Source organism: Roseibium salinum (genome assembly GCF_026240905.1).
Lineage (GTDB): Bacteria > Pseudomonadota > Alphaproteobacteria > Rhizobiales > Stappiaceae > Roseibium > Roseibium salinum.
The window spans coordinates 857,384-913,150 of the sequence record NZ_JAPEVI010000003.1 but is presented as its reverse complement, the minus strand read 5'-3'; the positions used below and the strand labels follow the sequence as shown (position 1 = coordinate 913,150).

The 55,767-nt window shown below is 60.7% G+C and carries 55 protein-coding genes and 5 pseudogenes (2 of these 60 only partly in view); 30 read left to right on the top strand and 30 right to left on the bottom strand.

Translation table 11 applies throughout. The annotated features are described in order from the left end of the window. The 6 genes and pseudogenes from ON753_RS08830 to aat all read left to right on the top strand — a co-directional run. Positions 1–258: pseudogene (locus ON753_RS08830) on the top strand (M48 family metalloprotease); its annotated part reaches 57 nt to the left of the window's first position; the annotation flags it as partial. A 98-nt stretch (positions 259–356) separates the two neighbouring features. Beyond that, the gene (locus ON753_RS08825; RefSeq protein ID WP_323054800.1) at positions 357–1,265 is read left to right on the top strand and encodes a M48 family metalloprotease; all 909 of its coding nucleotides are present in this window, start codon (positions 357–359) and stop codon (positions 1,263–1,265) included. A gap of 62 nt (positions 1,266–1,327) precedes the next feature. Then, positions 1,328–2,116, top strand: coding sequence for a DsbA family protein (locus ON753_RS08820; protein ID WP_265962173.1), 789 nt, complete (start codon positions 1,328–1,330; stop codon positions 2,114–2,116). A gap of 308 nt (positions 2,117–2,424) precedes the next feature. Further along, positions 2,425–2,901: an acetyl-CoA carboxylase biotin carboxyl carrier protein gene (gene accB / locus ON753_RS08815; protein ID WP_264417504.1), complete on the top strand. Its 477-nt coding sequence runs from the start codon at positions 2,425–2,427 to the stop codon at positions 2,899–2,901. Positions 2,902–2,916: 15 nt separating this feature from the next. Next, on the top strand, positions 2,917–4,263 hold the full coding sequence (gene accC / locus ON753_RS08810) for an acetyl-CoA carboxylase biotin carboxylase subunit (RefSeq protein ID WP_265962172.1): 1,347 nt from the start codon (positions 2,917–2,919) through the stop codon (positions 4,261–4,263). A gap of 51 nt (positions 4,264–4,314) precedes the next feature. After that, on the top strand, positions 4,315–4,995 hold the full coding sequence (aat, locus tag ON753_RS08805; protein WP_265962171.1) for a leucyl/phenylalanyl-tRNA--protein transferase: 681 nt from the start codon (positions 4,315–4,317) through the stop codon (positions 4,993–4,995). A gap of 71 nt (positions 4,996–5,066) precedes the next feature. Here aat and ON753_RS08800 read toward each other — a convergent pair whose 3' ends face one another. Together ON753_RS08800 and ON753_RS08795 are read right to left on the bottom strand one after the other, a co-directional pair. Beyond that, positions 5,067–5,453 (bottom strand): NADH:ubiquinone oxidoreductase subunit NDUFA12, encoded by a 387-nt coding sequence (locus ON753_RS08800; RefSeq protein ID WP_264417509.1) that lies wholly within the window; start codon positions 5,451–5,453, stop codon positions 5,067–5,069. A 204-nt stretch (positions 5,454–5,657) separates the two neighbouring features. Next, positions 5,658–6,368 (bottom strand): response regulator, encoded by a 711-nt coding sequence (locus ON753_RS08795; RefSeq protein ID WP_265962170.1) that lies wholly within the window; start codon positions 6,366–6,368, stop codon positions 5,658–5,660. Positions 6,369–7,006: 638 nt separating this feature from the next. Between ON753_RS08795 and ON753_RS08790 the strand changes: the two genes are divergently transcribed. Both ON753_RS08790 and ON753_RS08785 read left to right on the top strand, forming a co-directional pair. Continuing rightward, positions 7,007–10,690 (top strand): vitamin B12-dependent ribonucleotide reductase, encoded by a 3,684-nt coding sequence (locus tag ON753_RS08790; RefSeq protein WP_265962169.1) that lies wholly within the window; start codon positions 7,007–7,009, stop codon positions 10,688–10,690. A 494-nt stretch (positions 10,691–11,184) separates the two neighbouring features. Beyond that, positions 11,185–11,416, top strand: a pseudogene (locus ON753_RS08785) (DDE-type integrase/transposase/recombinase); the annotation flags it as partial. Here ON753_RS08785 and ON753_RS08780 read toward each other — a convergent pair. After that, on the bottom strand, positions 11,391–12,464 hold the full coding sequence (locus ON753_RS08780) for an ABC transporter ATP-binding protein (protein WP_265962168.1): 1,074 nt from the start codon (positions 12,462–12,464) through the stop codon (positions 11,391–11,393). The pseudogene ON753_RS08785 and the gene ON753_RS08780 sit on opposite strands and share 26 nt — an antisense overlap. A gap of 356 nt (positions 12,465–12,820) precedes the next feature. On the opposite strand from ON753_RS08780, the pseudogene ON753_RS08775 reads away from it, so the two are divergent. The 7 genes and pseudogenes from ON753_RS08775 (at position 12,821) to ON753_RS26800 (ending at position 19,410) form a co-directional block, all read left to right on the top strand. Further along, positions 12,821–14,460, top strand: a pseudogene (locus tag ON753_RS08775) (extracellular solute-binding protein). A 65-nt stretch (positions 14,461–14,525) separates the two neighbouring features. Continuing rightward, positions 14,526–15,644 (top strand): carbohydrate ABC transporter permease, encoded by a 1,119-nt coding sequence (locus tag ON753_RS08770; protein ID WP_265962167.1) that lies wholly within the window; start codon positions 14,526–14,528, stop codon positions 15,642–15,644. Beyond that, positions 15,644–16,555 (top strand): carbohydrate ABC transporter permease, encoded by a 912-nt coding sequence (locus ON753_RS08765; RefSeq protein WP_265962166.1) that lies wholly within the window; start codon positions 15,644–15,646, stop codon positions 16,553–16,555. Before ON753_RS08770 ends, ON753_RS08765 begins: the two co-directional genes overlap by 1 nt. Before the next feature lie 16 nt (positions 16,556–16,571). Beyond that, a complete protein-coding gene (locus tag ON753_RS08760) occupies positions 16,572–17,561 on the top strand; it encodes a LacI family DNA-binding transcriptional regulator (RefSeq protein ID WP_265962165.1) in 990 nt (329 codons plus the stop codon). 72 nt (positions 17,562–17,633) lie between these two features. After that, on the top strand, positions 17,634–18,095 hold the full coding sequence (locus ON753_RS08755; RefSeq protein ID WP_265962164.1) for an RbsD/FucU family protein: 462 nt from the start codon (positions 17,634–17,636) through the stop codon (positions 18,093–18,095). After that, positions 18,092–19,021 carry a ribokinase gene (rbsK, locus tag ON753_RS08750; RefSeq protein WP_265962163.1) on the top strand — a complete coding sequence of 310 codons (930 nt, stop codon included), beginning with the start codon at positions 18,092–18,094 and terminating at the stop codon, positions 19,019–19,021. The genes ON753_RS08755 and rbsK overlap by 4 nt, the downstream gene beginning before the upstream one ends. A gap of 137 nt (positions 19,022–19,158) precedes the next feature. After that, the gene (locus tag ON753_RS26800; RefSeq protein WP_377047351.1) at positions 19,159–19,410 is read left to right on the top strand and encodes a transposase; all 252 of its coding nucleotides are present in this window, start codon (positions 19,159–19,161) and stop codon (positions 19,408–19,410) included. Here ON753_RS26800 and ON753_RS08740 read toward each other — a convergent pair whose 3' ends face one another. Genes ON753_RS08740 through ON753_RS08725 form a run of 4 tightly spaced genes read right to left on the bottom strand, consistent with a single transcriptional unit; the run spans position 19,411 to position 21,158 of the window. Next, on the bottom strand, positions 19,411–19,656 hold the full coding sequence (locus ON753_RS08740; RefSeq protein ID WP_265962162.1) for a DUF6958 family protein: 246 nt from the start codon (positions 19,654–19,656) through the stop codon (positions 19,411–19,413). A gap of 19 nt (positions 19,657–19,675) precedes the next feature. Next, positions 19,676–20,449, bottom strand: coding sequence for a class I SAM-dependent methyltransferase (locus ON753_RS08735; protein WP_265962161.1), 774 nt, complete (start codon positions 20,447–20,449; stop codon positions 19,676–19,678). Beyond that, positions 20,446–21,000 (bottom strand): dihydrofolate reductase family protein, encoded by a 555-nt coding sequence (locus tag ON753_RS08730; RefSeq protein WP_265962160.1) that lies wholly within the window; start codon positions 20,998–21,000, stop codon positions 20,446–20,448. Before ON753_RS08730 ends, ON753_RS08735 begins: the two co-directional genes overlap by 4 nt. A gap of 14 nt (positions 21,001–21,014) precedes the next feature. Further along, positions 21,015–21,158 (bottom strand): hypothetical protein, encoded by a 144-nt coding sequence (locus tag ON753_RS08725; RefSeq protein ID WP_265962159.1) that lies wholly within the window; start codon positions 21,156–21,158, stop codon positions 21,015–21,017. Positions 21,159–21,205: 47 nt separating this feature from the next. Here ON753_RS08725 and ON753_RS08720 point away from each other — a divergent pair, with 47 nt between their 5' ends. Next, entirely contained in the window at positions 21,206–21,766 is a 561-nt protein-coding gene (locus ON753_RS08720; protein ID WP_265962158.1) for an Lrp/AsnC family transcriptional regulator, read from the top strand. 57 nt (positions 21,767–21,823) lie between these two features. On the opposite strand, the gene ON753_RS08715 is transcribed toward ON753_RS08720, so the two are convergent. Beyond that, entirely contained in the window at positions 21,824–22,960 is a 1,137-nt protein-coding gene (locus ON753_RS08715; protein ID WP_265962157.1) for an iron-containing alcohol dehydrogenase, read from the bottom strand. Positions 22,961–23,343: 383 nt separating this feature from the next. Between ON753_RS08715 and ON753_RS08710 the strand changes: the two genes are divergently transcribed. Then, positions 23,344–23,835, top strand: a complete 492-nt coding sequence (locus ON753_RS08710) for a cupredoxin domain-containing protein (RefSeq protein WP_265962156.1) — start codon at positions 23,344–23,346, stop codon at positions 23,833–23,835. 223 nt (positions 23,836–24,058) lie between these two features. Here the strand turns inward: ON753_RS08710 and ON753_RS08705 are convergent. Beyond that, positions 24,059–24,607 (bottom strand): annotated as a pseudogene (locus ON753_RS08705) (amino acid ABC transporter ATP-binding protein); the annotation flags it as partial. 152 nt (positions 24,608–24,759) lie between these two features. Here ON753_RS08705 and ON753_RS08700 point away from each other — a divergent pair. Next, the gene (locus ON753_RS08700) at positions 24,760–26,499 is read left to right on the top strand and encodes an adenylate/guanylate cyclase domain-containing protein (protein ID WP_265962155.1); all 1,740 of its coding nucleotides are present in this window, start codon (positions 24,760–24,762) and stop codon (positions 26,497–26,499) included. Between the two features lie 42 nt (positions 26,500–26,541). On the opposite strand, the gene ON753_RS08695 is transcribed toward ON753_RS08700, so the two are convergent. After that, positions 26,542–27,003: a DUF6714 family protein gene (locus ON753_RS08695; protein ID WP_265962154.1), complete on the bottom strand. Its 462-nt coding sequence runs from the start codon at positions 27,001–27,003 to the stop codon at positions 26,542–26,544. Between the two features lie 215 nt (positions 27,004–27,218). On the opposite strand from ON753_RS08695, the gene ON753_RS08690 reads away from it, so the two are divergent. From ON753_RS08690 to ON753_RS08680, 3 genes are all read left to right on the top strand, one after another. Then, positions 27,219–27,689, top strand: a complete 471-nt coding sequence (locus ON753_RS08690) for a hypothetical protein (RefSeq protein WP_265962153.1) — start codon at positions 27,219–27,221, stop codon at positions 27,687–27,689. Between the two features lie 51 nt (positions 27,690–27,740). Beyond that, positions 27,741–28,163 (top strand): hypothetical protein, encoded by a 423-nt coding sequence (locus tag ON753_RS08685; RefSeq protein ID WP_265962152.1) that lies wholly within the window; start codon positions 27,741–27,743, stop codon positions 28,161–28,163. Between the two features lie 194 nt (positions 28,164–28,357). After that, entirely contained in the window at positions 28,358–29,839 is a 1,482-nt protein-coding gene (locus ON753_RS08680; RefSeq protein ID WP_265962151.1) for a protein adenylyltransferase SelO, read from the top strand. A gap of 15 nt (positions 29,840–29,854) precedes the next feature. Here the strand turns inward: ON753_RS08680 and ON753_RS08675 are convergent, their stop codons facing one another. Continuing rightward, positions 29,855–30,442 carry a TetR/AcrR family transcriptional regulator gene (locus ON753_RS08675; RefSeq protein ID WP_265962150.1) on the bottom strand — a complete coding sequence of 196 codons (588 nt, stop codon included), beginning with the start codon at positions 30,440–30,442 and terminating at the stop codon, positions 29,855–29,857. A 74-nt stretch (positions 30,443–30,516) separates the two neighbouring features. Between ON753_RS08675 and ON753_RS26795 the strand changes: the two are divergent. The 4 genes and pseudogenes from ON753_RS26795 to ON753_RS08655 all read left to right on the top strand — a co-directional run. Beyond that, positions 30,517–31,158, top strand: a pseudogene (locus ON753_RS26795) (PspA/IM30 family protein); the annotation flags it as partial. A 154-nt stretch (positions 31,159–31,312) separates the two neighbouring features. Beyond that, entirely contained in the window at positions 31,313–31,546 is a 234-nt protein-coding gene (locus tag ON753_RS08665; protein ID WP_265962148.1) for a YiaA/YiaB family inner membrane protein, read from the top strand. A 153-nt stretch (positions 31,547–31,699) separates the two neighbouring features. Next, positions 31,700–35,119, top strand: coding sequence for an acyl-[ACP]--phospholipid O-acyltransferase (locus ON753_RS08660; RefSeq protein WP_265962147.1), 3,420 nt, complete (start codon positions 31,700–31,702; stop codon positions 35,117–35,119). Positions 35,120–35,259: 140 nt separating this feature from the next. Continuing rightward, entirely contained in the window at positions 35,260–35,688 is a 429-nt protein-coding gene (locus tag ON753_RS08655; RefSeq protein ID WP_265962146.1) for an HIT family protein, read from the top strand. Between the two features lie 17 nt (positions 35,689–35,705). Here ON753_RS08655 and ON753_RS08650 read toward each other — a convergent pair whose 3' ends face one another. From ON753_RS08650 to ON753_RS08620, 7 genes are all read right to left on the bottom strand, one after another. Then, on the bottom strand, positions 35,706–36,356 hold the full coding sequence (locus ON753_RS08650) for a glutathione S-transferase family protein (RefSeq protein ID WP_265962145.1): 651 nt from the start codon (positions 36,354–36,356) through the stop codon (positions 35,706–35,708). Positions 36,357–36,377: 21 nt separating this feature from the next. Then, positions 36,378–36,728 (bottom strand): AzlD domain-containing protein, encoded by a 351-nt coding sequence (locus ON753_RS08645; RefSeq protein ID WP_265962144.1) that lies wholly within the window; start codon positions 36,726–36,728, stop codon positions 36,378–36,380. After that, positions 36,725–37,486 carry an AzlC family ABC transporter permease gene (locus ON753_RS08640; protein ID WP_265962143.1) on the bottom strand — a complete coding sequence of 254 codons (762 nt, stop codon included), beginning with the start codon at positions 37,484–37,486 and terminating at the stop codon, positions 36,725–36,727. The genes ON753_RS08645 and ON753_RS08640 overlap by 4 nt, the downstream gene beginning before the upstream one ends. Positions 37,487–37,578: 92 nt before the next feature. Further along, entirely contained in the window at positions 37,579–38,283 is a 705-nt protein-coding gene (locus ON753_RS08635; protein WP_265962142.1) for an SDR family oxidoreductase, read from the bottom strand. Positions 38,284–38,460: 177 nt separating this feature from the next. Beyond that, positions 38,461–40,905 (bottom strand): ATP-dependent Clp protease ATP-binding subunit ClpA, encoded by a 2,445-nt coding sequence (gene clpA / locus ON753_RS08630; protein ID WP_265962141.1) that lies wholly within the window; start codon positions 40,903–40,905, stop codon positions 38,461–38,463. A gap of 12 nt (positions 40,906–40,917) precedes the next feature. After that, a complete protein-coding gene (gene clpS, locus ON753_RS08625) occupies positions 40,918–41,250 on the bottom strand; it encodes an ATP-dependent Clp protease adapter ClpS (protein ID WP_265967102.1) in 333 nt (110 codons plus the stop codon). A gap of 400 nt (positions 41,251–41,650) precedes the next feature. Next, the gene (locus ON753_RS08620) at positions 41,651–41,983 is read right to left on the bottom strand and encodes a phasin family protein (RefSeq protein ID WP_323054707.1); all 333 of its coding nucleotides are present in this window, start codon (positions 41,981–41,983) and stop codon (positions 41,651–41,653) included. A gap of 704 nt (positions 41,984–42,687) precedes the next feature. Here ON753_RS08620 and ON753_RS08615 point away from each other — a divergent pair. Beyond that, positions 42,688–44,220, top strand: coding sequence for a D-alanyl-D-alanine carboxypeptidase (locus tag ON753_RS08615; RefSeq protein WP_377047346.1), 1,533 nt, complete (start codon positions 42,688–42,690; stop codon positions 44,218–44,220). 16 nt (positions 44,221–44,236) lie between these two features. Here the strand turns inward: ON753_RS08615 and ON753_RS08610 are convergent, their stop codons facing one another. From ON753_RS08610 to ON753_RS08600, 3 genes are all read right to left on the bottom strand, one after another. Then, positions 44,237–44,944 carry a DnaJ domain-containing protein gene (locus tag ON753_RS08610; RefSeq protein WP_265962140.1) on the bottom strand — a complete coding sequence of 236 codons (708 nt, stop codon included), beginning with the start codon at positions 44,942–44,944 and terminating at the stop codon, positions 44,237–44,239. Between the two features lie 147 nt (positions 44,945–45,091). Beyond that, entirely contained in the window at positions 45,092–45,832 is a 741-nt protein-coding gene (locus ON753_RS08605; RefSeq protein WP_265962139.1) for a vWA domain-containing protein, read from the bottom strand. 101 nt (positions 45,833–45,933) lie between these two features. Then, positions 45,934–46,368: a DUF1489 family protein gene (locus tag ON753_RS08600; RefSeq protein ID WP_265962138.1), complete on the bottom strand. Its 435-nt coding sequence runs from the start codon at positions 46,366–46,368 to the stop codon at positions 45,934–45,936. Between the two features lie 122 nt (positions 46,369–46,490). On the opposite strand from ON753_RS08600, the gene ON753_RS08595 reads away from it, so the two are divergent. Beyond that, the gene (locus tag ON753_RS08595; protein WP_265962137.1) at positions 46,491–47,375 is read left to right on the top strand and encodes an NAD-dependent epimerase/dehydratase family protein; all 885 of its coding nucleotides are present in this window, start codon (positions 46,491–46,493) and stop codon (positions 47,373–47,375) included. A 77-nt stretch (positions 47,376–47,452) separates the two neighbouring features. Here ON753_RS08595 and ON753_RS08590 read toward each other — a convergent pair whose 3' ends face one another. Next, positions 47,453–47,806, bottom strand: a complete 354-nt coding sequence (locus ON753_RS08590) for a hypothetical protein (RefSeq protein WP_265962136.1) — start codon at positions 47,804–47,806, stop codon at positions 47,453–47,455. Positions 47,807–47,874: 68 nt separating this feature from the next. Between ON753_RS08590 and ON753_RS08585 the strand changes: the two genes are divergently transcribed. Beyond that, a complete protein-coding gene (locus ON753_RS08585) occupies positions 47,875–48,030 on the top strand; it encodes a hypothetical protein (RefSeq protein ID WP_265962135.1) in 156 nt (51 codons plus the stop codon). Positions 48,031–48,505: 475 nt separating this feature from the next. After that, positions 48,506–49,228, top strand: coding sequence for a DUF599 domain-containing protein (locus tag ON753_RS08580; RefSeq protein WP_265962134.1), 723 nt, complete (start codon positions 48,506–48,508; stop codon positions 49,226–49,228). Here ON753_RS08580 and ON753_RS08575 read toward each other — a convergent pair. Together ON753_RS08575 and ON753_RS08570 are read right to left on the bottom strand one after the other, a co-directional pair. Beyond that, positions 49,147–50,394 (bottom strand): adenylate/guanylate cyclase domain-containing protein, encoded by a 1,248-nt coding sequence (locus tag ON753_RS08575; protein WP_265962133.1) that lies wholly within the window; start codon positions 50,392–50,394, stop codon positions 49,147–49,149. The two genes, ON753_RS08580 and ON753_RS08575, sit on opposite strands and share 82 nt — an antisense overlap. A gap of 100 nt (positions 50,395–50,494) precedes the next feature. Beyond that, complete coding sequence (locus ON753_RS08570; RefSeq protein WP_265962132.1) at positions 50,495–51,391, bottom strand: YdcF family protein; 897 nt, start codon at positions 51,389–51,391, stop codon at positions 50,495–50,497. A 252-nt stretch (positions 51,392–51,643) separates the two neighbouring features. On the opposite strand from ON753_RS08570, the gene ON753_RS08565 reads away from it, so the two are divergent. Then, positions 51,644–52,048, top strand: coding sequence for a globin domain-containing protein (locus ON753_RS08565; RefSeq protein WP_265962131.1), 405 nt, complete (start codon positions 51,644–51,646; stop codon positions 52,046–52,048). A 100-nt stretch (positions 52,049–52,148) separates the two neighbouring features. Here ON753_RS08565 and ON753_RS08560 read toward each other — a convergent pair whose 3' ends face one another. From ON753_RS08560 to ON753_RS26695, 6 genes are all read right to left on the bottom strand, one after another. Beyond that, positions 52,149–52,766, bottom strand: a complete 618-nt coding sequence (locus ON753_RS08560; protein WP_265962130.1) for an ATP-dependent Clp protease proteolytic subunit — start codon at positions 52,764–52,766, stop codon at positions 52,149–52,151. Between the two features lie 208 nt (positions 52,767–52,974). Continuing rightward, positions 52,975–53,811: an adenylate/guanylate cyclase domain-containing protein gene (locus tag ON753_RS08555; protein WP_265962129.1), complete on the bottom strand. Its 837-nt coding sequence runs from the start codon at positions 53,809–53,811 to the stop codon at positions 52,975–52,977. A gap of 109 nt (positions 53,812–53,920) precedes the next feature. After that, positions 53,921–54,325, bottom strand: coding sequence for an ACT domain-containing protein (locus ON753_RS08550; RefSeq protein ID WP_265962128.1), 405 nt, complete (start codon positions 54,323–54,325; stop codon positions 53,921–53,923). A 67-nt stretch (positions 54,326–54,392) separates the two neighbouring features. Continuing rightward, positions 54,393–54,935: a GNAT family N-acetyltransferase gene (locus ON753_RS08545; RefSeq protein ID WP_265962127.1), complete on the bottom strand. Its 543-nt coding sequence runs from the start codon at positions 54,933–54,935 to the stop codon at positions 54,393–54,395. A gap of 156 nt (positions 54,936–55,091) precedes the next feature. After that, positions 55,092–55,445: a DUF1428 domain-containing protein gene (locus tag ON753_RS08540; RefSeq protein ID WP_265962126.1), complete on the bottom strand. Its 354-nt coding sequence runs from the start codon at positions 55,443–55,445 to the stop codon at positions 55,092–55,094. 23 nt (positions 55,446–55,468) lie between these two features. Then, a protein-coding gene (locus ON753_RS26695) for a VOC family protein (RefSeq protein ID WP_323054705.1) crosses the window boundary here: on the bottom strand, positions 55,469–55,767 show its 3' end. Its footprint extends 670 nt past the window's final position; 299 of the gene's 969 nt are visible here — the last part of the coding sequence; its start codon lies off the right edge, out of view; it ends in the stop codon at positions 55,469–55,471.

The window sequence follows — 55,767 nt, the reverse complement described above, 5'->3', positions numbered from 1 at the left end:
GAGGCAGAATCGCTGCTGAAGGATTATGCCACGCCGATCTTCAAGGCGGCCGGGATCGCGCATTCCGAGCCGGAGATCATTCTGGTCAATGACAAGAGTTTCAACGCCTTCGTTCCCGATTCCCGGCGCATGTTCATCAATATCGGCGTCTTGCTGGAAGCCGAGACACCGGGAGAAGTCATCGGCGTGATCGCCCATGAAACAGGACATATCGCCGGCCGGCATCTGGTCAGGCTCCGTTCGGCTGCTGCCAACGCCCAGATTGTTGCCGTCATCGGGATGATTCTGGGAGCTGGCGCCGCGGCGGCTGGTGCGGCCACCGGCTCCGGCCAGGCCGCTTCCGGGGCGCAGCCGCCATCCTGGGGTCCGGATCTGTCGGCCAGAGATCGCTTCTTGCCTACCAGCGCGGTGAAGAAGCCGCGGCGGACAGGGCCGCCCTCAAGTACCTGGAAGCGACCGGTCAAAGCCCCCGCGGCATGCTCAAGACGTTCGAGCGCATGGCCGAGCAGCAGTTCTTCACCCGCCAGTATGCAGACCCGTACGCCCAGAGCCATCCGATGGCACAGGAGCGCTTCAACGGCCTTCTGAATGAAGCGCAACAGTCGAAATACTACGATCAACCGGATGACTACGTCCTGCAATACCGGCACGACCAGGTCCGCGCCAAGCTGCTCGCCTTCACCAGCCACCCGTCCGCCACATTGCGCGCCTTCCCGCGCAGCGACAAAAGCCCGGCCGCGGAATATGCCAGGGCCATCGCGGCCATGAATAGCCGGGGAAAATCCGCGGTGAAGGAAATTGACGCCCTGATCCGCACCCAGCCGAACAATCCCTACTACTACGAACTCAAGGGACAGGCGCTGCTGGAGGGCGGCGACCCGAAAGCCGCCATTGCCCCTTTCCGCAAGGCGCTGTCCTTCAAGCCGAACGAACCGCAATTCCTCGTCTGGCTGGGCTATGCGCTGGTTGGCGCCAACGAACCGTCCTACCTGCCGGAGGCCGAGCGGGTCCTGAAAGAGGCCATCCAGCGCGACCCGAACTCGGGCGTCGCCTATAGCCAACTGGCAATCGCCCACGGGCGTCAGGGCGAGCGGCCCGAGGCCGATCTGGCAACGGCAAAAGGCCTTATGGTCCGCGGAGATTTCGAGGCCGCCAGGCGCTACGCCGCCCGCGCTCAACAAAGTTTGAAGCGTGGAACGCCGGCATGGCTTCAAGCCGATGACATTGTAGCGTACAAACCACCTGATCTGCCCAATAGCCGTTAGGCTGTCGTGACACATATGGTCGCCCGGTCGAATGTCGATCACCGGTGGCCAAAGGAGCCCGAATGAACCACATTTCCCCGATTTTCCGGCCATTGTGCCCGCCGGCACTGCTACGCCTGCTCTCCGCTTGCGCGCTGGCCCTGTCCCTGTTCTCCGTTCCTGCCAGTGCACAGGATGTCGACCGCAGCGAGATCGAGAAGATTGTGCGCGAATACCTTCTCGAAAATCCCGAAGTCATCGCCGACGCCTTGAGCGAACTCGAGCGGCGCGAGAAGGCGGCCGAAGAGGCCGCCCGTCTGGAGGTCCTCTCCGACAGCTCCGGCATCCTCTTCGATTCGTCCCGCCAGGCCGTTCTGGGCAATCCGGAGGGCTCCGTCACCCTCGTTGAGTTCTTCGACTACAATTGCGGCTATTGCAAACGTGCCCATGCCGACATGGTCAGGCTCATCGAAGAGGACCCGGACCTCAGAGTCGTTCTGAAGGAGTTCCCGGTCCTGGGCCAGGGCTCCGTCGAGGCAGCCCAGGTCGCGGTTGCGGTCAACTCCATCGCCCCGGAAAAATACGGCGAATTCCATGAAGCGCTGCTGCTGAGCCGCGGACAGGCGAACCGGGACAGTGCCCTCAAGGCAGCGACCGGTATCGGCATCGACCAGGACGAACTTCTGGCTGCCATGACCACGGACGAAGCCGGCCAGACGATCGAAGAAGTCTATTCGCTTGCGAACCGGCTCGGACTGACGGGAACGCCATCCTACGTGGTCGGCGATGAAGTCGTCATGGGCGCGATCGGCTACGATCAGCTTCGAGAAAAACTCGACGTGGTGAAGAACTGCGGCGAGGCGTCGTGTTAGTGCCGGGTCCAATAAGGCTGTTGGAAACGGCAATTCCTCGATATCAATGAATAATCGGGGGTTTTCCTGTTCCGATTGAATCCCTATAAGGAGCGTGGCCTGTGTTTATCTTGAACATGGGTCACAGACACCTTTGTCCGCTTATTTTTCGGCGGAGCAAATAGCGCAGTGCGGGCCGGCTTCGGGCGGGGACAGTTTCCGCTGATCAAGCCGCGTCGGCCGGTCAGGCCCCATCTCGTCGATGGAAGGTCTGCCAGGTTGACCGAGGGGTTGCGCTTGTTGCGGACCGAGTACGAGAGCCAGATAATATGCGTAATGATAACAAGAAATTCGACACGGCCCTGATCCGGGATCTCGCAGTCCTGCTGGATGAGACAAATCTCTCCGAGATCGAATTGGAGCATGGCGATACGCGCATCCGCGTCGCCCGTCAGTTGTCGATCAATGCACCTGTCAACATGGCAGCTCCCCAACAGGCCGCGCCCGGTCCTGCAGAAGCACCGGCAGCCCCTCACGCCTCGGCCGCTCCGGCCGCCGACGCAGCCTCCCATCCGGGCACCGTGACCTCCCCGATGGTCGGCACGGCCTATCTCTCCCCGGAACCGGGAACCCCACCGTTCATCCAGGTTGGCGACAAGGTCAGCGAAGGCCAGACGATCCTCATCATCGAAGCCATGAAGACCATGAACCACATTCCCTCCACCAAGGCCGGTGTCGTCAAGCAGATCCTCGTGGACGACGCCCAGCCGGTGGAATTCGGCGAACCGCTCATCATCGTCGAATAAGGAGCCGTCACGGCCATGTTCTCAAAGATCCTCATCGCCAACCGTGGCGAAATCGCCCTGCGCATTCTGCGCGCCTGCAAAGAGCTCGGCATTTCGACGGTGGCGGTCCACTCCACCGCGGATGCGGATGCCATGCATGTGCGTCTGGCGGATGAAAGCGTCTGCATCGGGCCCCCTGCCGCCCGCGACAGCTATCTCAACATTCCACAGCTTCTGGCCGCCTGCGAAATCACCGGCGCCGATGCTGTCCACCCGGGCTACGGCTTCCTGTCGGAAAACGCCAAGTTCGCGGAGATCCTGGAAGCACATAACATCGAGTTCATCGGCCCGACCGCGGAGCATATCCGCATCATGGGCGACAAGATCCAGGCCAAGCTGACGGCCAAGGACCTTGGTATTCCGGTTGTGCCCGGCTCGGACGGAGCCGTCACGCCGCAGGACGACGCGCATGCGATCGCCCGCGAGATCGGCTATCCCGTTCTGGTGAAGGCAGCTGCCGGCGGCGGCGGCCGCGGGATGAAGGTCGCCAGGAGCGAGGCGGAACTCGACACCGCCCTTTCAACGGCGCGCAGCGAGGCAAAGGCCGCCTTCGGCGACGATGCGCTCTACATGGAAAAATATCTCGCGCAGCCGCGCCACATCGAAATCCAGGTGCTGGGCGACGGCAAGGGCGACGCGGTCCATCTTGGCGAACGCGACTGCTCGCTGCAGCGCCGCCACCAGAAGGTTCTGGAAGAAGCCCCGTCCCCGTCCCTCAACGCCGATCAGCGCAACGAAATCGGCGAGATCGTTGCCACCGCCATGCGCAAGCTGAAATACCGCGGCGTCGGCACTGTCGAGTTTCTCTACGAAAACGGCGAATTCTTCTTTATCGAGATGAATACCCGCCTGCAGGTGGAACATCCGGTCACCGAAATGATTACAGGTATTGACCTGGTCAACGAACAGATCCGGATCGCCGCCGGCGGCACGCTGGACATGAAGCAGGAAGACATCCGGTTTGAAGGGCACGCGATCGAGTGCCGTATCAATGCGGAAGATCCCGTCACCTTTGCACCGTCTCCGGGCACCATCACCTATTACCACCCGCCGGGAGGTCTTGGTGTGCGCGTCGATTCCGGTGTCTATCAAGGCTACAAGATCCCGCCCTACTATGACAGCCTGATCGGCAAGCTGATCGTTCACGGGCGGAACCGGGTGGAATGCATGATGCGCCTGCGCCGTTGCCTGGATGAATTTGTCGTTGACGAGATCAAGTCGACTATTCCGCTTTTCCGCGATTTGGTTGACAATCAGGACATCGCAAACGGTCAGTACGATATCCACTGGCTGGAAAAGTACCTGGCCAAGAAATCGGGCTGACCGGGCTGCAGTGAAGGGGCACACCCCTCCACAACCGGACAGTGAGGCCCCATGGCTGGATACAAAGACGACATCGTTATGGAAATCACGCCGCAAGTGCTGCTCAAAGCCTATGCCTGCGGCCTGTTCCCCATGGCCGAATCGGCAGACGACCCGGGCCTGTTCTGGCTGGAGCCGGAACGTCGCGGTGTCCTGCCGCTCGACCGGTTTCACATGCCCCGGCGCCTCAGGCGCACAATCCGCAACGATGTATTCGAAATTCGGGTCAGCACGGATTTCCAGGGCGTCATCGACGGCTGCGCCGAACCCATGCCCGGCCGGCAGAAAACCTGGATCAACCGGGAAATCCGCCGCCTCTACAGCGAATTGTTCGACATGGGCTATTGCCACACCGTGGAAGCCTGGCAGGAGGGTGAACTTGTCGGCGGGCTCTACGGCGTCAGCCTGAACGGTGCTTTCTTCGGAGAAAGCATGTTCACCTTCAGGACAGATGCGTCAAAGGTCTGCCTTGCGCATCTGGTCGCGCGGCTGATCGCCGGCGGCTACAGCCTGCTCGACACGCAATTCGTCACCGACCATCTGAGCAAATTCGGCGCGCAGGAAGTGTCCCAGGCCGACTACAACGAAAGGCTCGCGGAGGCACTGAAACTGGAAACGGACTTTTACGCCCTGTCGCCGCATGCCCGCGGCGAGGAAGTCCTGTCCATTCTGGACAGCTCAAACACACGCTGAGCCGGCCTCCTCAATACAAAAGCCCCGCCAGCGTGCGGGGCTTTTGTATTGGAGAACCGGCGGCGATTGCCTCAGCTTCCAGGCGTCCAGGCTTCGTAATCGCCGGAGACTTCCGGACGGTTTTCCGGTGTCAGGATCGAGCCGTGCGGACGGTAGGCTTCCGGCGTGCCGGTACGGTTGGCGACATGCGGCTTCTGCCAGTGCTTCGCATGATAGGTTTCCTCCGACGGCGCCGTATCGGTCCGATGGTGCATCCAGCCATGCCAGCCAGAAGGAATTGCAGAGGCTTCCGCGGGACCGTTATAGATCACCCAACGCTTCTTGCCGTCGCGTTCCTTGTAGTACTTGTTGCCGAATTCATCTTCTCCGACGAAATCGCCCTTGCGCCACGTAAAGAAGCGGGTGCCCATGGTCTGGCTGTTCCACCAGGTGAAGAGTTCAAGCAGCAGAGTCTTCATGGCCCTCAAAAGGTCCCTTGAGTTCAATGTCTTCGGGTCCGGCCGGCCAGAAACGGAGCCGCCGGATTTCGGCGGACTATGGCGGCAAGAGCGGCATATGTCCAGTGCCGCACCGCCGCAGGCAAACAGAATTTACAGGGAAACCGGTCGCCGCGCCTGCCGGCAAACTGCCTGGGGACGGAGGCCGCTCGGCGGCCGGCCGCGTCAGTGGAGTTTGACATCCTTGACGGTCGCATATCCCGCGTTGCGGATGTGCCTGGCGGCCGCCGAACGCGGTTGCGCCTTCACCTCTTCCTTCTTCACGCCGGCGAAGACCGGGCCGGACTCGGCCTTTTTTTCGAATGCGGCTTCGACGGCGTCTTCCACTTCGGCGCGCTTTTGGGTCGCGACCCTGTGATAGAGGCGTGCGCCTGCCAGGGACTGCATCTTGCCCGCCTGCTCGTCCATGGTCTTGTGGATGCCGTAGATATTGTAGAAACCGGAATGCTCCAGCGTCATCGGCCGGTCGTCGGTCAGAAGCCATCTCAAGCGCTTGTAGAGCGTTGACGGAGATACCGGCTTCACCAGAACATGGTGCGCGCCGGCCCGCAGCGCCTTGTCCACCAGCGGCCTGGTGCCATGCGCCGTGACGAAGAGAATCGGCACGAAGCACAGCGGCTCCATATGACGGTGCCGCACAAGACGCAGGAACTGGTAACCGGAAGTGGGCTCCATCCGCCAGTCGGTCAGGATGACGTTCGGCGGTTCGGCGAGACTCGCTTCGAGCGCGTCGTCGACCGAATCGAAAACCCGCACCCGTGCAACTTTGAAGCTGAGGAGAATCGAACGCAGAATCGTTTGCATCGGCTTGCTGTCTTCCACGACAACTGCGTCGATGTCCTCCATCGAAAGCCCGAAGGCTGCGTGATGTTTCATAAAATACGGGCCCCTTCCCTGTCACGCCCGCACTAAACCAGAGGTCGATTAAACCCGGTTGAAGGCGTCCCCCGCCATTTTCTTTAAATTTTCATAAAACGCCGGCCATTATCATCCACAGGCGCGCGCACCATGGCGGGCAGCACTCCTTGGCCGATAAAGCAAGCGCAAATTTCCCCGGGTTTGCGCCCTCTCCGCCCACTCCCCATAATCCACACCGAAACACAATATTTTGCGATCGCCCACAACATGAGCACTAGCTGTTGTCACTCGCGCCTTGACCTTAAGAATTCATTTACACTAGTTTCTTAATCATTGAGATGCGCGTAAGCGGGGCCCCTCCCAGGCGCTCCGGTCATCCAAAAAGTTCAGTATTCGAGTCACACTTCCCGGTTTTGAACCTAGGCCGGGAAACGGGATTTGCTGTGCCGATTTTCACCGCGCGCATCGTGACAAACCTGTTGAGAAGCACTATATATGGTGGATCAACACACAAGATACGCTACATACAGGATAGAGCCTGTAAGCAACAGGGCGGCATTCGGCGAACGGGCTGGTGGAGACACCGGGCCGAATGAGATGCGGACGAGGAACCGGTTAGACGAGAGCCGGGCCTGAAGACAAAGGGACTGAAGAGAATGCGGATCGAGCGGCGCTACACGAAGGAAGGCCAATCGCCTTACGCCAGTGTTGAATTTCGGACGACCACCAGCGAAATCCGGAATCCGGATGGCTCCATTGTCTTCCGGCTGGAGAACGTTCAGGTCCCCGCCCAGTTCTCCCAGGTTGCCTCCGATATCCTGGCGCAGAAATATTTCCGCAAGGCCGGCGTGCCGGCAAAGCTGAAGCCGGTTGAGGAAAACACCGTTCCCTCCTGGCTGTGGCGCCACGAGGCCGACGAGGCTGCCCTTCAGGACCTGCCCGAGGACGAGCGCTACGGGTCTGAAATCGACGGACGCCAGGTCTTCGACCGTCTGGCCGGCACCTGGACCTACTGGGGCTGGAAAGGCGGCTATTTCGATCAGGAAGCCGACGCCCGCGCATTCTATGACGAACTGCGCTACATGCTGGCGACCCAGAAGGTGGCGCCCAACTCCCCGCAATGGTTCAACACCGGCCTCCACTGGGCCTACGGCATCGACGGCCCGGGCCAGGGCCACTTCTACGTCGACTTCCAGACCGGCAAACTGACCAAATCCACGAGTGCCTACGAGCATCCGCAGCCCCACGCCTGCTTCATCCAGTCCGTCGGCGACGACCTTGTGAACGAAGGCGGCATCATGGACCTGTGGGTCCGCGAGGCGCGTCTGTTCAAATACGGCTCGGGCACCGGCTCCAACTTCTCCCATGTCCGCGCGGAAGGCGAACGGCTCTCCGGCGGCGGCAAGTCCTCCGGCCTGATGAGCTTCCTGAAGATCGGCGACCGGGCGGCCGGCGCGATCAAGTCAGGCGGCACGACCCGCCGCGCGGCCAAGATGGTCGTGGTCGATGTCGATCACCCGGATATCGAGGAATACATCAACTGGAAGGTCAAGGAAGAGCAGAAGGTGGCCGCGCTCGTCACCGGCTCCAAGATCTGCCAGAAGCACCTCAGCGCCATCATGCGCGCCTGCGTCAACTGCGAGGCGGACAATGGCGATTGCTTCGACCCGGCCAAGAACCCGGCACTGAAGCGGGAAATCCGCGCCGCGAAAAAGATGATGCTGCCGGAAAACTATATCCAGCGCGTCATCCAGTTCGCCAGGCAGGGCTTCACCAAGATCGAGTTCCCGACTTTCAACCTCGATTGGGATCCGGAAGCCTACCTCACCGTTGCCGGGCAGAACTCCAACAACTCCGTACGCGTCACCGACGGCTTCCTGAACGCCGTCGTCGAGGACAGCACCTGGGACCTGACCGCGCGGCGCTCCGGCCAGACGCTGAAAACCGTCAAGGCGAAGGAACTGTGGGAGCAGATCGGCTATGCCGCCTGGGCATCCGCCGATCCGGGCCTGCAGTACCACACCACCATCAATGACTGGCACACCTGCCTTGCCGACGGCGAGATCCGCGCATCGAACCCGTGCTCGGAATACATGTTCCTGGACGACACGGCCTGCAATCTTGCATCGCTGAATCTGATGCAGTTCCGCAGGGAAGACCGCTCCTTCGACATCGACAACTACGAACATGCCGTCCGCCTGTGGACCGTCGTTCTGGAAATCTCGGTGTTGATGGCGCAGTTCCCGTCCAAGGAAATCGCCGAACTGTCCTACAAATTCCGCACGCTCGGCCTCGGCTATGCCAATATCGGCGGCCTGCTGATGACCTCCGGCATTCCCTATGATTCCGACGAAGGCCGTGCGCTCTGCGGAGCGCTGACCGCCGTGATGACCGGTGTTGCCTACGCAACATCCGCGGAGATGGCCGGCGAACTCGGCGCCTTCCCCGGATACAAGAAGAACGCACAGCACATGCTGCGTGTCATCCGCAACCACCGCCGCGCCGCCTATGGCGAGGCTGAGGGCTACGAAAGCCTGAACACTCCCCCGGTGGCGCTGGACCATGCGTCCTGTCCGGATCAGGTGCTTGTGGAACGGGCAAGAAAAGCCTGGGACCGCGCGCTCGAACTGGGCGAGAAGAACGGCTTCCGCAACGCACAGTCGACCGTCATCGCACCGACGGGCACCATCGGCCTGGTCATGGACTGCGACACCACCGGTATCGAGCCGGACTTCGCCCTGGTGAAGTTCAAGAAGCTGGCCGGCGGCGGCTACTTCAAGATCATCAACCGCGCCGTGCCCGAAGCCCTGCGTATGCTCGGCTATTCGGAAAGCGAGATCGGCGAGATAGAAGCCTATGCCGTCGGCCATGGCACCCTCGATCAGGCCCCGGGAGTCAACCCGGCGGCACTGAAGGCCAAGGGCCTTACCGATGAGAGCCTGGCGAAGCTGAAGGACGGCATGAAGTCCGCCTTCGACATCAAGTTCGTCTTCAACCGCTGGACGCTCGGCGACGAGCAGCTGAAGGCACTCGGCGTCACCGACGAGCAGATGCAGGATCCGGAATTCGATCTGCTGACCTTCCTCGGCTACTCCAAATCCGAGATCGAAGCCGCCAACACCCATGTGTGCGGCGCAATGACCCTGGAAGGCGCCCCCTTCCTGAAGAAGGAGCATTATCCGGTCTTCGACTGCGCAAACCCGTGCGGACGCATCGGCAAGCGTTTCCTGTCGGTGGAAAGCCACATCCGCATGATGGCCGCCGCCCAGCCGTTCATCTCCGGCGCGATCTCCAAGACGATCAACATGCCGAACGATGCGACGGTCGAGGACTGCAAGGAAGCCTACATGCTCTCCTGGAAGCTCGCGCTCAAGGCCAATGCGCTTTACCGCGACGGCTCCAAACTGTCCCAGCCGCTCAACTCGCAGCTTCTGGCCGATGACGACGACGAGGCGGAGGATCTGCTCGAGGAACTCGCCGCCAGACCGCATGCCGCACGCGCCGAAGTGGTGGCGGAACGCATCGTCGAACGTATCGTCGAGCGGGTCGTGCGTGAACAGGAGAAGCTTCCGGCCCGCCGCAAGGGCTATACCCAGAAGGCCAAGATCGGCGGCCACACCATCTTCCTGCGGACCGGCGAATATGATGACGGCCGCCTGGGCGAAATCTTCCTGGACATGAACAAGGAAGGCTCCGCACTCAGGGCGTTCATCAACAATTTCGCGATCTCGGTCTCGCTCGGCCTGCAATACGGTGTGCCGCTCGAAGAATATGTCGACGCCTTCACCTTCACCAAGTTCGAGCCGGCCGGCATGGTCCAGGGCAACGATGCGATCAAGAACGCCACGTCGATCCTCGACTACGTGTTCCGCGAACTGGCGGTTTCCTATCTCGGCCGCCACGACCTCGCCCACGTTCCGCTCGAAGCCTTCACTGGTCCGGTGAGTGCCGGCGCGGTCAAGAACATGGAAAAGGGCGACTCCGGCGTTGTGTCCCACGGCCTCGTCCGCGGCCAGACCGAGCGTTTCCGCCTGGTCTCCAGGTCCTCCGACCCGGCCGGCGAGGCAACCGACGCCATCTCGGTCAAGACCTCCAACGCCCCCTCGGGTCAGGTCTCCGCGGTTGCAAAGGCCTTCGCCCGCGGTTCCGAAGCCGCCGCAGCCGTGGAGTTCTCCACCGCCCCTGCCCCGCAGGCCTCCTCGGCTGCCCAGCAGATCGCCCAGGCCCGCATGAAAGGCTACGAAGGCGAAAGCTGCTCGGAATGCGGCAACTTCACCATGGTCCGCAACGGCACCTGCCTGAAATGCGACACCTGCGGCGCAACGAACGGCTGCAGCTGAGGAAGAGACTGATTGTTGTCCCGAGTCGCATAGGATTGACGATTTGGGCCAATAAGCGGCTCAAACGGCCCTGAAATGAGAAACCCGCCCATCGGAGACGATCGGGCGGGTTCTTTTTGTCCGTGCATTTTAATGGCGGCTCTGGCGCCCCTTGCTGCCAGACAGCTTCTGAACGACTTGGTCGGATAGCTGCCGTTCGCACGGGCTAAATTCCTCCGCAGCTTTAGAACATTGCCAAAGATCGAACCACCAGCCCCGTACGCCCTCTCCGTCATCCGCTTTGCGAAGGCCGACCGGCTTGCAGTTGAACATCGCGCGCAGTCGATTGGAAAAGGTGCTTTCTATGGGCGCCCTGTCAATTTCTGATAAAACCGATCTTTCGCTGGGGTAGCAGCGTCGTTTCCAGGGCCGCCGCGTTCGTGAGGCAGGCTCATCGTCTCGATCATTGATGGAGGTTTGACGGAAAACCCTATCATTGCTCGCTGACATGGCCGGCCAACAAATTCTTCGCACGTGCTCAGGAAGCAAACGGTATGCCGCGCAAGATCGTGATCGATAAGCATGGCACCTACGCCGCCAGGATCAATGGGATCGATCGATTGTTGCGGCGCTTCGGTTGTCCGATGCAGATCGAATATCTCAACAACATAGTCGAGGATCACCGATTTCATTAAACGGCGAACCCGTCCTATGCTGGGCTTCAAGCCGGACCGGGCCGCAGCGTCCTGCCCGTTTGCTTGTCGAATAGGTGCAGTTTTTCTGCGCGAGCGGCGATGGCGACGTCCTCACCCGGCTTGAAATCATGGCGCTCGGAGAAAACCGCAACGATTTCGCTGCCGCCGTAGCGTAGGAACACCATGGTTTCATGACCGGTCGGTTCGGTCACGCTGACGGTTGCCTTCAGACCGCTTTCGGCAAGCGACAGGTGCTCGGGTCGCACACCAAGCAGGACAGCCTGTCCCTCGACTGCATCCGGTTTGAAGCTGAGTGCGATTTCATCACCCTCTTCGGTGACAAATATGTTGCCGTCCGCTTTGTAGGTTCCCTTCAAGAGGTTCATCGAGGGCGAGCCGATGAAGGTTGCGACAAATGTGTTGGTGGGCCAATCGTAGAGTTCCAGCGGTGTACCGATCTGCTCGATATTGCCACCCTGCATGACGACGATCTTGTCGGCCATGGTCATCGCCTCGACCTGGTCGTGGGTGACATAGACCGTCGTCGTCCTCAGCCGCTGGTGCAGTTCCTTGATCTCCTTGCGCATCTGCACGCGCAGCTTTGCATCAAGGTTCGACAGGGGCTCATCAAACAGGAACACCTGCGGGGATCTGACAATGGCCCGCCCCATGGCCACTCGCTGACGCTGTCCTCCGGACAACTGGCGCGGATAGCGGTCAAGATAGGGAGCAAGATCGAGGGTCTCGGCGGCCGCGTTTAGGCGCTGCTTGATTACATCGGCGGGCATCTTCTGCAGGCGCAACGCAAAGACCATGTTTTCGGCCACAGTCTTGTGCGGATAAAGTGCGTAGCTCTGGAATACCATCGCGATGTCTCGATCTTTCGGCGGCAGGTGATTGACCACCTTACCGCCGATTGAAATGGTTCCGCTCGTGATGCTCTCAAGTCCCGCGATCATGCGCAACAAGGTGGACTTGCCACAGCCGGAAGGCCCGACGAGTACGACGAACTCGCCGTCGGCGATATCGATATCTACGCCGTGAAGTACGTTAACGGCACCGTAGGCCTTCTGCGCCCCGGAAATACTGACCTCAGCCATCTCACTCCCATTCGCCTCGCGGCCGGCCCCTTCAGCAAAGCCGTGTTCGAAGCTTTTTCATTATCCAATCGCTGAATTTCAGATACTGGACCGGGAGAATAATCACCCTTGCCCAGGCGCGGAAATCCTATGGAAACCTCCTCCATGAAACGTTTCATTTCCTGTTGACATTTTCCCCTTCCCGTCTAATGCTTCGACGCGAAGTTGGGAAGAGGAGCCACTTCAAGCAAGATATGAAACGTTTCATTTCTTGCTTACCAGATACTTCCGCTCGAAGCCAGAGGTAAAAACCGGACCGGTAAAACCATGCCGAAAGACCGGTGGGCGGCAGGGAAATGAAACGTGGAGGAGATCACATGAAAGTCGAGATTTACGATGCTCTGATGCGCCGTCAGGCGAGCCGTCGCGACATTCTGCGCGGCACGGCCAGCGCTGCTGCACTTCTTGGCGCCGCGGGCGCAGTGGGCGGACTTCCCGGAAGGGCGTTTGCCGCAGACGACGTGCGCGCCCAAATCCTGCAAATTCCCGGCGTGGGCAAGGGCTCGCCGACGGACGCCGACTGGCAGAAGGTCGGCGAACTCTGCCTTGGCCCGACCAAGGCCAATGTTGCGGAGGGCGAATTCGAAGGGGTTGAGCTGACCTTCATGGGTCTCAACAACCAGAACCTCCACAACTTCCTGTTCCGCGGCTTCCTGAAGGCCTGGGAGGCCTACACCGGAGCCAAGATCAATTGGATCGACCTTGCCCAGGCCGACTATAACGCCCGCCTGCAACAGTCGATCGCAACTGGTACCGTCGACTTCGACATCCTTGAAATGGGTGCTCCATTCGAAGGGGATACTGCCGGCAGAGGGCTTTTGGATGAGATGCCCGACTGGGTTGGCAAGCAGATCGAGGCGGACGACCTCGTGGACTACCTGAAGCCGCCTGTCGGCACCTGGGACGGCAAGACTTACCGCGTCACGATTGACGGCGACTGCCATACCTTCGCCTACAGGAAGGACTATTTCGGCGAGGGATCGATCAGTGGCAAAAACGCCCCCCGAAAACCTGGCAGGAAGTCAACGAAGTCTCCAAGGCTCTCGCTGGCAAGACCGACCCGCTCACCGGGTTGCCGGCCTATGGCTATCTCGACCCGCTTAAGGGCTGGGGCGGGTTCGGCTTTTACTTCATCGAGAACCGCGCAACTGCCTATGCGAAATATCCGGGCGATCCCGCCTGGCTGTTCGACCCCGAAAACATGGCGCCTCTGGTCAACAACCCCGCATGGGTTCAGGCCATACAGGACGTCATGGATCTGATCGCGGCAAATGCCTATCCGGCGGACCAGATCAACGCAGACCCGGGTACCACGGCGTTCTCGCAGTTCCTTGCCGGCACCGGCTCCATGCTGATGTGGTGGGGAGACGTCGGTTCGAGTGCCCGTACTTCCGATACCTCGGTCGTTGGTGACGTGGTCGGTTTCGGTCTCAACCCCGGCTCTGACCGGGTCTACAATCGCATGACCGGCGAGTGGGAAGACAAATTCAACGAAGCGCCGAACATGGCCTACCTCGGCTGGGGCATCTACGTGACCAAACGCGTGTCCGGCGACGCCAAGAAGCGCAAGGCAGCCTGGTCTGCCGCGGCACATCTGGGTGGAAAGGACATCTCGCTGTGGACGTCCGCCTATCCGTCCGGCTTTCAGCCCTATCGTCAATCCAACTTCAATTACGACGAATGGGAGGCCGCAGGCTACGATCGCGCCTATGTCGAGGACTACCTCGGCTCAAACGCGGACAGCTACAACCATCCGAATGCAGCCATAGAACCTCGGATCCCCGGGATCTTTCAGTACTATTCCGTGGCGGAAGACGAACTGGCAAAGGGTTTTGCCGGACAATACCAGTCTGCCCAGGAAACCGCGGACGCGATTGCCGCAGCTTGGGAAAAGATCACCGACCAGATCGGCCGCGAAAGCCAACTGAAGCTGTACAGGGCCAGCCTGGGGCTTTGATCGTTTAGCAAATCCGCTGGCGGGGACCTCTCCGCCAGCGCCTTCCGGTCCGGGCGAGGAATATCATGTCGACAGTCGAAGGCGACCTGCTGCACACGGTCGAAACCGGCTCCATTTCCGCGAGCCGCAGTTTCTGGGCCCGATTGGCGCTCTGGCTGAGTGCTGCGTGGTTTTTGTTCTCCTTTGCATTGCAGGCCAGCCATGACCTGGGCTGGATCGCCGTGGGCTTCGAGAACTGGCGTCCGATCCTTTACGCTTATTTTCTCTGGGCAACGGTGCTCTGTGTCACCCGCGTGGTCATTTACGGTGAGGCCGGCAAAAAAGCCCTCTTCGTTCTGCCGGCAGCCCTTTTCGTGGTGTCGATGGTGGTGTTTCCGCTGCTGTTTGCACTGTGGATCGGTTTTTCCGACTGGAACCTTGCGTCGCTAACCGGCCGGCGTTTCAACGGGCTCGATAATCTGCGCAGGATGATCACGGATCCGTTCTACGCCAACGCCCTCGTCAACATGATACTTTATTGCCTGGCCATTGCGGTTGAGTACGCGATCGCCTTCGGACTGGCTTTGCTCTTGAACCAGCAGATCGTTGCCCGCAAATTCTGGCGCGTGACCTTTCTTGTGCCATTGATGCTCTCGCCGGTGGCCGTGAGCTGGATGGTCGGAAAATCGATGCTTGAACCCCGTTTCGGCCCGATCGCACGGTTTGCCCGCTGGCTCGGCTGGGAAAACCCATCGTTCTTCGGCGATCCCCTGACGGCAAAGCTCTCCGTCATGATCATGGATGCCTGGACGTTCATTCCCTTCATGATGATCATGCTTCTCGCCGGGCTGCAGTCCATGTCCAAGGAAGTGCTGGAAGCTGCGGAGGTGGATGGTGCCACGAAATGGCAACGTTTCTGGCAGGTCATCTTCCCGCTCATGCTGCCGGTTTCCGTCACGGCGATCATGATCCGGATCATCTTCAAGCTCAAACTGGCGGACATCATCATTACGGTCACGGCCGGTGGTCCCGGCGGCGCAACGGATTCGGTCACCAGCTTCATCTACCGGGAATACCGCGACCGCTCCAATGTCGGATACGGCACCCTGCTCGCGATTGTATATCTGGTGGTTATTGTTCTGGGCATGACCGTGCTCATGAAGATCTCCGACCGCATCGTAAGGCGGATGACAGGAAGGCTCTGATGGTTTCGATCGATTTCGACAAATACGGTCGCGGTCAATGCATGCGCTGGTGGGCGATGCGTTTCGTCGTCTACGGCCTGCTCATCACCTGGGCGATCGTCTGCATCTTCCCGCTTTTCTGGACGGTTTCCACCTCGTTCAAGACCGCGGCCGACGTGATGCGTGGCAACCTGGTGCCGTGGTTCAATTTCGAACCCAGCTGGCTCGGCTGGCGTTCGCTTGGGCTTTCTCCCGACACCATTTTTGAAACTTCCACCGTGCGCGAAGAATTCATGCGCAGGCTCTGGAACAGTTCGATCATTTCGGTGTCCGCGTCCACCTTCGCGGTGGTCCTGGGAACTCTCGCGGCCTATGGCCTCAGCCGCTTCTCCTACAAGTTCGGCTTTATGCGCAATTCCGATATTTCATTCTTCTTCCTGTCGCAGCTGATCATGCCGCCGGTCGTTCTCGCACTGCCTTTTCTGGTTCTCTACAAGGAGCTTGCGCTTCTCGACACCTATTCGGGCATGATCGCGGTTTATACGCTGATGGTCCTGCCGATCGTCGTTTGGATCATGCGCGATCAGTTCGCGACCGTGCCGGTGGAACTCGAGGAGGCTGCGCTCGTCGACGGCCTGTCAATCTGGGGCGCCTTCTTGCGCATCGTCGTGCCCCTGATCCTTCCGGGAATGGTGGCCGCATTCATTCTGGCGCTGATACTCTGCTGGAACGAGTACTTCTTTGCGGCACTCCTGACTTCCACCCACACCAATACCCTGCCCGTGATGATTGCCAGCCAGACCGGCAGCCAGGGCATCAACTGGTGGTCCATGGCGGCACTTTCCACTGCCGGCATTCTTCCCTTGGTCTTCGTCGGTGTTCTGCTGGAAAAGCATATCATTGCCGGCATGACCGCAGGCGCAGTCAAATAGTGACGGGACCGGCAGTATGTCCAAGATGCCCACAGTCAAAGATGTTGCGGAGCGTGCGGGTGTATCCGTCGGCACTGTTTCGCGTGTTCTGGCGGGCGAGGCCGCAGTCAAGCCATCGCTGCGCGAAAAGGTGAATGAGGCGATTGTGGCACTCGGCTACCGGCCGAACGTGACCGCAAGAGCCTTGCGAACCCGCAGAACGGATGTCATCGGTCTCATCGTTCCTGACATCACCAACCCGTTTTTTGCACAGCTGGCAGCCAGCGTTGAACGGGCAGCGCAGGACTACCGCCATTCCCTCATGCTGGCGAGTTCACATGACGACCGTGAGGCCGAACAGGACCATGTTGTGGCATTTCTGGACAGGTCGGTGCGCGGGATTATCGCGATTGCATCGAGCGACAATCCCGATTTGCAACTCAAATCTCCGATCCCGATCATTTCGCTCGACCGGCGTTTTGGCGCCTTTCCTCTGGTCTCGACCAATCACGCACAAGCCGCCGCACTTATTGCGAGCCATCTGTTTGAGCTGGGGCATCGTCGCATAGCCTACGTCGCCGGACCGCCTGATACCGAAGCCGGACGGGCACGCAGAAAGGGTTTCGTCACGCGCATGAAGCAGCTCAGTGACGAAGTGGAGCTGGAGGTCTTCTTCGGAAAGTTCGACTATGAATCCGGAGAAAAGATCGCTCGCGACCTCCTTTCGCGCTCGCCTCAGGATCGCCCTACGGCGATTGCCGCAGCCAGCGATCAGCAGGCCATCGGGGCACTGCGCGCTGCGCGGGACCTTAATGTTGATGTGCCACGTGAATTGTCGGTGACAGGCTTTGACGACATTCTGCTCGCCAACCTCGTCGTGCCGCGCCTCACGACCGTACGTCAGCCGACCGATACGCTGGCGCGGCGGGCAGTCGAACTGCTGTTCAGCCAATCATCGGATATCGGAGACGAGATGATCGACGGTTCGTTGATCAAACGGGTTTCGACAGGACCGGCGCCGCAATAGGGCCCTGGCTCCGGCAACAGGTGAATTAGGGACCAGCCGGCGTCGCAGCCGGTAAAATAGAGAGGTGGATCAATGCTCAAAGGCATTCGGGCCGAACTTAGCGGCGACATTCTTCAAGCGCTTTGCACGATGGGCCATGGCGACGTGGTGGTCGTCTCGGACGCGAATTTTCCCTCTGATTCCGTTGCCCGCCAGACGCGGCTCGGCAGCCTTTTAACGATGGGAAACATCCCGGCACCGCAGGCTATTGAGGCAATACTCTCGGTCTTCCCCCTGGATACGCCACTCCAACCCTCCGTGGGCCGCATGGAAGTGATTGGCAAGCCCGACGAGGTTCCGACGATCCAGCAGGAAGTACAGGCAATTGTTGACCGCGCCGAGGGCAAGCCTGCACCCATGTATGCGGTCGAGCGGATGGCGTTTTACGAAGTCGCGAAGAAGGCCCATTGTGTGATCGCGACAGGTGAACTGCGGTTTTACGGATGCTTCCTCCTGACCAAGGGTGTCATTCCGATAGAGGATGTCGTCAGATGAGCAAACAGGGTGGAGTTGTTATTCTCGGCATTTTTGCCGCCGACACGTCCTACAAGGCAAAGCGCCTGCCCCACATCGCCGAAACGTTGATGGGATCGGAGTTCACTCTGGGGCCTGGCGGCAAGGGATCCAACCAGGCGATTGCCGCGGCCAAGGCAGGTGGCAAAGCGACCTTCATTTCGCGAGTGGGGAATGATCCATTTGGTGACATGGCGCTGGCGGCCTATGCATCAGCGGGCGTCAAGGCCAATGTGATGCGGATGGAAGGTGTATCGACAGGTGCAGCGTTCATCTTTGTCAATGAAGACAATGGTGACAATGCCATCATCGTCGTTCCCGGCGCGGCGGGGCTCATCGGTATCGAGGATGTCGAAGCCAACAGGGCCGACATCGAGAACGCCGCCATCTTCATGACCCAGCTCGAGCAACCGCTGGAGGCGGCCCTTCACGGTCTGGCCATTGCGAAAGCCGCAGGCGTGACGACGGTCTTCAATCCCGCCCCGGCGCGCGCCATTCCGGAAGAATTATACGCTCTTTCAGATTTCATCGTCCCCAACGAGATCGAAGCAGCCGAACTTGTCGATCACGCCATCGAAACCGATGAGCAGGCGCGTGCCGCCGGAGAGATGCTGCTGCAAAGAGGCGCAGGGGCTGCCATCATCACGCTCGGTGACCGAGGCGCGCTCTATCACGCGCACGGACAGAGTGAGTTCATTCCGGCGTATTCGGCGGGCAAAGTGGTCGATACCACCGGTGCGGGTGACGCTTTTCTCGGCGGTTTTGCCACAGCTCTTTCCGAGGGACAAACTCCGGTCGACGCGGTGCGCTTCGGGTGCGCAACGGCAGCAATTGCCGTCACCCGCCCGGGGACCGCACCATCGATGCCGTCGCGCACGGAGATCGACGCCGTCCTGCAATCGGTGTGACGGCACGGTCACGTACTTTGAAGCAGGGAACAGTCCAACTTCTTGCCTGCTGACCTGTGATGCCTCATAGGCACTGACCTGCCACGGGATTTTTCCCCCACCGTTGATTAGAGTCCGACCCACTTTGAGGACGGACAATGATGCGAACGAGATTCACAGGCGAGCAGATCATCGGCATTCTTGCCGAGCATGAGGCAGGGGCGAAGTGCGCCGATCTGTGCCGCAAGCACGGCAAGCCGGAAGGCACGTTCTACAACTGGAAGGCCAATTGCCTTCTTGAGACCGAATGGACGGCCACCGACATTCCGAACGCTCGTAACGCCACGCATAAGGGCCCGTTCGGCTTCCGTGCTAGCGGCCAGATATGGCCAACATCTGCGGACATCTGATCAGACTGGGCAGATGCGCAAACTGGGCGTGCCAGTGCGCATCGATCCGGCTTTGGCCCCACCGGGAAACAGGTCATCGGGACGTTTCGGCAGCAACAAGGCCTTGGCTTCAGCCACGCTGATCCCCGGCGCTTTCCCTGGCAGCACTGAAAGCAAGGCGTCTCGCATTGCCTCGTATTTCGCGCGGTCAACCCGGTGGACCCGGGCGATTTCACGCTTTCGACTTGCATGGCGGGCAGACACCATGTCTGGCACTCCGGCTTTGCTAGGCACGCTGTTGCGGCTTGTGAGCCGTAACGATCCAGGCCCGCGAGTCGAACAGCACGCCGTCTGGCGTCAGATGCGATTCCAGCAAGGCGCGCACCCGCTGAGAGACCCCCTCCTTCTCCGGGCTCCGTGAATCGCCCTGCTCCATGAACAGGCCGGCCACGGCCTCATGGGCCGCATCGATGTTCGGACCGTAGAAGACAGGCTCATGCACCTGGGCAAACTCGACCGAAGCAAATCCGGCTTGGGTCAGGATGTCTGTCGTCACTGCTGGATCGGCGAGCGAGAACGCGGCAGCGTTGGCTGGGGCACGTCCCGGAGCCAACGCATCCGGAATGGCCGTGGCCCACTCGTTGCGGTCTGCGGCCTGCCATACCATCAGCACGAGACGGGCTCCGGGTCGCACTGCGCGGCCAAGATTGGCGAAGGCTGCGGCCGGGTCGGCGAAAAACATTGCGCCGAAACGGCTGATGCAGAGATCGAAATGCACGGCAGGAAACGCCTTCGTTTGAGCGTCACCCAACGCGAACGCGACATTATGCAGTCCCTGCTCGCTGCTGCGCCGACGGGCAACCTGTAGCAACTCCTCCGAAACATCGACCCCGACAACCTTTCCCTCCCGGGCGATGCGGGCCGCATCGCGCGTGGTCTGGCCCGCACCGCATCCGATGTCGAGCACGCGGTCCTTCAGTCCGATATGGAGGGCCGCACGAAAATGCTCGTGATGCCGGCGCAGTTCAGCGTCGTAAAAGTCAGCGCGATTGAAGGTCATGCGGATTTGTTCCGCCGCACATAGCGCTGGAACGCCATACCCCGGGGGAACCTCCGCTCTTCGACAAACTCGAGATCGAGCTGTCCCTCGATGCCCTTGAACACGGGATTGCCCACGCCGGCGACCACCGGAACAGAGTAGAGCGCGAATTCATCTACCAGGCCGGCTTTGATGAATGCCGCTGCCAGGGTCGGACCGGCGACCGAAATGTCCTTGGCCGATTCCGCCTTGAGCCGCCGGATGTCCTCCGGCCGGAACTCGCGCAGGATCCGCGTCTTGCCACTCGACGCCTGTTCGAGGCTCGAAGAGATGACCAGCTTATCGAGTTCCTTCCAGATACGAGCAAATTCGTTGGCGTGTTCGGCTCCACTCTTTTCCGGAAAAGTTTCCCAGTAGACCATGGATTCGTACATGCGCCGGCCATAGATTTCGGTGCCGAGTTTACGCATCTCGTCGTTAATGAACCCGAGGGCGTCCTCGTCGAAGTGGTCCGACGGATCGGCAACGAAGCCGTCGAGCGACATCATCATGCCGTATGTCAGCTTGCCCATCTTTTTCTCCCCGATCAGTTGGATTTCACGCCTCCACCTAGGAATGGGTGAGACGCATCGTCATCCAGCTCGCCGAATGCCTTGAGCAGCGCCGCCTGCCAGATGGAGCAAGGCGGCTCCGTTTCGGGATGGGCCAGGACAAACATATTGCGCGCCATTCCCGGCTCGGATTAAACTGCATTCTGAAAAACAATGTAATCACCGAATGACATTCCGCAAAGGGACTAATGTGCCACATTCTGCAAAAACAGACGCCATTCGGTCCACGCCTTCTCAAGGGCGTGTGCTTGATGCTTTCGACCGAAAAATATTAGCCGCCCTGACCGTCGACGCCGGGATCAGTTACGCAGAGCTTGGGCAGAAAGTTGGACTGTCAGCTCCCGCGGCTCACGAGCGGGTAAAGAAACTGCGTGCTTCGGGCTGCGTCTATCGGACGGTGGCGCTGCTCGATGGACCGGCAATCGGCAAGCCCCTCCTTGCATTCATCCATGTCGATACCGCCGGCTGGGGGGCGACGAAGGAGCTCATGTCGATCGCCGACCTGCCGGAGGTGGAGGAAATCCACTCGGTCACAGGCGACACGAGCATGCTGATCAAGGTCCGCTGCGCCTCAAGCCGCGCGCTTGAAGCCCTTCTCGCGCGTCTCTACGCGGCCCCGGGCGTGACGAGCACGAGGAGCTATATCACCCTGTCGACCTATCTTGAGCGTCCGGCGCAGGCAGGCATCACCGACTTCGAAGGGGAGAATCCGGCGGAGCCTGTGTGAGCAATATTCTCGCCCGGTCTTTCGCACCTGCCCCTTCCCCATGAGCAGTGACTGCTGTCAAAGCACTGCCTGCAGCATGGCGCGGTAGTCCTCTGCCGATGCCTCGCGCGGATTGGTGCGATGGCTGTGGTCGGCGAGTGCGCCCGTCACGATCCGGTCGAACAGATCCACGGTGACGCCAAGTTCGGACAATCGGGTCGGCAGGCCGATGGCGCGCGTCATGGCTTCGACCGCCGCGCCGAGATCGTCGCCCGCGTCCAGCCCCATGGCATCGGCAAGCCGGGCGTACTTGCCCTCCTCGACGGAGGTTCGCGCAGTGCTGTTGAAGTCCAGGACCGGTGGCAGGAAGACCGCGTTCAGCGTGCCGTGGTGCAGTTTCGGGTTGATGCCCCCAAGCGAATGGCTGAGGCTGTGCACGCATCCCAGGCCCTTCTGAAAGGCCATCGCACCCATTGTCGCCACGATGGCCATGTTGGCGCGCGCGTCGCGATTGTCCGGCTCTTCAACTGCAAGCCGGATGTTCGCCCACCCCCGGCGCAGCCCTTCGAGTGCGATCCCGTCAGCGGGCGGATTGAACGACGGCGCAAGGTAGGTTTCGATGCAATGCGAGATCGCGTCCATTCCTGTCGCCGCGGTCAGTATCGGCGGAAGGCTCAGCGTCAGTTCCGGGTCGACGATGGCGGCTTTTGGCACGAGGAAGGGCGACAGCAGCCCGACCTTGCGGCCGTCTTCGAGGATGACGATTGCGGCGCGGCCCACCTCACTGCCGGTCCCTGCGGTCGTCGGGATGGCAATTGTCGGGAATGTCCGGGAGGTGATCTTCTCAAGGCCGCCTTCGATGACGGCATAGGTCTTCAGCGGCCCGTCGTGAGAGGCCATCACCGCCACTGCCTTCGCAAGGTCCAGCGCCGACCCGCCGCCGATGGCGATGATGCCGTCGCCGCCCGCATCGCGGAAAAGGGCGGTCGCCTTCATTGCGGCAGCCTCGTTCGGATTTCCGGGTGTTTCGTCATAGATTGCGACCGGGACGATGCCCGTTGCCGCCTCGATGCGCTCGATCACGCCAAGCGCACGTACGCCCTTGTCGGTAACGACGACCGGGCGCGTAATTCCCGCAATCGCAAGTTCCGCCTTCAGCGTGGCGATCTCACCGTATCCGAACTGGACCCGAGTTACGTAATTGATCAGGCTCATATGTTCCCCTGCTTGGCTGTTCCCGGTTGGCAATCCGGCGGCGAAGACTTGCGATCAACGCGGCGGGAATTCCCTTTGGGGTGGCAGAATAACGACAACGCTGTAAATACGCTATTCACCGATAAGCACTGCCTTACAAGATCCAAACCAAATGTCTCGAAATCCCCGGCGACGGATAGCATGATCTCTCTGGGGTGCCGCGATGCGCAACGTGGCCGGCTAAAAAAGACCCGCGATGACGTTTTCTCTTCCGGACGATCAGGAATCAGTGAAACGAAACAGTCGATCTGCGCGGACGAAACAAGCGGGACGACCCGCGGTCACTTCGCACAATGACCACAAACGACGTGAAAACCACTCGATACAGACAGAAAAGGAAGAACATGAGATATCTGGCCATGGCCGTCGTTTCGATGGCTCTCTTTGCAAGCGCCGCTCACGCGGCCGGCAGCCACTCCGGCGGCCACGGACACGGCGACGCTGAAATGATGGCGATCGGCAAGCCGGGCGATGCAGCCGCGGTGACGCGGATCGTGACCATCACCATGCTGGAAAACGAAGACGGCGCGATGCTCTTCGAGCCGGCGTCGCTCAGCGTAAAGGAAGGCGAGACCCTTCGCCTGAAATACGTCAATGCCGGTGAAACCGAGCATGAATTCGTCATGGATGTCCATGATTCACTCATGGAACACAAGAAGTTGATGGCCAGGTTCCCCGAAATGGAGCATGACGACCCGAACGCCGTCCGCCTTGCTCCCGGAGACGAAGGGGAGATCGTCTGGACCTTCTCCAAGGCAGGCGACTTCGAGTTCGCCTGCCTCATCCCGGGCCATTACGAGTCCGGCATGAAGGGGCGTCTCACGGTCGATCACTAAGCTACTTCTGCAGCCAGGTGCCGCACACCAGCCTGCGGGCTGGTCACGGCAGAGAAGCCACCTCGGCGGGCCGGTTCATCACCGCCGCCTCACGAGTGGGCATCGACGAGGTGTTGGCCGGTGTGCTTCCGGACGGCGGGTCGACGAAGTCCGCCGCCTGCAGGCACGGTGTGGCGACCAGGTCGCAATGGCATCAACGATGCACGGGCTCAAGGCGCTCCCTTCACAGGGTCTGTGCAGCGTTTATCGAGGAGACGAAGCGGCGGGTGCGCTCGCGTTCGGAGTTGCGGAAAATTGCCGCCGCGCTGCCGGATTCGACGACCAGACCGGCTTCCAGGAAGACAACGTGATTTGCGATCTGCGAGGCAAGCCGGAGGTCGTGGGTCGCCATGACCATGGTCGTCCCTTCCCTTGCGAGCTGACTAAGCACCTCGACCACCTCCGCCGCCAGATCCGGATCGAGCGCGGAGGTCGGTTCGTCGCACAGCAGCACCCGGGGCGACGGCGCGAGCGCGCGCGCGATCGCCACGCGTTGCTGCTGTCCGCCGGACAGGTTGGCCGGCCAGGCATCGGTCTTTTGGGCCATTCCGACCTTCGTCAGCAGCTCCGAAGCACGCACCCTGGCTTTCTCGCGGGACCATTTCTGCACCACCAGCAGGCCCTCCATCACGTTTTTCGTCACGGTGCGATGCGGGAAGAGCTGGAACACCATGCCCGTCTGGCAACGGAACTTCTGGATTTCCTGCCGTGACGCCTTCCGGCCCGGCGCGCAACCTGGAAGGCAATGCACCCCACCCTTTCCTCGCCTGCAGGCTCCTTCAGACCAAGATTGCATCCATCTGATGCAAAGGTTAGCAAGCGCCACTTTAAGTATGCTTTTGCTTGCCCTGCCAACCTGTTAGAATCCATGAAAGTGGGGAAAGCATGAAACGCAAACTCGCCGCTGTCCTGGCCGCCGACATGGCGGGATACTCTCGGCTCATGGAGACCGATGAGGAAGGCACGCTTGCGAGGCTGCGCAGCCACCGGATCGAGTTGATCGATCCGGTCATCGCCAAGAACCAGGGCAACATCATCAAGACCACCGGCGACGGCATGCTCGTCGAGTTTCAGTCGGTTTGCGACGCGGTGCGCTGTGCCTCGGAGATCCAGTTCAGGATGCGCCGCCGCAACAGCGATGTCGCGCCCGACCGGCGCATCCAGTTCCGCATCGGCATCAATCTCGGCGATATCATCTTCGACGACGACGATATCTATGGCGACGGCGTCAACATCGCCGCCCGCCTGGAGCAGCTCGCCGAAGTCGGCGGGATCTGCGTCAGCCAGGCGGTTCGCGACCAGGTTGCCGAACGGCTCGACGTCACGTTTGAAGATCTCGGCGAACGAACGCTGAAGAATATCGCCCGGCCGGTTCGGGTCTGGCAGGTTGTCGCGAATGAGGAGACGCGTCCCGCCGGCGGCACGGCCGAACGGCAATCCGTCGTCAAACCGGCAATCGCGGTTCTCCCCTTTGCCAACATGAGCGGCGATGCAGAACAGGAGTATTTCGTCGACGGGCTGACCGAGGACATCATCACCGAGCTGTCGCGCCGTCACGAATTGTTCGTCATCTCGCGCAACTCCACCTTCGTCTACAAGGGCCAGGCGGCAAACCTGCGCGACGTCGCCGAGAAGCTCGGCGCCCAGTATCTGGTCGAGGGAAGCGTCCGCAAGTCGGGCGACCGGTTGCGCGTTACCGTCCAGTTGATCGACACCGCCAACGACACCCATATCTGGGCCGAGAAATATGACCGGACCCTCGATGACGTCTTCGCCATTCAGGACGAGGTGACCGGAGCGATCGTCGCCACGCTGCCCGGGCGCGTCGAAGCCGCCCAGCAGGATCTGGTCGTCCGCAAGACGCCGTCAAGCCTGGCGGCATATGAGTGCGTGCTCGCCGCCAAGGTCCGCCATCACCGTTCTGCCCACGAGGAGAATCTCGAGGCGCAGAGGCTGATCGAGCGCGCCATCACCCTCGATCCGGATTACGCCCATGCCCATGCCTGGCGCGGCTGCATTCTCGGGCAGGCCTGGGTCCATGGCTGGCTCGAGGATCCCGATGCCTCGTACGACGTCGCCGTCGGCGAGTTGGAAAAGGCGCGTGCCCTGGACGACAACGATGCCGACGTCCACCGCATCCTTGCCGCCATGGCCGTCATCGCCGACGACCTGACCCGGGCCCGCTATCACCAGGAGCGCGCGCTGGCGCTGAACCCCAATTACGATCTGGTGGTTGTCCAGCAGGGTGAATTGCTGACCTGGCTCGGCCGGCCGCAGGAAGGAATCGAGTGGATCAGGAAGGCGATGCGCCTCAATCCGCACCATCCCGAACGCTTCTGGAGCCACCTCGGCAAGGCTCAGTTCGCCGCCCGCCTCTACAAGGACGCGATCGAGTCCTTCATGCATGTGACGTCAATGGATGCCGTCCAGCACGCGTTCGTCGCCGCCAATTACAGCTGGCTCGGCGACAAGATGGCCGCTGCCGCCCATCTTGACCGCGCCATCCGGCTCAATCCGGATTTCACCATCGAGACCTTTCTCGGCACCATGCATTACGCCGAGGAGGGCGACCTCCAGCACCTTCGCGACGGATTGGCAAAGGCCCAGGAAGCCGCAGCCGCGTGAACACCTCTCACCCGGAACGCCTGTTGCCTCGGGCTTGGAGAACTATGCGTCCAGCCAATGGTTCAGCAGCGCCGCATCCGCATACTCCCCCAGATCCGGATGGTCGCTTATGGTCAGCAGGAAGGCCTTGACCACCTCGACCTGCGCCCGGTCCAGCTCGTCAAAATGCGACTTTTGAAAATCATGAAGCATTTCGTCCGCCGTTCCCGGATCGAGCGCGCGCAGGGTGGCCTCGCCCGCATATTCGATGCTGTCGGGATTGCGCAGGGTCCAGAGCATGTAGGCGGGAAGATAGTACCGGAACGCCGCGGCGCTGAATGCCGTCAGCGCGGCATAATTATAGACGATCATCGCGCCGCTCATGTCCTGGCTGGAGACACCGCCATAGAACTGCAGGATGTCGCAATCGTCCATGCAGCCGGGATGCAGAAGCTCGTCATCCGAAGGCTGCGGAACGTCCTCGAAGGCTTCCTCGATCCAGCGGCAAAGGTCATCCTCGATCATCGGCCGGCCCGCTCCTTTTTCATTTCCGTGTCGCAGTGCCCGCGCGCATTGTGAAGCTTGGCGCGGCCACTTCAAGTGCCCTGGCTGGACACTGCCAAAGTGACGTACGTCACAGCACTCCCCGGTGGTTTCGGTAGTGTGGTCACTGGCGTCAAGACTGCCCCGAAAGACCTGAGTTCGCGTTCCATGAAACTGCAGCACAAAGGGCTGTTCCAATGAGCATTCAGATTAATATCGGCGATCATGTTAGCCCCACGGCCGGTTACATCACAGTTCCGGCACAATACCGCTGGATGTTCCGATGGTCGCGAACCAAAGCCAGGTCGATCGCCCGGAACATCCCGAGTGCCAACACTTATTTTGCCACGCTTCCCGGCGGGAGAACGCTGACCAGCCTGCTCGGAGACAATACGATCTGGATCAACTACAATGCGACCTTCAATTACTATGGCGAGACCAATGCCGTCGGCGGCAAGGAAATGGCTGTCGGAAACAAGGCGATCCGGATTGGCAAATGGACGGTTCTCGCCACCATCATTCACGAGCTCGCCCATGTGAACGGCGCTGACGGCACCACCGACGCGGCAGAGCGGGCCATCCTGGCCTGCCGCCTGGGTTCGGCCGCCGAACACCGCACGGGCGTCGATGACCCGAGAACACCCTATGACCCAACGATTACAGGTTGAGCCATCGCCTCCCACGTCCCGGCTAAAAACGGCACACCGCAAGAGGATGCCATGACCTTCAAAGCACTTACCCTCGCTGCAAGCCTGTCGGCTCTGCTGTTTTCGGCCGGATCGGCCCAGGCATGCAGGTGCAAGCCGCTGGAGGATATTCCGGAAGCCTATTCAGCGGCCGATCTTGTGGTCTTCGGCGAGGTCGCGGCCATCGAAGGCAGCCTGACGTCGGCACAGGGGCAGGTCGTTGATTTTCGGGCGGAAGCCACTTGGAAGTCCCCTGCCCGTTCGCCACTTCAATTTGTCAACCGCACCACTTGCGCAATGGATCTCAAGATCGGCCAAACGTACTTGCTGTTCTTGCACAAGCTGCCGGACGAGGAGACCGGCTACGGAGCCAACAAATGCACCGGCAGCCTGTCGGGCAAGGAAGCCGAGAAAGCCGCCGAAATGTTGGGTGACGTTCATCCGGAAACGCGCTGAAATCGCGATCAACCTGCACCCGGCGGCCTCACCGTGAGGCGGAAAATTGATTGCGCTCCGGTCTTTTGCTGAGAAAATCCTGCGGAAATCGGGCACAAAAGGCCCATATATTGGTTTGAAGGGTAACCTGCATTCGAAAGTCGGCCTGAAGACAGGCCGGCCTGGCAACTGTTCAAACGCAAAAAGTGTACCTGATGACCGCAAGACCACCGCTTTTCCAGTTCGACAACACCTACGCACGGGAGCTTCCGGGCTTTTACGTCGCCTGGCAAGGCGCCAAGGTTCCCGCGCCGGAACTGGTTCTGTTCAACCGGCAACTGGCGGAAGAACTCGGGCTTGATCCCGACGTCCTGGAAACCCCGGAGGGTGCGGCGATCTTTGCCGGCGTGAAAAGCCCCGATGGCGCCTCCCCCCTCGCCCAGGTCTATGCCGGGCATCAGTTCGGCGGGTTTTCGCCGCAGCTTGGAGACGGCCGCGCGCTGCTGATCGGCGAAGTGATCGATCAGAACGGCAGACGGCGGGACATTCATCTGAAGGGCTCCGGCCCGACACCGTTTTCGCGCGGTGGAGACGGCAAGGCCGTGGTCGGTCCGGTTCTGCGGGAATACGTCATCGGCGAAGCCATGCATGCCCTGAAGATACCCACAACGCGCGCACTGGCGGCAGTGACGACGGGCGAGACGATTTTCCGGGATGGACCCAAGCCGGGCGCGGTGCTCGCGCGGGTTGCCGCAAGCCACCTGCGCGTCGGCACCTTTCAGTATTTCGCGGCCAGGGGCGAGACCGACAAGGTGCGCCAGCTTGCCGACTACGCCATTGCCCGGCACGATCCGGACCTGACCGGCGACGGCGAGCGTTATCTGAAGCTCCTGCGCCGGGTCATCGAGCGCCAGGCCGCTCTCGTGGCCAACTGGGTGCTGGTGGGCTTCGTCCATGGCGTCATGAATACGGACAACACCACGATTTCCGGGGAAACCATCGACTACGGCCCCTGCGCTTTCATCGACGCCTATCATCCGGCCGCCGTCTTCAGCTCCATCGACCACGGCGGCCGCTATGCATTCGGCCGCCAGCCGGTCATTGCGCAATGGAATCTCGCGCGTCTCGCCGAAGCCATCCTGGCGCTGATCGAACCAGACGATCTGGACAAGGCGGTCGAGCGCGCAAGCACCGAGCTCAGCCGGTTTCCGGAGATCTACCGGCCGCATTGGCTAGCCGGTATGCGCGCCAAGCTGGGGCTTCGCACGGAGGAAGATGGCGACGCCGCGCTGTTCGAACAGCTGCTGAGCGAAATGCACGACCAGAAAGCCGATTACACGCTCACCTTCCGCCGTCTTGGCGAGGCGGCGGTTGGAGAGACCGAGGCGGCACGTGCCTTCTTTGCAGATCCCGCCGGTTTCGACGAGTGGCTGAGTGCCTGGCGGGCAAGGCTGAGCAGGGAGGGCATTGAACCCGGCGCGGTCAAGGCCGCGATGGATGAAGTCAATCCGCTTTACATTCCGCGCAATCACAAGGTGGAAGAAGCGCTTGCGGCCGCCGAGGGCGGCGACTATGCCCCGGTCAACAAGCTGCTCGAAGCCGTGAAGTCGCCGTTCGAGGAAAGACCGGGCTTCGAAACCTACGCGGAACCGGCACCGGAGGATTTCGGGCCGTACCAGACCTTTTGCGGCACTTGAGGCAGCCTTGCCGCCTCAAGTAACGAGCTTCTCGACCAGAAAATCCATCTCCTGTTCGAGAAGGTGTCCGGACAGGCCGATGAACCTTTCCTCGAGACTGATCGTCACCAGTCCGTGCACGGCGGCAAAGCACGTGCGGGTGCGGGCCGCCAGAGCGTCATCGACCAGCGCCGGGTCCAGCACCCGCAAGGGCCCCGCAATGAAGCCGAGCAGCGCGACGTTTTCCTGGATATGCCACTCGGGCACGGGCTTGTCCTCCGGCAAACGGTGACCGAACAGGGTGACCCAGAGGTTCTTGTTGTGCCGGGCGAAAGCCAGGTAGGCCTGTGCCAGGGCCTTCAACTGGGCGACCGGATCGTCTGTCCCCTGCACGGCCGCAGCCATCACCTGCCTGATGCGGCCGAGCGTGACCGAATTGACCGCCGTCAGCAGCGCATCCTGGTCCTCGTAATGTTTATAGACGGAGCCGACCGAATAGCCCGCCTCTGCTGCGATCTTGCGGATGTTCACCGCCTCCTGTCCGCCGGCCTCCACCGCGGCAACCGCCGCTTCCAGCACTCTCCGGTGCGTTTCTTCGCTTTTCGCTTTCTGCAGTCCGGCCATTCCAGGCGCCCTTCATAAAAGTGAACTAGGTTCATTTTTTTCTTGACCTACCGCATTCGATATGGCTTTGTCAAATGGTGAACACTGTTCACTTTTGTGGAGGCGATATGTTCGAACCGTTCATCACGCAATTGAAAGCGTTGTTTCTTGACGGCGCAGCCGGTCATCACGACCGGCAATCCCTGGCGGGTCTCTCCGCCAATCTGCGCAGCGCGGCAGTATCCGTCCGTGCTGCCCAGGAAGCCCTCGCCCGGGCCCGGGCGGAGCAGCAGCAGGACCGCAGACGGCTCAGCCAGATCTGCACATCGATCGAGGACCTGGAAAACCGGGCGCGCAACGCCCTGCTGAAAGGTCTTGAACCGTTGGCGCGGGAGGCTGCAGAAGCCATCGCCCTGCTCGAAGACGAAAAGACCGATCTGGAAGCTGCCATCCAATCCTTCGATCAGGATCTCGCCCGCCTGACCGACACCTTGCACCGGGCCCAAAGCCGCCTGCGCGCCCTGAAGCGGGGCGAGCGGACGGCAGACGTCCGCGACCGGATCCAGAAGGCCCAGTCGCTCGGGGCCGGCGCCGGACAGTCGGCACTGACCCGGGCGGAAGATCAGCTGGAGGAAATCCTGCACCGCCAGGAACGGGACCAGCTGGCGGACGTGGAATTCGACGCCCTGTCCATTTCCGGACGCCCGCAAGCGCTCATCGAAAAGCTGGGCGATGCCGGCTGCGGCGAACCCGTTAGGAACAGTGCGGACGACGTTCTCGCCCGCCTCAAATCCGAGATCCCCCTCCTTCTGGAAAAAAGAGCAACTGAGAAAGGACACTCCCATGCAGGAACCGACGATCAAGCATTCCAACAACTGGATGATCTTCACCATGACCAGCTTTGCGGTGGCCGCCATCATGATGGCCCTTGGCATCTACAACCTGGAAGCCAGCTTCTCCGCCAAGGGCTTTTACGCCATGGCCGCGATCATGCTCGTCCACTCCGCCGTGACGTTGACCAAGACGCTGCGTGACCGGGACGAAGCCGAGAAGTTCCACAACCGTCTGGAAGACGCAAAGACCGAGAAGCTGTTGATGGACATCAACAAGCCGGAGCGGGTCTGACCCGCAATGACGAGCAACGGGCGCGCCGCTCGCGGCCGTCTCCGGAGCATCCTTTGTTCAGGTATCGCGGATAGGATGCTCCCGCACTTTGGAAACGATCGGCTTCTGCATTCAGGTTTCGGCCTGAATGCGGGCCGGTCCAGGAGGACAAGAATGAGCAAGTCCCTGATGACCACAAGGCGGTTCGCGCCGCTGTTCTGGACCCAGTTTCTCTCCGCCTTCAACGACAACTTCCTGAAGAATTCACTGGTTTTCCTGGTGCTGTTTCAGGTTGGTTCGGCAGGATCGGCAACCGGCACATCCGGGGCGCTGATCGCGCTGGCCGGCGCCGTCTTCATCGTTCCCTTTCTGGCCCTGTCCGCCCTCGGCGGGGAATTGGCCGACAAGCACGACAAGGCGAAACTGGCGCGCATCACCAAACTCGCCGAGGTTGGCGGAGCAGGTCTGGCCGTCGCCGGAATGGCATTCTCCTCCCTGCCCCTTCTTTTCTGCGCGCTCTTCGTTTTCGGGGCGATGTCCGCCCTCTTCAGTCCCGTCAAATACGGTCTGTTGCCCGACCATCTGCAAGCGGAAGAGTTGCCCCGCGCCAACGCCTGGATCGAAGCCGGAACCTTTCTGGCGATACTGGGCGGAACGATATCCGCCGGGCTCCTGTTTGCCATGAGCGCCCCGGCCCTCGTATTCGCCCCTGTCATGCTGGCGCTGGCACTCGCCTGCTATGCCTTGAGCCGCCAGATCCCGGCCGCGCCCGCAGCAGCCCCTGACCTCAGGATCGACTGGAACATTGCCACCTCGACCTGGCAGGTTCTTTCCGATCTCGCCCGTGACAAGCGCCTCTTCCGCGTGGCGCTGATGAACGCCTGGTTCTGGATGACCGGCGCCGTCGTCATGGCGGTCCTGCCGCTCATGGTCCGCGACAGTCTCGGCGGCGGTCAGATCGCGATCACCTATTTCCTGACCATCTTTGCCGTTTCGATCGGCATCGGATCGGCGCTCGCCGCCTGGATTTCCGCCGGCCGGGTGGTTCTGCTGCCCGCACCGGTGGGCACCGCGCTCATGGCATTCTTCTGCTTCGACGCAGCCCTGGCGCTGGCGGGATTGCGGGTCGCCCCGGCAGCTTCCGGCCTGGGCGAGTTCCTGCAGGGCGAAGGCGTTCTGCGCCTCAGCGTCGATATGGCCGGACTGGCGATTGCCGGGGCGCTTCTGGTGGTCCCGACATTCACCGCCCTGCAGACATGGGCAAAACCGGAGAGCCGCGCACGGCGCATTGCAGCCGCCAATGCGCTCGGCGCAGCGATGATGACGACCGGCGGCCTGTTGCTCGCCGGGGCGCAGAAAGCGGGTATCTCCCTGCCTGTCATCATGCTGTGCCTGGCGATCCTCAATGTCCTGGCCGCGATCGCAATGCTGAAACTCCTGCCGACGCAGCCGATGCGCGATGCGATTTCCATTCTCTACCGGGCCATCTTCCGGATGGAAGTCAAGGGCATGGAGAACCTGGAAAAGGCCGGCGACGCCCCGATCCTGGCGCTGAACCACGTGAGCTATCTCGATGCGGGCCTCGCCCTGACCCTGACGGACAAGACGCCGACCTTTGCCATCGATTACGAGGTCGCCAGCCGCTGGTGGGTAAAGCCGTTCCTGTCGCTGGCCAACGCACTGCCGATCAACCCCGCCAAACCGATGGCGACCCGGTCGCTGATCAAGGTGGTGAACTCCGGCGAGCCGATGGTGATCTTTCCCGAAGGCCGTCTGACGGTCACCGGCAGCCTGATGAAGGTCTATGACGGCGCGGCCATGGTGGCCGACAAGACCGGCGCCATGATCGTGCCGATCCGCATCGACGGACTGGAAAAGACACCGTTTTCCTATCTGAGCCCCAGCCAGATCCGCAAGCGCCTGTTCCCGAAGGTGAAGGTGACCATCATGGAACCCAGGCGCCTGGAGCTGCCGGCAGACCTCAGAGGACGCAAGCGCCGGGCAGCGGCGGGCGCGGAGCTCTACCAGATCATGTCCGACCTGATGTTCGAGACCAGTCTCGCGGACAACAAGACCATCCTGGAGAAGGTCATCGCCACGGCACGGGAACGGGGCATGTCCGAAACGGCGGTGGAAGATCCGATCACCGGGAAGCTGAGCTACGGCAGACTGCTGACGGGCGCTTCGGTCCTCGGCCGCAAGATCACGGCCTTGACCGCGGGCCAGGAGACGCTCGGCGTCATGCTGCCCAATGCCAACGGCTCCGTCGTCACCATGCTGGCGGTGATGTCGGCCGGCAAGGTACCTGCCATGATCAACTTCACCGCCGGGCTGGAAAACGTCCTCTCGGCGTGCCGCACGGCGCAGGTCACGACGATCCTCTCGTCACGGGCCTTTGTAAAACAGGCCCGGCTGGAGGCCCTGGCCGAAGGACTGGAGCCGCATGTCTCCTTCATCTGGCTGGACGATGTGCGCGAGACGATCGGGTTCTCCGACAAGATCCGCGGCCTCTTGAGCCGCAAGGGCCCGCTCGCCTGTCGTGCCGCAAACGACACGGCGGTGATCCTCTTCACCTCCGGTTCGGAAGGCAAGCCGAAAGGCGTGGTGCTGACCCACAGGAACATCCTCGCCAACGCCACCCAGGCAGCGGCGCGGATCGATTTCACGCCATCGGACAAGGTCTTCAACGTGCTGCCGATGTTCCATTCCTTCGGCCTGACGGCGGGCACCATCCTGCCGCTGATCTCCGGCGTGCCGGCCTATTTCTATCCCTCGCCATTGCACTACCGGATCATCCCCGAGCTGATCTATTCCTCCAACGCCACCATCCTGTTCGGCACGGACACCTTCCTGAACGGCTACGCACGGGTGGCGCATGCCTATGACTTCCGCTCCTTGCGCTACTGCTTTGCCGGGGCGGAGCCGGTCAAGCCCGCAACGCGTCAGATCTACATGGAACGCTTCGGGCTGCGCGTGCTGGAGGGTTACGGCGTTACTGAAACAGCCCCGGTCATCGCGATCAACACGCCGATGTTCAACAAGCCGGGTACGGTCGGCAAGCTGATGCCGGGCATGGCGGCGCGACTGGAGCCGGTGCCGGGTGTCGAAACCGGCGGCCGCCTCCATGTCAGCGGACCGAATGTCATGGTCGGCTATCTCATGGCGGACAGTCCAGGTGTCATTGAACCTCTGGTCGACGGCTGGCACGACACGGGCGATATCGTCGAAATCGATGAGGACGGCTTCATTTCCATCAAGGGCCGCGCCAAACGCTTCGCCAAGATCGGCGGCGAAATGGTCTCCCTGGCCGCGGTTGAAGCCTTGGCGAGCCAGATCTGGCCGGATCACCTTTCCGCTGTCGCCGCCGTAAAGGACGAGCGCAAGGGCGAGAAACTCATCCTCGTCACCGAATGCCCGCACGCCTCGCGTTCTGACTTCATTGAACAGGCAAAGGCCCGAGGCGCGCAGGATCTGATGATCCCGGCGGAAATCCGCGTCGTGCCCGCGGTTCCTGTTCTGGGATCGGGCAAGCTGGACTTCGCCGGCGTCGTGAGGCTGGTCGGAGATGGTTCGAAGCTGACAGAGGCTGCATGACCATCGGAGCGGCCGCATCCCGTTCGCGAGGGTGCGGCCCGAACCAATTCACACCTTGTCCATACGGGGCTTCTGCGCATAGTCTCGCGCAAACAGCGCAAGCTGGCCGACCCAAACTCCGGAATGAGGGAAGCTCCGATATGTCCACACCCGCCTATGACGACCAGAACGTCTTTGCCAGGATCCTGCGCGCGGAACTGCCGAGCCACAAACTCTACGAAGACGAGAAGACGGTGGCAATCATGGACATCATGCCGCGTGGCGACGGCCATGTCCTGGTGATCCCGAAGGCGCCGTCCCGCAATATTCTCGACATTGCCACGGAAGACCTCAATGCGGTGATGGCAACGGTCCAGAAGATGGGCGCCACGGTCATCAAGGCGTTCGACGCCGATGGGCTGACCGTCCAGCAGTTTTCCGAGCCCGCGGGCGGTCAGGTGGTGTTCCACACCCACGTTCACGTCATCCCGCGCTTTGAAGGCGTTCCGCTGAAACCCCACACGGGCGAGATGGCGGACAATGAACTGCTGGCGTCACAGGCGGACAAGATCCGGGCCGCGCTCTCATAAATGCGCGGCCGGTTTCCTCACGCCACGCCGGCCCGCTCTGCGGCGTCCGCCTGCTCGACCGCCAGGCGCTGGTCGTCCTGTATCACGTTTCGCACGGCAGGACGCTCGTAAAACCGGTCCGTATAGGCTTTGAACTCGTCCAGTTCCGGCACGATGCCGAACATCATACCCCACCTGAGACCCATGCCCCACAGGACGTCGACCGCGGTCATCCGGTCGCCGAGCACGTAAGGACCCTTGGAAAGCTGTGCGCGCATGTTCTCGATCACCGTATCGAAACTGCCATAGGCTGATATGGAATGCGGCGCCTCTTCCCGTTGCAGGGCGCGGTCGATCAGGGCCGGCTCGAAGCAGGACGCCATGTGCACGAACCAGCGCAGATACGGCCCGCGGCGCGGGTCGTCCAGTGCAGGTGCCAGGCCCTTTTCGGGAAACAGATCGGCCAGATAGACGTAGATTGCGACCTGTTCGGTGATAACCGCATCTCCATGACGCAGAGCCGGCACCTTTCCTGCGGGATTGATCGCCAGATAGTCCGGTTTCCGGTTTTCACCGAGCTTGAAGTTCAGCACATTCAGCTTGTAGGGCGCATCCAGTTCCTCCAGAAGTACGCGAACACCCGTCGCACGGGTTTGCGGCGCATAAAAGAGTTCCACCTGATCCGCCATTCCTGCTCCTCCTTCAGTCAGTCACCAGCCAAGCCTATCAAACGCCAGCCAGCCGCACAGCAAAAATGCTTCCGCTGCCAGCACACCGACGAAGACCCGCTGCCGCGACGCGAAAAAGGCGGCAAATCCGAAGCCGGTCGCGGCCAGGCGCAGCCACAGAGGTGTTTCGGCCAGCACCCCTTGCGGAAACAGGATCAGCTTGGAAATCACGCCCGCCACCAGAGCGGTGGCAACGCAGCGCACCCAGATGAGCAATTCACCGTCTTCACGCAGTTTTCCACCCGCAAAGACGCCAAGCCAGCGCCAGACATCCGTCGCCAGCCATCCCGCCACGAGGATCATCACGAACGGCCACCACCAGGTTCCGGTCATGACAGTCCCCTGCGGGCAACCCGTGTGCCGGCATAAGCCAGCGTACCGCCCGCAAGACCGGTCCACAGCAGATCAAGGCCCGGCAGGTAGACAAAGAACAACGGGCCGAACACCAGCCCCGCAAGCATGGCAACCCTGTCCGCATTCAGCCTGGAGGCGCCCCAGAGGGAGCACAGGAAATAGATCGGCGTCAGCAGGAACAACGCCCCCGCCACCATGTCCGGCATCCGCTCGACCAGGAGATAGGCAATGCCCGTCATGCAGAAGACGAAACTCGACACGGCGCCGCCGAAGCCGACGAAGAACGGCAGCCGTCCCTCCTTCGGCAGGTCCGGCAGGTGCTTCATCGCATACACCCATGCGGTCACAGCGACAAAATGCGAGGCGATCAGCAACTGCCAGTTCCTGGTCTTGCCGGGCACCTTGACCAGCGGCATCAGCGCCATCGTCATCGGCATCAGGCGCACGGACGCAAGCGCGACGGCGATCGCCGCCGGGATCAGTCCCATCCCTGAGGAAAGCGCGCCGGTCAGAACCACGACCGACGGCAGCGCCCAGATGAACCCGGTCATCGCCAGGGTCTCGTAGATCGTCAGCCCGGTCTCCCGCGCCAGGCTTGCATAACCGACGAATGCGGCGGTCAGGATAAAGGCGGGAATCGACACGGCAGAGCGCGCACCACGCAGCATCCAGACCTTGCCGGACACTGTTGGCGCTGCAGACGTGGACGGATGTGCGGGCCGTTCTGGAACAGTCATGGAACGAACTCGGGAGCTCTTATTAGTAAGGTAGCCTTATCTTTCACCGGAAAATCTGTCCAGTGCAACCAGTGCAAAGATCGAACCCCTCCTTACACCGATCGCGTCAAGCCGCCGTCGATGCGAATGTTCTGTCCGGTGATATAGGCCGCCTCGTCGCTTGCCAGAAAGGAAACAAGACTCGACACCTCGTCAGACCTTCCATAGCGGCCCATGGGAATGCGCGCGAGACGATCCTGCTTTTCAGCGATGCTGTCGATGAACCCCGGCAGAATGTTGTTCATGCGCACGTTGCTGGGGGCATATTTGTCGGCAAAAAGCTTGGTGAAGCTGGCGAGCGCTGCACGGAACACACCGGAGGTCGGAAACATCGGGTCCGGCTCAAATGTGGCAAAGGTCGAGATGTTGACAATGGTGCCGCCACCCTGTTCCACCATGACAGGCGCCACCAGCCGGCTCGGACGGATGACGTTCATCAGATAGACGTCCATTCCCTGATGCCAGTCCTCGTCGGTGATACCGAGAATATCACCCTTGGGCCCATGCCCTGCCGAATTGATTAAAACATCAATCCGGCCAAATGCATCCATGGACTTTTGAACAAAAGACGTCAGGTCCTCAGGTTTCAGGTTGGACCCCGTATGGCCGATTCCGCCAAGTTCCCGCGCCAGGGCTTCGCCCTTTCCCGACGATGACAGGATCGCAACCCGGAATCCGTCGGCTGCCAGCCGCCGAGCCGCTTCCGCCCCCATTCCCGAACCGCCCGCCGTGATCAGCGCAACTCTGTTTTCCTTCATTCCACCTCTCCTTGCAGTCATCGCTGACGGTCGACACAAGCTAGAAACCGGTGAACCGCACGACAAATGATTTTGCTGAATGAGTTTGATCAGGAACCGGAATGCAACGGCTGCACGACGTGCCCAAAAACAAAAAGCCCCGGACGAACCGGGGCTTTTCGATGTATTGAACGCGGCTCAGTCGGCCAGAGGCACTTTGGGCACCAGGCTCTTCTTGGGCGAACCGCCCTTTCCGGGAGACGGCTTGGTGTCCTTGGAAGCCGCCGGCTTGGCTGCCGGTTTGCGCCTGCGCTTCTGCTTCGGCTTGCTCTCCGCCTTGGGTTTCCTGGGCGGCATTGCCCGCTCCTCGATGCTTTCGAGCAACAGGCCCTTGCCGTCCTCGGAGACGGACACCTTGACCATCCCACCCTTCTTCAGCTTGCCGAACAGAACCTCATCGGCAAGTGGCCGCTTGATGTGTTCCTGAATGATCCGGCCAAGCGGGCGGGCGCCCATCTGACTGTCGTATCCCTTGTCCGCCAGCCATTTGACCGCGTCATCGGTAAGCTCGAAGGTGACGCCGCGATCCGCCAGTTGCACTTCAAGCTGCATGACGAACTTCTCGACCACCTTGTGGACCACTTCCATCGGCAGACTGCCGAACGGAATGACCGCATCGAGACGGTTGCGGAATTCTGGCGTAAACAGCTTGTTGATTGCCTCCGCGTCGTCGCCTTCCCGCTTTACGCGGTTGAAGCCGACCGGCATTTTCGCCATGTCCGCCGCGCCCGCATTCGTGGTCATGATCAGGATGACATTGCGGAAGTCGACCTGCTTGCCGTTGTGGTCGGTCAGCTTGCCGTGGTCCATCACCTGCAGCAGGATGTTGAACAGGTCCGGATGGGCCTTCTCGATCTCATCGAGCAGCAGCACGCAGTGCGGATGCTGGTCGACGCCATCGGTCAGAAGGCCGCCCTGATCAAAGCCGACATAGCCCGGAGGCGCGCCGATCAGGCGGGACACCGTATGACGCTCCATGTATTCCGACATGTCGAAGCGAATCAGTTCCACGCCCATGGACGACGCCAGCTGACGTGCGACCTCGGTCTTGCCGACGCCGGTCGGGCCCGAGAACAGATAGCTGCCGATCGGCTTGTCCGGTTCGCGCAGGCCCGCGCGGGCGAGCTTAATGGCGGAGGCCAGCGTCTCGATGGCCTCGTCCTGGCCATAGACGACCCGCTTCAGGTCCTTGCCCAGGTTCTCCAGCACCTCCGCATCGTCCTTGGAAACGGATTTCGGCGGGATCCGCGCCATGGTGGCAATGGTATGTTCGATTTCCTTCACGCCGATGGTCTTCCGGCGCCGGCCTTCGGGAACCAGCATCTGCGAGGCTCCGGTCTCGTCCAGAACATCGATCGCCTTGTCCGGCAGTTTCCTGTCGGAGATGTATTTCGCCGACAGTTCCACCGCCGTCTTTATGGCGTCGTTGGTGTAGCGAACCTTGTGGAACGCCTCGAAATAGGGCTTCAGGCCTTTCAGGATATCGATCGCATCCGGGATGGACGGCTCGTTGACGTCGATCTTCTGGAAGCGCCGCACGAGCGCCCGGTCCTTCTCGAAGAACTGGCGGTATTCCTTGTAGGTCGTCGAGCCGATGCAACGGATCGTGCCGGACGCCAGCGCCGGCTTGAGCAGGTTGGACGCATCCATCGCCCCGCCGGAGGTCGCCCCCGCGCCGATCACCGTGTGGATTTCGTCGATGAACATCACCGCGCCGGGATAGTCCTCGACTTCCTTGACCACCTGTTTCAGGCGCTCTTCGAAGTCGCCGCGATAGCGCGTGCCGGCCAGAAGCGCTCCCATATCCAGAGAGAAGATGGTCGCGTCCTTCAGGACGTCCGGCACATCTTCGTTGACGATGCGATGCGCAAGGCCTTCGGCGATCGCCGTCTTGCCGACGCCGGGATCGCCGACGAAAAGCGGATTGTTCTTCGAACGGCGGCAGAGGATCTGGATCGTGCGCTGGATCTCGCTGTCCCGGCCGATCAGCGGGTCGATCTTGCCGCTCAGGGCCTTCTCGTTGAGATTGACGCAGTAAGCTTCCAGGGCGTCCGTCTTCTGGTTGGCCTTTTTCTCCGTTTCAGCCCCCGGCAGGATATCCTCCTCGTCCGTCCCGTCCACCGGACGGGCCTCGGACATGCCCGGGCGCTTCGCGATGCCGTGCGAAATGTAGTTCACCGCGTCGTAGCGGGTCATGTCCTGGTCCTGCAGGAAATAGGCTGCATGACTTTCACGCTCGGCAAAGATCGCAACGAGCACATTGGCTCCGGTCACCTCTTCGCGTCCGGACGACTGGACATGGATCACCGCCCGCTGGATCACACGCTGGAATCCGGCGGTTGGCTTGGAATCTTCGTCGCTGTCGGTGACCAGATTGTCCAGTTCGGTCTCGATGTATTCCAGGAGATTCCGGCGGATCATATCCAAGTCGACGTTGCAGGCTCGCATAACGGCGGCCGCATCCTGATCGTCCAGCAGAGCCAGAAGAAGATGCTCAAGCGTCGCGTACTCCTGCTGGCGCTCATTCGCGAGCGCCAAGGCCTGGTGGAGGGCTTTTTCAAGACTTCGTGAGAAGGAAGGCACGTGCGTTTGTCCTCACTTTTTTTCCATGACGCATTGCAGAGGATGCTGATGCTTACGCGCAAAATCCATCACCTGGGTCACTTTGGTTTCCGCGACTTCGTAGGAATATATTCCGCATTCCCCGACGCCGTGATGGTGAACGTGCAACATGATGCGTGTCGCCTCTTCGCGGTTCTTCTGGAAGAAGTTCTCCACGACATGGATGACGAACTCCATAGGAGTGTAATCATCGTTCAAAAGCAGCACACGATAGAGATTGGGCCGCTTGGTAACCGTCTTTGTCCGGGTGACAACAACCGCTCCGGTGTCGCCACCGTCATCGCCATAATCAGAACCCGCCGACATTTCCGCTTCTACTACCTCTATCAGTCCGGCCATCCTCAGTTTTCACTCCAGCCACAGGCAAACGAACAGTGCTGGTCCGGAGTTTCATCCGCAGCGCTGGCCTCGCGCCGCCGATCCATGTGCTTCGCCGGTAATCCTGCCGCGCAAGCCGCTCTCGCGCAATGGTCGATTTCATCAACATATCGGTAAACAGCGCATTTCACAGATGCGCAGCCCCGTCAAATCTGAATGTAGGTTACTCAAAAGCGATTAAAAGATGGGAAGGTATCGCAATTCCGGCATGGCCGCGAAAGGCCGGGGCAAACTGTCACGAAATCGGCAAAACTGTGCATATACGAAAAAACCCGACTCAAATGAGCCGGGTTCCAATTCCGTCGCCTTCGGCAGCTCTGGATGACGATCACTTCGTCATTTTGCCGAACATGCTTTCGTAAGGCTTGTAAGCGTCCTTGGACAGGTCGGTGAACATTTCACCAAGCTTCGTCATTTCGCCGACAAAACCCTCATAAGTGGTTTTCATGTAGTCGGCCTGCGCTTCGAATGCCTTGTCCGGAGATTTGGTGGAGACCAGTTTCTCAACTGCAGCAGCACCTTCTTCGAAGGACTTTTTCTGGTAGTCGGCAACCTCGGCGGCGATTGCCTGGAAACCCTTGCTCACGGATCCCATGGTTTCCATCGCCAGTTCCATGTTGTCTTTGCTGAGTTTCTGGATTTCGTCGAAATTGTTCATCATCTAACTGCCCTCATCGGCGGACCGGCCCTAGAGCCCATGCAACGGCCCAATAGACTGCCGGGCACGCATCGCGTTACCTAACGGGAGTTTTATAATGCACTGCACAATCGATGTCAACATTCTTTTGCAGTGCAATAACAACCCTTACGCGAAACTACGTATCCCTGAGACAGCGTCGCTATCTAAAGGCGAAATTCGGTAGGCCGTTGAAGATCCGCGCCTCCACCACCACTGCGCGAAATACAATGACACAATGCAGAAAGCAAATACTTCCGGGTTCACAGGACACTTCTGCAAGACCATCAGATGGAATTTAACTTATGGCTATAATTTTGCAGAATTTAACAATTACTATAGCAAAAATCAAATGTAATTACACAGAAACTTTCAATGAATACATAGACCCGCAAATTAACCAAGGATTAACCCTGATAAAATTCTATTTTTTTAAGTGTTTTTTGGGTCATCTATTTACACATTCGTAACCGTGTTTCCATCAAATATCCCTGAGATTGACGGAGCGGCGGAATGTATCGCACGGGGGTTCAGATCCAACCCGCGCAGCTCCAGACACCAACCACCTGACCCGGAATGGGATAGTAACCGTGTTTGGCATACGTTTTCTTAGTAGCATTCGGGCAGTTGCCCGCACAGGAAAGATCCTGACCCTCAGCCTCCTCCTGCTGGGTGCGCCGGCGAGTGCATTGGCGAACTCCAAATATGCGGGCATTGTCGTTGACGCCAAGACCGGCAAGACGCTCTACTCCTCATCCGCGGACGAGTACCGCTACCCGGCCTCGCTCACAAAGATCATGACGCTTTACGTGGTCTTCGAGGAGCTTGAGGCCGGACGCCTTTCGTTGGACTCCCGGTTGAAGGTTTCCAACTACGCGTCGGGCCGCCCGCCGTCAAAGCTCGGACTGAAGACGGGCACCACCATCAAGGTCAAGGACGCAATCCTTGCGCTGGTGACGAAGTCGGCCAATGACGTTGCCACGGTCGTCGCGGAAAACATCGAAGGTTCGGAATCAAAGTTTGCCGAACGCATGACCCGCACCGCGCGTCAGCTCGGCATGAGCAAGACCACGTTCCGGAACCCGCACGGCCTGCCGAATTCCCGCCAGCGGACCACCGCGCGCGACATGGCCACTCTCGGCCGCGCCATCCAGGAGCGTTTTCCGCAGCATTACGGCTATTTCAAAACCCGTTCCTACACCTACAAGGGCCGCAGGTACGGCAACCACAACAGGCTGCTGGGCCGGGTGGAAGGCGTTGACGGCATCAAGACCGGTTACATCAACGCTTCGGGCTACAACCTGGTGACGTCGGTCAAGCGTGACGGCCGCTACATCGTGGCCGTGGTGATGGGCGGAAGAACCGGCGCATCCCGCAATGCCTGGATGACCAAACTCATCGGCGAGTACCTTCCCAAGGCCAGCCCGGGACCGAAAACGGCACCGGCAATCGCCCTGCGCAATGTCGAGCCCCGTTTTGTCGCCGCCAAGCTCGAGAACCCGCCCTTGCCGGCGGCAAAACCGGGCAGCGAACCGGCGGCTGGTGCACCGATGGTTCTGGCCTTTACCGCGCCTGCGAAAGCCGAGGCGGTTCCCATGCCGTCTCCCGAACCGGTTCCCGGCTTCGACTCCGTTCCCATTCCGCCGAAGATTGTGAAGCAACGCTTCGACAGCACATTTGCCGTCGCCACGACGCTGCCGCCGATCCCGCCGGAAAACCCTGACGACTCCTTCACGACCAATTCGATCTCCAGGACCGCATTGCTGGAGGCAGCCCGTGAACAAACCGCTGGCGGCGGCGCCACCCAGGTTGCATCCGCCGCAGCGGAGCCTGCCGGATCGCGCAGCGTGGAAACCGTTCCCGTCGACGCGACGCCGGTCGAGACAGTCAGCGCCGTGGTTGCGCAGGGCGACGCTGCAGACGACACGGACGGGGATACCGTCACGGTCGCCACCAGCGACACCCGCGACATCGAACCGGGCTGGCAGGTGCAGATTGCGGCAACGGAATCGGAAGGCCAGGCGATCACGATGCTGAAAAACGCCAAGGCCAAAACCGGCGCAGCCCTGCGCGGCCGCTCGCCCTACACAGAACCCGTCGAAACCGACGGACAGACCCTCTACCGTGCCCGCTTCGTCGGCTTTGAAACCAAGACGGCAGCGTGGAACGCATGCAAAACCCTGAAAAAGGCCAAATACGCCTGCTTCGCCATCTATCAGTAACCGCGTACGGATGCCGTCAATGTCTTCTGAGAAGCGTGTCTTTAGCCTCGTTGATTTTCGCCGCGAGGAAACCGGATCCTCCCTGGTCGGGATGAACCCGCATCATAAGCCGGCGGTGGGCGGCGCGAATTTCCGCGTCCCCGGCATCGGGAGAAAGCCCCAGGATCTGGTAGGCCTCCTCATTTGTCATGGGGCCCGAGCTCGCCGCGCTTCCCTGCCCCTCTGCTCCATCCGCCTCGAAGTGTTCTCGCCAGGCGGCAAGCCGGCGGTCGAGATAAGCTTCGACTAGTTTCTGACTTTGAGGGTCCTGTGCCGTTTCGCGCCAGAACGTGTGCAGCTCCTCGTCACTCAGGTCATCCAGGCTGCAGCCCTGATAGCCGCCCGCCAGTATGGTACCGGTCATGACGCCGGTATCATGATCCAGCTCCATTTCGACCATCGCCGTACGCACGCGAGATCTCTGCCCGGTAGCCTTTTTCGGATTGTAGCCGCCCGACAGCCCTCGAAGGCCTGACAGGCCGAGGAGCGACAGTCCGAGCCCGAATAGCGGAATGGCGAAAACCACCCTCCCCGCAAAAGCAAACAGCGCCGCAAGGGCAATCAGGAAGATCCCGCCAAAGATCCGGATATTCTGTGCCAGCTTGGCCGGATTCGCCTGCACGAAGCTCCGTCCCGCGGTAAGCAGAGCAACGAGCAGGATGAGTCCGATGAGCAGGTAGATCATGTGGCGGATCTGATGCGATGTGACTTGGAGCGACGGCGGAATGCAGCCCTCTCGGCAAGCTCTGTTACACAGCGCACTTTGGCGCAGGGGTCAAGCCGCGCCGTCTGCCGTGCCGGCAGACACGGAGCCCGGGTGGAACGAACCATGTCAATTGCCTTTCGTTCCAAGCTGTTGCAAGAGCAGCCGCGCACCCTGCCCACCCCGCTTCTCCAGGGCCTGCAGTGCCTTGCGGCCCCCGCTGGCAAACACGGCAACGGCCTTCAGGAGCTCCGCAAGCTGCTGGGCTGAACCGGAATCGAATGGGCAATAGGCCCCGTTGGTCAGCCGTGCCATTTCCCGGAACGCCCGCTCGGCCACACTGTCGCGACCTTCCTGAAACAGGAACATGGGAACGCCGAGCAATCCCAGTTGTCCTGCCCGGTCACACAGCAGGTCGACGTCCTCCTCCATGCAGTCGCCCACATAGACCAGGGCCGCAATCTTTTCCTTCTGAGCCGCCGACAGGGCTGCGGAGAGCACCTTGCGGATCTGCGTGTGTCCACCCTGGCAGGTAATCCGGCTCATCGCCTGGGCCAGGGCTTCCCCGCTTTCAAACCAACGGGAGGCCCTGCACTCTCCAAAACCACGAAAATAGACTAGTTTGATTTTCACCCCGCCCACATTGCCGGCCTCCCGGAACATCTCCCCCTGAATCTGACAGGCCCGGTCCCATGTGGGCTGGCGGCTCATGGTCGCATCGAGTGCGAAGATCAGCCGTCCGTCACTTCCGGCTTGCGGTTCGATTTCGCCGGCCTTTTGCAGAAATTCCGAGATCTCGGACGCGGCCGAGGGAACGTCGGCCCCTTGGCGGACCAGCGCCTCTTTCGCGTCATTTCGGGTTTTTGCCATTCCAGCCGGTCCTTCATGCCCTGATCCAATATTCAAATTGGGTCCGGCAGCGCGGTTTGGCAAGTTCGACCGCATTGCCCGCGCCAGCAGGCCGGGCCCCTTCAAAGCAGGCAGAGCTCCGTCAGGTCACGGCGCATGGCATCCGAAATTGCCGAAGAATCGCCCGAGAGCCGCAGATCACCCGGTGCATCCGCCGCTTTCAGGTACCGCCAGCCCTGGAACGGCCGCTTCGGCTGATACTGGGTGAGGATCAATCGCGGCTCGAGAACCAGATCGCAACGCTTGATCCCTGCATCGTCCGTGAACGGCCGGATGTCGATGAGGTGCTGGCGCGCCTGAATCTTGCCCTTGATCACCCAGTAGAGTGAACCGCCGTCCAGCAGTTCGTCCTTGCGGGTCGGCACCATGCGCGTGGTGTGGGTCGTCTGCTCGGGAAGGCCCGCGGCACGGGCCTGTTCCACGCGAAAATCGATCCAGGCCTGCAGGGACTCGGCGCTGTCGGCGCCCACACACAGCTTTAGCAGATGCAAGGTCATGACCTTTCACCTAACAGGCCTGCCGGAGAGGTCAAGTTCGCCGCACAACGCAGCAGTGGATTTTGCACAAGGGCGGCCTGCTTGGCCTTGCACGGCACCAGCGAAAGGAGTTCTCTCTGCCTATGGACGTGTTTGTAACGGGCGGCACCGGCGACATCGGCGCCGCCGTGGTGAAAAGGCTGAAAAGCGACGGTGTCAGGGTCATAGGCCTGGCCCGTTCCGACGTGGCAGCGGAAAAGCTCAGGGCGTCGGGTGTCAGCGCCTACCCGGGCGATCTTCGCAGCCCGGAAAGCTGGGTCGGCCGCGCGGCATCGTGCGATGCGGTCGTCCATATGGGAGCAACCTTCTCCAACGACATGGGCCGTGTCGACCGGCAGTCCATGATCGCGCTGAAACAGGCCGCCAGGCATCGCAAGCAACCCCTGAAGGTCATCTATACCGGCGGCATCTGGCTCTATCCTGCCGCGGCGCGCGACAAGGTCATCACGGAAAAGACCTCCTTCTCGCCCCTCCCCGCCTTCCGGTTCATGACAGAAACCATCCGCACCCTGTCCCACGGAACGGACCTCAATCTGGCAGTGATCCACCCGGCCCTGGTCTGCAGCCGGCAATTCGGCCCAATCGCGGACATGACCAGGGCGCTCAAGGAAGGGATCACTTTCGAAACCCGCGCGACTGCCGACACGTTGTGGCCCCTGGTGGAGGTGGGTGACCTTGCCGCTCTTTATGCGCAGGTCCTCAAGCAGGCCCGTTTCCGGCTGTCGCTCATTGCAAGCTGCATTCCCGGCATCTCGGTCGGACACCTGGCCTCGCACATCTCCGCCCGGCACGGCCTGCCGCTGGATATAAGAACGCAGCCAGCGCCCGAGGATGCCGACCCGGATACCGACTGGAAGGCGGGCTATGCTCTGTCCCAAAACGTCGACGTCACCCATGCGCAGCGCGCGGCAGGGTGGCAGCCCGAGCATTCAACAATCGAAGATCTGGTTGTCGCGCTGTCAAGATAGCTGAAAGTCATCAGGATCGGCGGAAGGCACAGACATTCCGGCACGCGGCGAAGACTTTCTAAAGTTTTCTTAGTTTATCATTGGCGCAGTTCAAACGAATAGCTGCGCCAATGCCGATAAGAACACTTGCAACCTTCCTTGCCCTTGTCTTCCTTTCCATGCCTCTTCAGGCTGGGAACAGGTTGCCGGTGGGCGAGTTCCAGGTGATCAATTCGGCCGGATTTGTCCAGGAGGACGGCAACCGGCTGCCGCTTGCAACCGACCGGGATGTGGGCGCTGCCAGGATCAGCCGGGATGCGGACAGCCTGATCGTTGAAATCGACGGTTCGACAATCCGCCTGTTCTTGCTGGAGAACGGCCTTGCGTCGCTGCAATGGAACGCCGAGGACACGCCGCTGCTCCACAGCCGCGATATCCAGGCCCTCAATCACGGAAAGGCCCCCGATGAGATTCCTGCCTGGGGGCGGAGCTCATCTGGCCCGGGTCCGGTTCCGTTCAGATGGTTCTGCTGCCGCTCGGCACCGGCGCCTATACGGGGTTCCTGATCAGCCATCCGCAGGACAAGACCGTGGTCCGGCAAATGGAGTTCCGTCAGGTGTTCGGACCGGCGAACAGACCACAGGTCTCGGCCAGCTCCGGCAATACATCCAGATAAGGTGTCCGGCCGGGCCTGAAAAAACAAAAGGCGCAGCCTCTCGCTGCGCCTTTGTTCTGAAATGCGTCCTGCGACCTTACTTGGAAGCGGCGACGGCTTGTTGTGCACCTTCAACGTCGTTGAACAGAAGAACCATCGCCAATGCGATGCCCACTGCAGCGACAGTCCAAAGAGTGACGCTCCAACAAGATTTCTGCACGTTTTCGTCCATTAAAACCCTACACCCTGGTTATGTGGCATCGGCCCCTGCGAACTCGATTGTGGCGCCATTACGGCGAGGAGGTAAACGATCCCTTACCGTTTCGCAAGCGCAAAAAAAGCGTACCAGCTCTGCCCAAAATGCAGACCTCCTTTCCAGGCCGTTTTTCAACGGGTTACGGGCAAGCATCGTGATTTTTGCAGGCGTGCGGAAAACTCTGCTAAGACTTTGGACAGCCGGATTCGGCCCCTTTGTTGACCGCCTGAAAGGTTCGCGATGCACGCTCTTTCGCAATTGGACCTGGCCGCTGCCGCCTGGTTCCTTGTCGCGTGGTTCGGCTTCAATTTGCTGATTGATGTCAGTCCCTTGCGCAAGAAGACCCTGTCAAGCGCCATGGACCGGTACCGGCACGGATGGATGGTCGCCATGTGCACGCGGGAAGTGCGGATCATGGACACGGCCATCATGTCGGGCCTTCAGCAGGGAACCGCTTTTTTCGCCTCCACCGCCCTGCTGGCGATCGGCGGCTGCTTTGCGTTGCTGGATGCGACGGAGCGGATCGTTCAGGTGGCCGGCGATCTCTCCATCCCGGTTGCCCAGAGCCGCGCTCTTTGGGAAATCAAGGTGCTCGGCCTCATGACGATCTTCGCCTATGCCTTCTTCAAGTTTGGATGGGCCTACAGGCTGTTCAACTATTCAAGCATCATCATGGGCGCCGTACCCGAATGGGAGACGTCGTCGGGCGGAGACATCCGGAAAATGGCGCTTCAGGCCGGAGAACTCAATGTGCTCGCCGGCCGCCATTTCAACCGCGGCCAGCGCGCGTTCTTCTTCGCCATCGGCTTTCTGGGCTGGTTTGCCGGCCCTTATGTCTTCGCCGGCACAACCCTGGCGGTTCTCGTGGTGCTTGTCCGCCGTCAGTTCAGTTCGCGTGCGCGCAAGGTGGTGCTATCGGGGCAGTATCCGATCTCGGGACCGGCCGTCAGGTCGGGAGAATAGACCGAAACCGGCTCGTCGAAACCTTTCACCCGGTAGCGACCGTAGAGGCCGGAACGGCATCCCATGACACCGGCCAGCGCATCGGAGACCAGAACCTGGCGCTTCAGGTCCTTTGCAAGTTCTGCAATCCGTGCCGCCAGGTTGACCGCGGGGCCGACGACGGTGAAGTCGAGGCGGGTCTCACTGCCGACGTTGCCGTAGAACACGTCGCCGGCGTGAAGCGCTATCCCGACGCTCAGATCCGGTGTCATTGCGCATGTGTTGCAAGCGTTGATCGCCTCGATCCGCTTCATGGTGTCGCGCGCGGCCATCAGGGCCCGAAGAGCGGCGTCCCTGGCCTCTTCCTCCGTTTCGTAGGGAAAGATCGCCATGACCTCATCGCCGATGAACTTCAGCACTTCGCCGCCGTGGGCTTCCACTGCAGCCGTCATGGCGCCGAAATACCTGTTCAGGAAATGAACGATCTTGTCCGCCGGAATCGTGTTGGAAAGACGTGTGAACCCGCGGATATCGGCGAAGCTGACCACGGCCTTGATCCACTCCCCTTCTCCGCGGCGGGTGGTGCCGTCGAGCACTTTCAGCCCGGCCCGCGGACCGACATAAGTGTTCAGGACCGTCTCCGCCGTCCGGCGCAGCGTCTTCAACTCGCAGACCAGCGCAAGCGGCCGGATCAGGGAATCGAACACACTGAGGTGGGTCCTGGTAAATCCGCCTGCGGCTTTGGTCGCGAACGAGGCGACCTTCACCGAACCGTCGGAAAACGGCATCGGCAATGCGATGTAATCGGTATAGCCCTCGGCACCGAGCTCGATCGTGATCGGAAACTCGGCGGCCTTTGCCGGATTTTTTTCGATCTCTATGCGGACCGGCTGAAGCGTGTCGTGGACACGCTTGATCGGGCTGGCGGCATAATCGTCATCCGAACTGTTTTCGGCGGTGTAGAGCCTGAGTTCCTTCGTCCCGCCGCTGTTCCAGATTGCGGCTTCCGCGCGCACATTGGGATGAACTACCCAGATCCCCGTCGTGACGCGGTCCACCGGCACATTGCCGTCGCGCAGACGGGTGCCCAACTCGCTGACGATCTCCAGGGTATCCTTCAGTTGGGAAGCATCGCTGTAGAGCCACTGAACGATGTCTGCCGCAACAAGCGGCGCTTCGAGGACCATTTGCCCGCGTCCTTTCAAAATCTCCAAGACCGACAGTATATGGTGCACTGCGGTCCTCAGTAAAAGAGGCAGTGTTTGAATTCACGCCATCCGGTAGAAGTCAGTTTCCCGCTTCGGGCGCCGGAAAGAATGCGGTGCTACGCCCGCTCAGCCGGTAGGCCGCCAGTCCGACCCATTCCCTGAATGCGACGTCGAAACGGCGAAGCCCCTTGGAGGCGCCGCTGAAGCCGAGCGTCCGGTCTTCCTCCCCGCGCGTGCGGTAGTCGACCGGATAAGCCGTTATCCCGGTCCAGCCCGCCTGTTCAAAAACGCCCATGGAGCGGGGCATGTGATAGGCAGAGGTGACCAGAAGCCAGGTCTGTCCCGGCTGAGGGTCGACGAGCTTCTTCGTCAAGACGGCATTCTGCCAGGTGTTTCGCGAGACATCCTCCAGGATCACCCGATCGGGTGAAATCCCGAAATCCTCAAACAGCCGGGCTGCGCCTTCGGCCTCCGTCGCCTGGGCACTGACGATCACGCCCTGCCCGCCGCTGTGAATGACCTTTGTCTCGGGCAGCTGTGCGGCAAGGCGCGCGGTGATCGTGATGCGCTCGCCGGACGTCGTCAGGGCAGTGTCGCCCCGCCCGCCGGTGACGATCGTGTCGACGGCACCGCCCAGGACGATGATCCCGTCATAGCCGCTCAATTCGGCGGGCCGCGGAAACCGCTCCTCCAGCGGGAGAATCAGCCAGTTTGCCGCCGGTGAGAATCCGCAGAATGCCAGGCCCGCGATGCCTGTCCAGGCCATCAGACAGCCTCTGCCGCGCCACTTGGCGCGTGCGCTGACCATCAGCCCGAAAAGCACCATCGCAATCAGAAAGTTGGAAGGCTGGATGAAAAAGTAGCCAAGCTTGGCGAGATAGAAAAACATCAGACTACCGTCGGTCAGGACCATTAGGGGTGCCGTCGTCACGACCCTGCGCTTGGGCCGGATTTCGGTCTTCTGGGTTTCAACCACTTGCGATCAGATTAAACCGCTACGTGTTCCGGCGCTGCGAACTGCTGTTATCGTCCTGTAAAATGCTTGGCGTACGTAGCATGCGTTCTGCTGCGCACCCGACTCGCCGCCGAACGTGGAAGGCAGGTTGTTCGGCCTGAGGATTACCATTGCCAGTTTTACAAATGCAATAATCGTGATCGACGTCACAGGCCCCGCGGCCGGACTGCGTCACGTTGTATGGGCGTTTCCACGGAAATCTAGGATAGCCAGATGACACTTTACATGAAACTTGGCGGGCGCAAGACGATCATGCAGGCCATGCCTCGTCTGCAGGCGCGTCTGGAGGAGGATCCTTGTTTCGATCTCGGCCGGCTCCGCCACGGATTCGCCCGTTCCGACGACCTGAGCGAATTCCTGATCTTTCTGTGCGGCGGGGCTCCGTTCTATGACGGTGAGCCGGTTTCCAGGCTGCTGTCGCCGCTGTGTTCCAGTGCGGACACCTACCAACGCTTCGTCGATCACCTGGTCGCCGTGCTTTTCGACGGGCGCGCGGCCCAACGCGACGAGACTGAACTGCGCGATCTGATGGAACAGCTCCGCCCGCGGGTGCTCAACCCGAAACCAATCGCTCCTGTGCTGGTCTATTCGGTCGAACAGGACGTGCTGAGCGCATAGCCGCCCCGCGGCAAGCGAACAAAAACGCCGGAGGGAATTTCCTCCGGCGTTTCGATTCCGTCGATACGGCTTCGATCAATTTAGTTGAGCGCGGGTGACGTCAGCCCAGTTCACTCACACTGGTGACGACCTTGCCGACTAGACCGTATTCGATGCCTTCAGACGGGCTCATCCAGTAGTCGCGGTCGGTATCCTTGGCAATGCGCTCGATCGGCTGACCGGTCGCCTCCGAAAAGATCCGGTTCAAACGGTCGCGCATCTTGATGATTTCCCTGGCCTGGATCTCGATATCCGTCGCCATGCCGCCTGCCCCGCCGGACGGCTGGTGCAGCAGGAAGCGGGTGTTCGGGGTGCAGAAGCGCTGCTCCTTCGGTACGGAAACGTAGATCAGTGCACCGGCGCTGGCGACCCAGCCCATGCCCAGTATCCGCACTTCCGGCGAAATGAACTTGATGGCGTCATGGATCATGTCGCCGGATTCAACATGCCCACCCGGAGAGGACACGATGACGGTGATCGGATCGTTCGAGACCTGCGCCAGAGCCAGAAGGCGGGCACAAACGTCGCGTGCCAACTCCTGGCTCACCGGGCCGGTGATCAGAACTGTGCGCGCTTCGAACAGATGCTTGTCGACCTGGATCGACGGTTGCGTCTTGGTCTTTTCCTCGTCCTCTTCCTCATCGAGGCGTACGGGCACCGTGGTCGAATAATTTTTCATGCGCAGGATAAAGCTCCCTTGGCTGTTGGGCCGGCGGTTCCGGCATTTTCAACGGGCGAACGGAAGACTCCGCTGCCCCGGCGTTGGGTCCATGTGTAAGCGATGTAGCGAGCGCTCGCAAATGATGAAACCCTCAATAGCGTGAAAAGAGTTATCAGACTGGTATCAGGACCGGGTCCTGTGAATTCAATTGAAACGGCCTTGCCGTCTAAAGGGGCTTTTCCCGGTTGCCAGTAACCGCATGCCACAGCAGCAGCATCGCAAACGGCAGGGACGGCCAGACGAACCACAAGACGGAAAGGCCCGACGTCAGCAGGTTCAGGACGAAGAAGAAAGCGATCATGAGAACGCAGCCGCGGATGCGCCTGGGCTGCGCTCTCAACCACCGCCTCACCTGCTCGAAGCCGTTTGCAACTGCCTGGGTGTCCTTCTCCCATCTGGAGTCCTCGGCTGCATGTTCCTGATGAGGGGCGGCCGTTTCCGCCCCGCTTGAATGTCCGGACGGTTCCTGCGGGTCATTTCGCCCGCCCAGCCGGACCGAATAGGTTTCGACCGGGTCCGTGACATTCTTCACCTGGCGGAGCCCCTGCGGATCGAAGCCGAGCGCCATTTTTGTCCTGACCTGGTCATAGACGGATTGGGACAACATGATCCCGCCTTTCGGGGCGAGTTCCTGCAGTCGCGCGGCGACGTTTACGCCGTCGCCGTAGATGTCGTCCCCCTCCACCATGATGTCACCGAGATTGATGCCGATGCGGAATTCCATGCGCGTGGCATCCGGCACCTCCGCGTTGCGCAGCGACAGTTCGTTCTGGATGTCGACGGCACATTGGACAGCTTCGATGACGGATGAAAACTCGATGATGACCGCATCGCCCCAAGTGTTCACGATGCGCCCGTTGTGCCGCTCCGTCAGCGAAGACATCACGTCACGGTAGGCTTTGAGCCGGTTCAGTGTGCCGTCTTCGTCGCGCTCCATGAGCTTTGAATAATGTGCCACATCCGCGCACATGACAGCCGCGAGACGGCGTTTCACCCGTTGCATGGTCTCTTCCTTGAATAGCTTAGGAATGGGAAGCCAAACCGTTAATTGCAAGGACAATCGGCAGAATTCACAAATGCAGGTTAGCCTGAGTGATGCAATTGTCACATGATCATGCCGATTGTGTCAGGGATCGCAGCACTTGCAGTGCTTCCTCGGCCCGTTCTTCCGGAACAAAGACGTGATCGTGAAAAAAGGCGGCAACTACATTGGCTGAAATGCCATGGTCGGAGAGGGCGGCCGAAATCGCAGCCGTCAGGCCCACGGCATTGAGCGAGGAGTGCACGGCAAGCGTGATCCGCCGGAACCATTCGGCTTCCGCAAGACCGAGTTCTCGGGCCCGCTCGACCCCGAGAATGGCGGTCAGGCCTTCTGTTTCCGCGAAAAGTCCGATCGGATCATAGTCTGCAAGTTCCTGCACGGTCTTGGAGGCAAAGGTGCAAAAGACATAAGGCTGCGGATCCAGCATCGGCCGCATATTGGAAATCAATGTCGCCAGATCGGTCTCGCCGCGCATCCGTTCCTCGTTCCGTTACAATACCCGGCGCATCAGGGGTCGGCGCGGGCTGCGCCGGGCGATTTCCTCAAAGCCGTTGCGCCGGAATACAGGTGCAAAGCCTACGAGATCCTTCGCCCCACTGCAAGGGTTTATCGGTCTCGATCGGACAGGCATCCAGGATCCGCGCCCCTTGCGACGCGGCATGTTCGATAGCCGCTTCAAGCAGCCGGCACATCAGGCCGGACTTGCGATAGCCGCTGCGCATGTAGAAACAGGTGATGGCATGGGTCGCCCGGATCAACTCGCCGGTATCCGTATCGAGAGGTTTCGACGTCTTGCCCAGCTGAAAGCGCAGATATTGTTCACGCGGCCCCAGCGCCACCCAGCCGACAGCCATACCGTCGCGATAGGCCAGAAGTCCGGGTGCGGGACCATGGGTCACCTTGGTTTCGAACGCGTCCCGCCGTTCCTCACGGCTCAGGGCCTTCCAGTCCTTGCCGCGCATGAACGGCCACATGCACCAGCAGCCCGAACTGGCGCCTCGCTCGGGACCGAAAAGGTCGACCAGGTCTTTCCAACGCTCTGATGTCAGCGGATGGATTTGAAGGGCATCGGCACTGGCGGTCATCGGCTCATCTCCCGCACGCAGAAGAGCATGGAACAAAACCGGCGGCAATCCCGTCCCGCGGCGGGTAAGCGCAATCGGCCAGTGCCTTTCAACGGAGCGGGAGCCGGTCACGTGGACCGGCTCCCGCTATCGGCCGAGGGCTCGAGCCCGCATGACTCACTCGTCGAGCAGCATTTCAAATCCGCCATAGATAAGGCGCTTGCCGTCGAAAGGCATGCTGCTGACGTCACCCGGCATATCCGGATCTTCCATCACCTTTTTCATCCCTTCGTTGCGTACCTCCTTGGAGGGCCAGACGATCCATGAAAAGACAACGGTTTCGTTGGGCTCGCGTTTGACCGCCATCGGGAAGGACGTCACCTCCCCGTCCGGCACATCGTCGCCCCAGGTTTCGACCACCTTCAGGGCACCGTGCCTCTTGAAGATCGGCACGGTCATCTTTGCGAATTTCAGGTACTCGTCCTTATTGTCGGTCGGCACGGCGGCTACAAATCCGTCTACATACGCCATGTTTTTCTCCATTGGGTCCGTCGTCACGCGGCGGCTTCAAGGTCAGCAATATTGATCTTCTTCATCTGCATCAGAGCAGCGGAAACCCGGGCTGCGACGGCAGGATTGCCGGAATGCATCAGCCTCGGCAGTGCCTTGGGGACGATCTGCCAGCTGATTCCGAACCGGTCCGTCAGCCAGCCGCACGGTCCTTCCTCACCGCCGTCGGCCGTCAGCGCCTGCCAAAGCCGATCGGTCTCCGCTTGATCCTCCGTCAGTATGGAGATCGAGGTGAGATGGCTCGACTGCACGTCTGGATTGCCGTTCAGGATCATGTAGGGAG

Bases quoted from the DNA above. Each gene is read 5' to 3' on its own strand.
- ON753_RS08820 (WP_265962173.1), top strand. From the start codon at position 1,328: ATGAACCACATTTCCCCGATTTTCCGGCCATTGTGCCCGCCGGCACTG.
- accB (WP_264417504.1), top strand. From the start codon at position 2,425: ATGCGTAATGATAACAAGAAATTCGACACGGCCCTGATCCGGGATCTC.
- accC (WP_265962172.1), top strand. From the start codon at position 2,917: ATGTTCTCAAAGATCCTCATCGCCAACCGTGGCGAAATCGCCCTGCGC.
- aat (WP_265962171.1), top strand. From the start codon at position 4,315: ATGGCTGGATACAAAGACGACATCGTTATGGAAATCACGCCGCAAGTG.
- ON753_RS08800 (WP_264417509.1), bottom strand. From the start codon at position 5,453: ATGAAGACTCTGCTGCTTGAACTCTTCACCTGGTGGAACAGCCAGACC.
- ON753_RS08795 (WP_265962170.1), bottom strand. From the start codon at position 6,368: ATGAAACATCACGCAGCCTTCGGGCTTTCGATGGAGGACATCGACGCA.
- ON753_RS08790 (WP_265962169.1), top strand. From the start codon at position 7,007: ATGCGGATCGAGCGGCGCTACACGAAGGAAGGCCAATCGCCTTACGCC.
- ON753_RS08780 (WP_265962168.1), bottom strand. From the start codon at position 12,464: ATGGCTGAGGTCAGTATTTCCGGGGCGCAGAAGGCCTACGGTGCCGTT.
- ON753_RS08770 (WP_265962167.1), top strand. From the start codon at position 14,526: ATGTCGACAGTCGAAGGCGACCTGCTGCACACGGTCGAAACCGGCTCC.
- ON753_RS08765 (WP_265962166.1), top strand. From the start codon at position 15,644: ATGGTTTCGATCGATTTCGACAAATACGGTCGCGGTCAATGCATGCGC.
- ON753_RS08760 (WP_265962165.1), top strand. From the start codon at position 16,572: ATGTCCAAGATGCCCACAGTCAAAGATGTTGCGGAGCGTGCGGGTGTA.
- ON753_RS08755 (WP_265962164.1), top strand. From the start codon at position 17,634: ATGCTCAAAGGCATTCGGGCCGAACTTAGCGGCGACATTCTTCAAGCG.
- rbsK (WP_265962163.1), top strand. From the start codon at position 18,092: ATGAGCAAACAGGGTGGAGTTGTTATTCTCGGCATTTTTGCCGCCGAC.
- ON753_RS26800 (WP_377047351.1), top strand. From the start codon at position 19,159: ATGATGCGAACGAGATTCACAGGCGAGCAGATCATCGGCATTCTTGCC.
- ON753_RS08740 (WP_265962162.1), bottom strand. From the start codon at position 19,656: ATGGTGTCTGCCCGCCATGCAAGTCGAAAGCGTGAAATCGCCCGGGTC.
- ON753_RS08735 (WP_265962161.1), bottom strand. From the start codon at position 20,449: ATGACCTTCAATCGCGCTGACTTTTACGACGCTGAACTGCGCCGGCAT.
- ON753_RS08730 (WP_265962160.1), bottom strand. From the start codon at position 21,000: ATGGGCAAGCTGACATACGGCATGATGATGTCGCTCGACGGCTTCGTT.
- ON753_RS08725 (WP_265962159.1), bottom strand. From the start codon at position 21,158: ATGGCGCGCAATATGTTTGTCCTGGCCCATCCCGAAACGGAGCCGCCT.
- ON753_RS08720 (WP_265962158.1), top strand. From the start codon at position 21,206: ATGACATTCCGCAAAGGGACTAATGTGCCACATTCTGCAAAAACAGAC.
- ON753_RS08715 (WP_265962157.1), bottom strand. From the start codon at position 22,960: ATGAGCCTGATCAATTACGTAACTCGGGTCCAGTTCGGATACGGTGAG.
- ON753_RS08710 (WP_265962156.1), top strand. From the start codon at position 23,344: ATGAGATATCTGGCCATGGCCGTCGTTTCGATGGCTCTCTTTGCAAGC.
- ON753_RS08700 (WP_265962155.1), top strand. From the start codon at position 24,760: ATGAAACGCAAACTCGCCGCTGTCCTGGCCGCCGACATGGCGGGATAC.
- ON753_RS08695 (WP_265962154.1), bottom strand. From the start codon at position 27,003: ATGATCGAGGATGACCTTTGCCGCTGGATCGAGGAAGCCTTCGAGGAC.
- ON753_RS08690 (WP_265962153.1), top strand. From the start codon at position 27,219: ATGAGCATTCAGATTAATATCGGCGATCATGTTAGCCCCACGGCCGGT.
- ON753_RS08685 (WP_265962152.1), top strand. From the start codon at position 27,741: ATGACCTTCAAAGCACTTACCCTCGCTGCAAGCCTGTCGGCTCTGCTG.
- ON753_RS08680 (WP_265962151.1), top strand. From the start codon at position 28,358: ATGACCGCAAGACCACCGCTTTTCCAGTTCGACAACACCTACGCACGG.
- ON753_RS08675 (WP_265962150.1), bottom strand. From the start codon at position 30,442: ATGGCCGGACTGCAGAAAGCGAAAAGCGAAGAAACGCACCGGAGAGTG.
- ON753_RS08665 (WP_265962148.1), top strand. From the start codon at position 31,313: ATGACCAGCTTTGCGGTGGCCGCCATCATGATGGCCCTTGGCATCTAC.
- ON753_RS08660 (WP_265962147.1), top strand. From the start codon at position 31,700: ATGAGCAAGTCCCTGATGACCACAAGGCGGTTCGCGCCGCTGTTCTGG.
- ON753_RS08655 (WP_265962146.1), top strand. From the start codon at position 35,260: ATGTCCACACCCGCCTATGACGACCAGAACGTCTTTGCCAGGATCCTG.
- ON753_RS08650 (WP_265962145.1), bottom strand. From the start codon at position 36,356: ATGGCGGATCAGGTGGAACTCTTTTATGCGCCGCAAACCCGTGCGACG.
- ON753_RS08645 (WP_265962144.1), bottom strand. From the start codon at position 36,728: ATGACCGGAACCTGGTGGTGGCCGTTCGTGATGATCCTCGTGGCGGGA.
- ON753_RS08640 (WP_265962143.1), bottom strand. From the start codon at position 37,486: ATGACTGTTCCAGAACGGCCCGCACATCCGTCCACGTCTGCAGCGCCA.
- ON753_RS08635 (WP_265962142.1), bottom strand. From the start codon at position 38,283: ATGAAGGAAAACAGAGTTGCGCTGATCACGGCGGGCGGTTCGGGAATG.
- clpS (WP_265967102.1), bottom strand. From the start codon at position 41,250: ATGTCGGCGGGTTCTGATTATGGCGATGACGGTGGCGACACCGGAGCG.
- ON753_RS08620 (WP_323054707.1), bottom strand. From the start codon at position 41,983: ATGATGAACAATTTCGACGAAATCCAGAAACTCAGCAAAGACAACATG.
- ON753_RS08610 (WP_265962140.1), bottom strand. From the start codon at position 44,944: ATGATCTACCTGCTCATCGGACTCATCCTGCTCGTTGCTCTGCTTACC.
- ON753_RS08605 (WP_265962139.1), bottom strand. From the start codon at position 45,832: ATGGCAAAAACCCGAAATGACGCGAAAGAGGCGCTGGTCCGCCAAGGG.
- ON753_RS08600 (WP_265962138.1), bottom strand. From the start codon at position 46,368: ATGACCTTGCATCTGCTAAAGCTGTGTGTGGGCGCCGACAGCGCCGAG.
- ON753_RS08595 (WP_265962137.1), top strand. From the start codon at position 46,491: ATGGACGTGTTTGTAACGGGCGGCACCGGCGACATCGGCGCCGCCGTG.
- ON753_RS08585 (WP_265962135.1), top strand. From the start codon at position 47,875: ATGGTTCTGCTGCCGCTCGGCACCGGCGCCTATACGGGGTTCCTGATC.
- ON753_RS08580 (WP_265962134.1), top strand. From the start codon at position 48,506: ATGCACGCTCTTTCGCAATTGGACCTGGCCGCTGCCGCCTGGTTCCTT.
- ON753_RS08575 (WP_265962133.1), bottom strand. From the start codon at position 50,394: ATGGTCCTCGAAGCGCCGCTTGTTGCGGCAGACATCGTTCAGTGGCTC.
- ON753_RS08565 (WP_265962131.1), top strand. From the start codon at position 51,644: ATGACACTTTACATGAAACTTGGCGGGCGCAAGACGATCATGCAGGCC.
- ON753_RS08560 (WP_265962130.1), bottom strand. From the start codon at position 52,766: ATGAAAAATTATTCGACCACGGTGCCCGTACGCCTCGATGAGGAAGAG.
- ON753_RS08555 (WP_265962129.1), bottom strand. From the start codon at position 53,811: ATGCAACGGGTGAAACGCCGTCTCGCGGCTGTCATGTGCGCGGATGTG.
- ON753_RS08550 (WP_265962128.1), bottom strand. From the start codon at position 54,325: ATGCGCGGCGAGACCGATCTGGCGACATTGATTTCCAATATGCGGCCG.
- ON753_RS08545 (WP_265962127.1), bottom strand. From the start codon at position 54,935: ATGACCGCCAGTGCCGATGCCCTTCAAATCCATCCGCTGACATCAGAG.
- ON753_RS08540 (WP_265962126.1), bottom strand. From the start codon at position 55,445: ATGGCGTATGTAGACGGATTTGTAGCCGCCGTGCCGACCGACAATAAG.